Genomic DNA, 56,697 nt, shown 5'->3' with positions numbered 1-56,697 from the left:
GCTGATGTCGCTGCCGCGCGTCGTCGGCCAGGACGCCGAGGGCGTCGACATCACCGCGCAGAACGGCCGGTACGGCCCGTACCTGAAGAAGGGCACGGACTCGCGCTCCCTGGAGACCGAGGACCAGATCTTCGGGATCACGCTGGAAGAGGCCCTGGAGATCTACTCCAAGCCGAAGCAGCGCGGGCGCGCGGCCGCGAAGCCGCCGCTCAAGGAGCTCGGCACCGACCCGGTCAGCGAGAAGCCCGTCGTGGTGAAGGACGGCCGCTTCGGCCCGTACGTCACCGATGGCGAGACCAACGCGACGCTGCGCTCGGCGGACTCCGTGGAGGACATCACGGCGGAGCGCGGGTTCGAGCTGCTCGCCGAGAAGCGGGCGAAGGGCCCCGCCAAGAAGAAGACCGCGGCCAAGAAGGCGCCCGCCAAGAAGACCGCCGCGAAGAAGACGGCGGCCAAGAAGACGGCCGCCAAGAAGACGACCACGGCGAAGAAGACCGCGGCCAAGAAGACGACGACCGCGAAGACGGCGGCCAAGAAGACGGCTTCCGCGGAGTAGTCGGCCGCCAGGCGGAACGAGTGCCTCCCCGTGATCCGTGCGGGGAGGCGTTCTCACCGGGAACACACCTTCGGTGTGTCAGCGGGTCCCTATAGGCTGGACGAATGACCCGTGCCGAGCAGCCAACGGACCCCAACACGGCCCCAGACGACGCCCTGGTCGCGGACTCCCGAGAGCGTGCGGTGCGCGCCCTGTTGCGCGTACCTCAGTTGAAGCGACTGTGGTCGGCGCAACTCGTCGGCGGAGTCGGCGACGTGATCGGGCTGCTCGTCCTTGTGGTGCTGGCGGTGCAGACGGCCATCCCCGAGGAGTCCTTCGGTGGTGGATACCGGGGGGTGGCCTTCGCCGTCGCCGCCGTGTTCGGGGCGCGGATCCTGTCGACGCTGCTGTTCGGCGCCGTCCTGCTCGGACCGCTGACCCAGCTGACGACGCCGGGCGGGCCGCTCGACCGGCGCTGGACCATGGTCGGCGCCGACGGCGTGCGGGCCGCGCTGCTCATCGTCGCCCCCCTGTGGATCGACTGGCTGCCGGACAACGCGCTGGCGATGCTCCTCGTGACCGCGTTCGTCGGCGGCGTCGCCGAGCGGTTCTGGACCGTCGCCAAGGCGAGCGCGGCGCCCGCGCTGCTGCCCCCGCCGCCGCTGGAGGGCGCGGCCGTCCGGCCGCTGCCCGACCACACGGACGCGCTGCGGCGGCTCTCGCTGCGCACCGGATTCGTCGCCGTGCCGCTCGGCGCGGCCGGCCTCGTCCTCGTGACCCTGGTGCAGAACCTGATCGCGGCGGGCGTCGACTGGTTCGCCTCGCACCAGGTGGCGCTGTCCTCCTACGTGGGGGCGGGTCTCTTCGCCGCCTCCCTGTCGGTCGTGTTCTTCCTCGAACTGCCCGACACGCAGACCCCGCGCGCGCGGTCGCCGCTGGAGGGGCTGCGCAGGCCCAGCACCGGCGGGGCCGTGGACAAGGGCCGCACCGGCGCGATCCGGCTGCTCGTGCTCGCCTGCTCCTGTGTCGCCGGGGCGATCGCGGCGGCCGTCGCGGTGTCCGTGCTGCACGCCAAGGACCTGGGCGGTGGCCCGGTCACCTTCGGCCTGCTCGTGCTCGGCCTGACCGGCGGCACCGTCGTCGGCATCCGCACGGCGCCCAAGGTGCTGCCCCCGCTGTCGCGGCGCCGACTCTTCGCGCTCGCCATCGCGCTCACCGGTATCGCGCTGCTCGCGGCCGGTCTGGTGCCCGACGTGACGAGCGTGATCCTGCTCGTGACGATCGCCGGAGTCACCGCGGGCATCGCGGCCAACACCGGCCACGCGCTGCTCGACCAGGAGACCGAGGACCACCGCCGTGCGCGCACGACCGAGCACCTGCAGGCCGTCGTACGGGTGTGTGTCGCGCTCGGCGCGCTGCTCGCGCCGGTGCTCGCCGCGCTGATCGGGCCGCACCACCTGGAGAGCGGAAAGTTCGTCTTCGCGCACGGGGGTGCCGCGTTCACGCTGATGCTCGTGGGCGCGCTGCTGCTGCCCGTCGCCGCGCTGGTCCTCGCCAAGGCCGACGACCGCAGCGGGGTGCCGCTGCGGCACGACCTGCGGGACGCGGTGCTCGGCGGGAACGACCCGGTGCAGGCCCCGGCCGCGACCGGCTTCTTCATCGCCCTGGAGGGCGGCGACGGCGCGGGCAAGTCGACGCAGGCCGAGGCGCTCGCGGAGTGGATCCGCGGCAAGGGCCACGAGGTCGTCGTCACGCGCGAGCCGGGCGCGACGCCCGTCGGCAAGCGCCTGCGGTCGATCCTGCTCGACGTCTCGTCGGCCGGTCTCTCGCACCGCGCGGAGGCGCTGCTGTACGCCGCCGACCGCGCGGAGCACGTCGACACGGTCGTGCGGCCCGCCCTGGAGCGCGGCGCCGTCGTCATCTCCGACCGCTACATCGACTCGTCCGTCGCCTACCAGGGCGCCGGCCGCGACCTGTCGCCGACCGAGGTCGCCCGCATCAACCGGTGGGCCACGAGCGGACTCGTACCGCACCTGACCGTGCTGCTCGACGTCGACCCGGAGGCCGCCCGCGAGCGGTTCACCGAGGCGCCGGACCGGCTCGAGTCGGAGCCGATGGAGTTCCACACGCGCGTGCGCTCCGGTTTCCTGACGCTGGCGGCGGGCGACCCCGGCCGCTACCTGGTGGTCGACGCCGGGCAGGAGCCCGAGGCCGTCACGACGGTCGTCCGGCACCGGCTCGACATGCTGCTTCCGCTCTCCGAGGCCGAGATCAAGGCGCAGGAGGAGGCCCGCAAGGCCGCCGAGGAAGAGGCGCGCCGCAAGGCCGAGGAAGAGGCCGCCCGCAAGGCGGAGGAGGAGCGCCTGGAGCGCGAGCGCCAGGAGCAGCTCGCCAAGCTGCGCGCCGAGGAGGAGGAGCGCAAGCGCCGCGAGCTGGAGGAGGCGCAGCGCCTGGAGGCCGAGCGGCAGGCCGAGGAGGCCCGGCAGCGCGCCGAGGAGGAGCGCCGCAAGGCCGAGGAGGAGCGGGCCCGCCTCAAGGCGGAGGAGGAGGCGCGCGCCGCCGAGCAGGAGCGGCTCCGCAAGCAGGCCGAGGACGAGGCGCGGCTGCGGGCCGAGGCCGAGGAGCGGCGCCTGGAGAAGCAGCGCAAGGCCGAGGAGGCCCTGCTGCGCGCGGAGGAGGCACGGCGGCTCGCGGCGCAGGCCGCGGAGCAGGCGCAGCGCAGCGCGGGTGCGCCGACCGCGAACCTCCGCAAGGTCGAGCTGCCGAGCGAGGCCCCGGACGACGCGGCCGCGGACGACGCGGTGCCGGACAACGAGACGACGGTGCCGACGCCGATCGTCGACTTCACCAAGGCTCCGGAGCCTTCCTCGGACGCCGCGGAGACCACGGTGCTGCCGCAGTACCGGGACACGGCGGACGCCGAGGAGACGACGCAGCTGCCGCAGCCGCCCGCGCCCGGCGCGGCGGACGAGACGGCGGTCCTCCCGCAGGTGTCCGAGCCGGCGGACCGGGTGCCGAGCGGCTACTTCCGCGACGAGCGGGAGGGGTCCAACGAACGTACGGCGGAGCTGCCGCAGGTCGACGAGAACGGCAGGCCGCGGCGGCCCCGGCCCGACTGGGCGGAGGAGACGCCGCTGGACGACCTGCCGTCGCTTGCGGACGAGCTGCTCGGCGGGCACGAGGACGAGGACGACCGGGGCGGCCGGCGCCGGTAGATCAAGCCCCGCCGGCGCTTGAGGCGCGGGGTCCGGGGCGGAGCCCCGAGGCCCGGGCACGGTTCCGGTGATGTCAGTGGTGACCGGCACAATGGGTTGCGCTGGGATCGGCAGGAGCAAGGGACGGTGGCCGCATGGCCGTATGGGACGACCTGGTCGGTCAGGACCGGGTGATCGCGGAGCTGAGCGCGGCCGCGCGGGACGCGGACGCCCTGGTGACGGCGGCCGCGGCCGACACCCCGCCCCCGGCCGCGTCGAAGATGACGCACGCCTGGCTGTTCACCGGTCCGCCGGGAGCGGGACGGGAGACCGCGGCCCGCGCGTTCGCCGCGGCCCTCCAGTGCGTCAGCCCGGACCGCGCGCTCGGCGGCGCCCCCGGCTGCGGATTCTGCGACGGGTGCCACACCGCGCTGCTCGGTACGCACGCGGACGTGTCGACGGTGGCCGCGGTCGGCGCGGAGATCCTCGTCAAGGACATGCGTGACACGGTCCGCAAGTCGTACACGGCACCGGCGGGCGGCCGCTGGCAGGTGATCCTCGTGGAGGACGCCGAGCGGCTCAACGAGAAGTCGGCGAACGCGGTCCTGAAGGCCGTGGAGGAGCCGGCGCCGCGCACGGTGTGGCTGCTGTGCGCGCCCTCCGTGGAGGACGTGCTGCCGACGATCCGCTCCCGTTGCCGCCTGCTGACCCTGAGCACGCCCGCCGTCTCCGCGGTCGCCGACATGCTCGTACGGAGGGACGGCATCGAGCCGGATGTCGCCGCCGCCGTCTCCCGCGCCACGCAGGGCCACATCGACCGGGCCCGCCGCCTGGCCACGGACCCGCGCGCGCGGGAGCGCCGGGCCGCGGTCCTGAAGGTGCCGCTGCGGGTCGAGGAGGTCGGCGGCTGCCTCAAGGCGGCGCAGGAACTGGTGGACGCGGCCGCCGAGGACTCCAAGCAGCTCGCCGAAGAGGTCGACACCAAGGAGACCGAGGAGCTCAAGGCGGCGCTCGGCGCGCAGAGCGGTGGGCGGATGCCGCGCGGTACCGCCGGGGTCATGAAGGACCTCGAGGACATGCAGAAGCGGCGCCGCACGCGTTCGCAGCGCGACAGCCTCGACCTGGCGCTCACGGAGCTGACGGGGGTCTACCGGGACGTGCTCGCGATGCAGCTCGGCTCGCGGGTGGATCTGGCGAACGTCGAGATCCAGGACACGTTGGAGCGGGTCGCCCGGGGTACGTCGCCGGAGTCGACGCTGCGGCGGATCGAGGCGATCGGGGCGTGTCGCGTCGCGTTGGACGGGAATGTGGCGCCGCTGTTGGCGGTGGAGGCGATGACCATGGCGCTCCGCGCGGGGTAGCGGTCGGGTACCGGGAGCCGTTCCCACGCCACGGGGCGCTGCCCCGGACCCCGCTGCTCAATCGCCGCAGGGGCTGGAAAGATCGGGGCTCCGCCCCGGACCCCGCGCCTCAATCGCCGGCGGGGCTTGAGTTGCCTCGCCGATACGCAATGTGACCAGTCACCCGCGGAGCGTTACGCTCGGCCGATGTACTCCTGGCGCCACCCCCTCACCCCACGCCGCCGACCCGCCGCGCTCGCCGTTGCCGGTGGGTTGCTGCTCGCCGCCATCTCCGCCTGCGCGTCGGGCAGTTCGGGGAGTCCGGGTTCCTCGCTCGCCGCGCTGCCCCGCGCCACGCCGGCCGACCTGGCCCCGTATTACGACCAGACCCCGAAGTGGCACGAGTGCGGCGTGCCCGGATTCGAGTGCGCCACCCTCAAGGCTCCGCTCGACTACGACAAGCCGTCCGCCGGCGACATCGACCTCGCCGTCTCCCGGAAGAAGGCCACGGGCCCTGGCAAGCGTCTCGGCTCGCTCCTGGTCAACCCGGGCGGTCCCGGCGGCTCGGCGATCGGCTACCTCCAGTCGTACGCGGGCATCGGCTACCCGGAGAAGGTCCGCGCCCGCTACGACATGGTCGCCGTCGACCCGCGCGGCGTCGCCCGCAGCGAGCCCGTCACCTGCCTCGACGGCAAGCGGATGGACGCGTACACGCAGACCGACGTCACCCCGGACAACACGGCCGAGCGGGCCCGCCTGACCGCCGCCTACAAGGGTTTCGGCGCCGGTTGCGAGACGTCGAACCGTACGTCCGGCCGGGTCCTGCCGCACGTCTCCACGGTCGAGGCGGCCCGCGACATGGACCTCGTCCGCTCGGCGCTCGACGACGAGAAGCTCAACTATGTGGGTGCCTCGTACGGGACGTTCCTGGGGGCGACGTACGCGGGCCTGTACCCGGATCGGGTCGGCAGGCTCGTCCTGGACGGCGCGATGGACCCCTCGCTGCCCGCGCGCGAGATGAACGAACAGCAGACCGCCGGCTTCGAGACGGCGTTCAAGTCCTTCGCGAAGGACTGCGCGAAGCGCTCCGGCTGCCCCCTCGGCACCGGCACCCCCGCCGCGTCGAGCAAGCGCCTGAAGGACTTCTTCACCACACTCGACCGCAAGCCGATCGGCACCGGCGACGAGCGCGGCCGCAAGCTCGGCGAGGCCCTCGCCACGACCGGCGTGATCGCCGCGATGTACGACGAGGGGGCGTGGCCGCAGCTGCGCGAGGCGCTCACCGCGGCCATGAAGCACAAGGACGGCGCGGGCCTGCTCGCCCTCTCCGACAGCTACTACGAGCGCGACCCCGACGGCTCGTACTCGAACATGATGTTCGCCAACGCCGCCGTGAACTGCCTCGACCAGCCCCCGTCCTTCACCTCGCCGGCCGAGGTCGAGAAGGCGGTCCCCGACTTCGAGAAGGCCTCCCCGCTCTTCGGCGAGGGCCTCGCCTGGGCCTCCCTGAACTGCGGCTACTGGCCGGTGAAGGCGACGGGCGAGGCCCACCGCATCACCGCCGACGGCGCCGCCCCCATCGTCGTGGCCGGCACCACCCGCGACCCGGCGACCCCCTACCGCTGGGCGAAGTCCCTCGCCGCCCAGCTCTCCTCCGGCCACCTCCTCACGTACGACGGCGACGGCCACACGGCGTACGGCCGCGGCAGCGCCTGCGTGGACGGGGCGATCGACGACTACCTGCTCACCGGCACCCCTCCGGCCGACGGAAAGCGCTGCTCGTAGTGCGTGTCCCCTGGTCATAAAGGCTGTACGGAGCACCCCTGTGGAGCGTGTAGGATTGGCGACGTTGCTGACGCACTCCGGTGCGCGTGGCGGCGCCGCCTTAGCTCAGATGGCCAGAGCAACGCACTCGTAATGCGTAGGTCTCGGGTTCGAATCCCGAAGGCGGCTCAGACACAGAACCCCAGGTCGGAATCCATTCCGACCTGGGGTTCTGTCGTTCCCGGGTGGCGGTTCGCCGGTGTCAGGCCGACCTCGCCGGTATCGCCTCTTCGTCCTCCTGCGGGGGCTCGTCCATGTCCGGTGGGATCGTGGAGAGGGCGCTGGCGTGGAGGTCCTTGGTGCGGAGCATCAGGAAGCCGATGGCCGCCGCGACGAAGCCGAGGATCGCGCTCAGGGTCATGGCGCCGTGGAAGGCGGTCATGAAGGCGTCCTGGGCGGCGGGCAGGACCTGGTCGCGCAGGGGGCCCGCCGCGGCGGCCACCGCGTCGATCGAGCCGGCGCTGATGCCGTGCGCCGCCTCCTCCGCCGCGGCCGGGGTCATTTGCTGTCCAGCCGCCGAAGCGGTGAACTCCGTGGCCACCCGGTGTTCGAAGAAGGCGCCCACGCCCGCGATGCCGACCGCGATGCCGACCTGCTGGAACGTCTCGTTGATGCCGGACGCGACACCGGACTTGGCCGGTTCCGCGACGCCGATGGCGAGCGCCGCACGCGCCGGGTTGAAGGCGCCCATGCCGAAGCCCGCGATGACCAGGGCGGGGATCAGGACCGTCCACGACGAGTCCGCTTCCGTGAGGTTCAGGAAGAGGATGCCGGTCGCCATGACCGCGGTCGAGCCGCCGAGGAGGATCCTGAAGGGGACCTTGCCGATGAGGCCGCCGCCGATCGCGCCCGCCACGAACATCGCGAGCGTGAGGGGAAGGAAGCGCAGGCCCGTGCCCCAGGCGTCCACGTGCAGGACGTTCTCCAGGTAGCTGGTCTCGAAGAACACCGACGGCAGGGCCGCCGCGTTGCCGATCATCGCGACGAGTGAGATGCCCACGAACGTCGGGCTGCGGAAGAACGCCGGGTCGATCAACGCGCGTTCGCCCAGGCGGCGTTGGATGAGGGCGAAGGCGAGCAGGAAGAGTGCGCTGGTGGCGTAGAGGCCGAGCGTGGTGGCGCTGGTCCAGCCCTCGCGGGGCGCGCGGATCGTGGCGAAGACCAGGGCGGCGAGCGCGACGCTGAACGTGGCGAGGCCGGCCCAGTCCGTGGGGTGCGCGCGCTTGTTGAGGGATTCGCGGACGCGCAACGCGCCGAAGAGGATGGCGAGGATGCCGATCGGTACGTTGATGTAGAAGATCCAGCGCCAGGACAGCGCGTTGATGAGGGAGCCGCCGATCAGCGGCCCGGTGGCGACCGCGAGGCCGACCGCCGCGCCGAACACCGTGAAGGCGGTGGCCCGTTCCTTGCCGTGGAACTCGTGGCTCAGCATCGAGGGGCCGACCGCGAACATGACGGCCGCGCCCACGCCCTGGACCGCGCGGTAGAGGCTCAGCGCCGTGGCGTCCCCGGCCAGTCCGCAGGCCAGCGAGGCGGCGGTGAAGAGGGCGAAGCCCCAGAGGAACAGCTTCTTGCGGCCGATCCGGTCGGCGAACGAGCCCGCCGCGACCAGGAAGATCGCCAGTGTCAACGCGTAGGCGTCGAAGACCCATTGGAGGTCCGCGAAGCTGCTGCCCAGGGACTTGTGGATCTGCGGCAGGGCGATGGACACCACGCTCAGGTCGAGCATCAGCATGAAGGTGCCCAACGCGACGACGCCCAGTGTCCACCACCTCGTGGGCGATAACGGCGACAGCGCGCGTGCTGTGGACATGGTGAGACTCCCCCTAGTGGTTCGACCTGGCGGATCAACCGGATCTGCCGATAGTTGGAAAACTAGATGATTGGAAATCCGGGCGTCAAGGTGTCCCACGGCTAGGTGGTCGAGGCATGAAAAAGTCCGGGCCGGGGATCAACCCCGCCCGGACTGTGGTGTGTTGGCGCCTCAGTCGGTGCAGACCGACGCCGGCCAGCGGCCCTCCAGGACCTTGCCGAGCGCGTCGCGCAGCGCCTCGCGCTCGCCCTCCGCGAGCGCGCCGAAGAACGTCGACTCGACCTCCGTCGCCACCCGGTCCGCCTCCGCGAGCGCCGCGCGCCCCGCGTCGGTGAGGATCAGGCTGTAGCGGCGCCGGTCGGCCGGGTTGCGGCGGCGCTCGACGTGCTGGTTGCGCTCCATCTCGTCGATCACCGAGACGACCGTGGTCGGGTCGAGGTTGAGGACCTTGCTCAGGTCCTGCTGGGAGAGTTCGGGGCCGCCGGCGAGGGCCGCGAGCACGAAGAAGTACCGGCTGCGCATGCCCACTTCGCCCAGCGCGCGCTCCACGTCCTCCACGATCAGCAGGCCCGCCTTGTGGAGCAGATAGCCGGGGCGCTCGGCGATGGGGAAGTCCTTGCGGGGTGATCGCGCCATGGCGGGGCTCCCTCGTTCGTCGGCAATCTCCATCGTCGAAGGTACCAACGTTCCCTGGCGTGTCACCCCTCCCTGCCTGGGGCGGAGCGGTCCGGCGAGGGGCGCACGGAACTCTTTCCTCCGTAACTCAAAACCATCTCTTTACCTTCCGGGAAAGGGAACTGGTCATTCTTGAGGCGTAATTCGAGGTCAGGGTCCGGGCAAGGGCTTACGTGCGGGAATATCATTCCGGGTCGACGCGCGGTGATGTGGTCACCGTCACTGATTGTGTACGTTCGGTGGCTGCTACGGTCGAGTACGCAAACGGGGGACGGGCTCAGCGAGGCCCGTCAAAAAAGGAGCTCGCCGGGTTCTGGTCGATGCTCCACATTCGCCATGCGGGGGCACTTCGAAATCACTCAGTCTGCTGTTACGCGCCTTTCTGTGTGCGCCTCTGCTGTCTTGAGTCTTGATTTGGAGCGATAGATGACAGATGTGATCTGTCTTGCGGAATCTCTTGAAAGGTGGCTCGGGGATCCCGAGCGCGAATCCAATTCCACTTCGTTCGTCCGCGCTCTCGAACTCGACGAGCGCGAGGAACTGCCGGCCGCCGGAATCGATCAGCTGCGTGCCTTTGGGTTCCACCGGTACTTCGTCCCGGAGAGTCTCGGCGGCGAACTGCGTTCCACGGAAGAGCTGTTGACGCTCACCCGAGTGATCGCGCGCCGCGACATGAATGTCGCCGTGAGCGAGAGCACGCAGGTGTGGATGACGCTCGTCTGGATCGGCGGCGACGCCGAGCAGCGGGCGAAGTACGCGGCCACGATGGTGCGCGGCGGGGTCGTCCCCTGCCTCGCGTACTCGGAGCCGGGGCACGGGGCGGACCTCGCGGCCAACGAGTTCGCGGCCACCCCGGAGCGGATCCAGGAGGCCGCCGACGACCAGTACGTCCTGACCGGTGAGAAGTGGCCCATCAACCGCGGCCGGACCTCCACCCACGTCGTCCTCCTCGGCACCACGGGCGACGAGCGGACCCCGGCCAAGCGCAGGCAGTCCATGTTCCTCGTGGACCGCGCGGCCGTCTCGACCGGCGAGGTCACCGGCGTGCCCCGCGTCCCCACGTACGGGCTGCGCGGATGCGACATCAGCGGGGTCGCCTTCGACCGGGTCCGGGTGGGCGCGGCGGAGCGGATCGGTGCCGAGGGGGACGGGCTCGAACTGGCGCTGCGCGGCCTGCTGATCACGCGGACGCTGTGCACGGGCCTCTCGCTCGGCACGGGCGACACCATGCTGCGCTCGGTCGGCGACTTCCTGTCCCGGCGCTTTCTGTACGAGGGCGTGGCGGGCGATATCCCGTACGTCACGGAATCCCTCGCGAACGCGTATCTGAGCCTGCTCGTCGCGGAATGCGAGAGCCTCGTGGCGATGCGCGGACTGCACCTCTTCACCGAGGAGTTCAGCGTCTGGGGAAACGTGAGCAAGGTGCAGGTGGCCCGGCTCGTCGACGGAAACGGCAGGAATCTCTCCCGGACCCTCGGCGCCCGCTACTACCTGCGCGCTCCCGAGCACGTGGGGATCTTCCAGAAGATGCTGCGGGACAGCGCGGTGGTGTCCGTCTTCGACGGCAGCGAGCCCGTCTGCCTCGACAGCATCGCGCTCCAGCTGCCCGCCATGGCCAAGGCCCACGCGCGCGAACGGCCTGGTGAGGACTGGAGTGCGCTGTTCGACCTGCGGGCAGGCCTGCCGCCCTTCGAGCCGGACCGGGTGAGCGTGTTCGGCCGCGGCAGGGACGCGACGTTCGCCGCGCTGCCCGAACTCGTCCGCCGGCTCGACGGGCTGAGCCCGGAGCCGGGCGGCCCCGACGCGCGGCGGATCACGGCCCTGCGGGCCGGCGCCGAGCGGCTGCGGGAGCAGCTCGACGCGCTGTTCGCGCAGGTCGGGGAGGTGCGCACGGCCGGTGCCCGGCAGGGGTCCGGGAAGGGAAAGGGCACTCCGCCCCGGCTGATCCGCCTCGCCGAGGAATTGTGCGCCCTGCACGCAAAGGTCTCGGCGCTCGGTGTGTGGATGTTCAACCGGGACCACCTCGGTGAATTCTTCGCCGACGGAGCGTGGCTGCAAGCAGCCCTGGACCGGAATCAAGTCCATCAGTACGGGACGGGCGATCTCGATCCGGCGATCGCGGGAAAGCTCTTCGCCCGCATGAACTCCCAGCGCGTGAACAACGAACTCTTCTCCATCCGGAAAGTGCGCCTCGCGGAACGCGGCGCGCCCGAGGCGACATCGGAAAGGCACGGCTGAAATGAGTACGAAGAACATGACGATCGACGACGTGAAGAACATCCTCATCGGCGCCGTGGCCGCCGAAGCGGGCCTCGCTCCGCAGGAGTTGGCGACGGACCGCACCTTCACCTCGTACGGGCTCGACTCCATGGCGGCGCTCACCGTCGGCATGGAGATCGAGGACGCCTGCGGGCTCGTCGACCCGCCGGTCGACCTGATGTGGACGCACCCGACGGTGGACACCCTCGCCGAGGCGCTCTGGCGGCTGATGAACGGGGAGCCCGTCCCCGTGGTTCAGGAGGGCCGGTCATGACCACCACGACCGCCAACGCGCAGCAGGCCGGGCTGTGGTTCATCCACGAGGCCGACCCGCAATGCGCCGCGTACCACGTGCTGTTCGGCGCCGAGGTCACCGCGGATCCGGCGCTCGGGCCCAAGGTGGAGGCGATCCTCGACGATCTGACGCGTGAGCACGAGGCGTTACGGATCTGCTTCCGGGGCGCCGACGACGTGCACGTCGCGGACTCCGTGCCCCTCGACGTACGGCACACCGACGCGCGGGGCCTGGACCCCGAGGCGCTGCGGGACCGCGTGCGCGCCGACAGCCGGGAGCCGTTCGACCTCGCGCGGCCGCCGCTGTGGCGCGTGCACCTGTACCGGACCGCCGAGCGGACCTGGGTGTTCGCCGTCGTGCTGCACCACATCGCGGTGGACTTCTGGTCGCTCGCGCTGCTGCTGTCCGAGGTGCGTGCTCGCCTTGAGGGCGTGGCGGGGCAGTTCGTGCTCGACGGCGGGGCCTTCGCCGCGTACGCCGAGCAGCAGGACGCCTTCCTCGCGACCGGGAGGGCGAAGGATCTCCTTGCCCGCGAGGCGGAGCGGCTGGCCGATGTGCCGCCCGGGCTCGATCTGTACGGGGACCTGCCGCGCCCGCCCGTACCGTCCTACGACGGCGGCTCCGCGCCGTTCGCGCTCTCGGCCGAAACGACGCAGGGCGTACGGGAGTTGGCCCGCGAGCTGTCGGCGACGCCCTACATGGTGCTGCTGTCCGCCTACTTCGTGCTCCTGAGCCGGCTGAGCGGGCAGTCGGACATCGTCGTCGGCACCCCCAGCTCGGGGCGTACGCGGCGCCAATTCCGGGACGCCGTCGGCAACTTCGTCAACACCGTCGTCGTACGCGGCGAGGTCGACGAGACGGAGAGTTTCCGGGAACTGGTCACCGAGGTGCGCTCGCGGACCACGGAGGCGATGCGGGCGCAGGAGCTGCCCTTCCCCTGGCTCGTAAGGGAGTTGGCGCCGCCGCGCGACCAGAGCAGGACGCCGCTGTTCCAGGCGGGGTTCGCCTGGGACCGACTGCCGTTCCTGACCGACATGGACCAGTTCTTCCTGCTGCGGCCCGACCGGGACGCCGCACTGAGCGTCGCGGGCGCGACGTTGCGGCCGTATCCGCTGCCGCAGCAGGAGGGGCAGACGGACCTGTGGGTCGAGATGGGAGGGGAGCGGTGCGGCGCGTACGCGGGGGTGCTGCGCTACAACACCGACATCTTCCGCGCGGGCACCGCACGCGAACTCGCCGCCACCTTCGTCACGGCCGTCGAGACCCTGGTGGGCCGCGCGGACGCGCCGATGGCGGGCCTGAGCAGGGGAGACGCCCGGCAGCGCGCGCTGCTCGGGGAGCGCGGGACGGGGCCTGGGCGGGAGCTGCCGGACGCCACGCTGCCGGACCTCGTACGCGAGCAGGCCGGGCGCACGCCCGACGCCGTCGCGGTCGTCGGTGACCGCGAGGAGTGGACGTACGCGCGGCTCCTCGGCGAGTCCGGGCGGATCGCCGCGAGGCTGCGTGCCGCCGGGGTCGCCGCGGGTGATCGCGTCGCGGTGCTCGTGGAGCGCGGCGCGCCCCTGGTGGCGGCGCTGCTCGGGGTGCTGGAGGCGGGGGCGGCGTACGTGCCGCTGGATCCGCACCATCCCGTCGACCGGCTGACGTACATGGCGCGGGACGCCGGGGTGCGGTTGCTGGTGACCCAGGAGGGGCTGCGGGGGAGTTGGCTGCCGGGCCTGGAGGTGCTGAACCTGGACGACGGCGCCGTGGTGCCGCCCGCCGCGGCCACCGCACCGGACCCCGCCGATCTCGCGTACATCCTCTACACGTCGGGCTCCACCGGCCGCCCGAAGGGCGTCGCGATCCCGCACCGGGCGCTGGTGAACCTGCTCCTGTCCATGCGGGAGAACACCGGTTTCGGCCCGTCGGACAGCCTGCTCGCGGTGACCACGGTCTCGTTCGACATCGCGGGCCTCGAGCTGTTCATGCCGCTGGTCGCGGGCGGGCGCGTGCTCGTGTGCGACAGCGTGACGGCCGCCGACGGCGCCGCGCTCGCCACCCGCATCGAGGAGTCCGGGGCCACCTGGATGCAGGCGACCCCCACCTCCTGGCGGATGCTCCGCGACGCCGGATGGCAGGGGAACGAGCGGCTGCACGTGCTGTGCGGCGGCGAGGAACTCCCGCTGGATCTGGCGGAGTTCCTGTACGGAAGGGTGGCCGCCCTGCACAACGTGTACGGGCCGACCGAGACCACCATCTGGTCCACCGAGGGCCGCGTCGAGCCGGAGGACGGCATCGACATCGGCCGCCCGCTCGCCAACACCCGGCTTTACGTGCTCGATCCGCAGGGCCGCGCCGTGGAGCCGGGCTTCCCCGGTGAGCTGTGGGTCGGCGGCGACGGCCTCGCCACCGGCTACTGGAACCGCCCCGAGCTGACGGCGGAACGCTTCGTCACCGGGCTGCCGGCCGCACCGGACGAGCGCCTCTACCGCACCGGCGACCGGGCCCGCTGGACCAGCGACGGGCGGCTCCTGCACCACGGGCGCCTCGACAACCAGATCAAGCTGCGCGGCTACCGGATCGAGCTCGCCGAGGTCGAGGCCGCGCTGCAGTCGGCCGCCGGGGTGGCGACGGCGGTCGTCGTCGTCCAGGGCGACCGGCTCGTCGGGTATGTGGTGGCGGAGGCCGGGGCCGAACTGCCCCCGCCCGCCGAACTCAGGTCGCACGTCGCCGGGTTCCTGCCGCAGTACATGGTGCCCGGGATCGTCGTCGTACTCGACGAGCTGCCGCTCACCCCCAACAACAAGGTCGACCGGAACCGGCTCCCCGCGCCGACCGTGACCTCCGGCGCCGTCTTCGAGAAGCCGCGCGACGCCACGGAGATCACCCTCGCCCGGATGTGGACGGAGATCCTCGGCATCCCCGAGGTTGGCGTGCACGACGACTTCTTCGAGGTGGGCGGGCACTCGCTGCTCGCCGTCCGGCTCAGCGCGGCCGTCCGCGCCGAGTGGGACGTGGAGGTCCCGGTCGCCGAGCTGCTGCGGCACGGCACGATCGCCGAACTCGCCGCGCTCGTACGCCGCGGGGGCCGGGAAGGCCCGCGCACCCCGGTCGTCACCCTGCGCGAGGGCGAGCCGGGCCGGCGCCCGCTCTTCCTGTTCCACCCCTTCGGCGGCACGGTCTTCTGCTACGTCGAGCTGACCCGCCAACTGCCCTCAGGGCGACCGGTGTTCGCGGTCGAGGCGCCCGGCATCGAGAGCGAGGGCGAGGCCGAGGTCAGCGTCGAGGGCATGGCCGGGCGCTACCTCACGTACGTCAAGGAGCTTCAGCCCACGGGCCCCTACGCCCTCGGCGGCTGGTGCTTCGGCGGCGTCGTCGCCTACGAGGCGGCGCGCCAACTGCGGGCCGCGGGCGAGGAGGTCGAGCTGCTCGTCGGCATCGACAGCCGCGCCCCCGTCGAGGCGAACATCCCGGACACCGCGGACGACGCGACGCTCCTGTCGTGGTTCGCGCGGGACCTCGCGGTGCCGTACGGCAAGAGCCTCGACATCCCCGCCGAGGAGCTGCGGGAGCTGGGCGGGGACGCGGCGTTCGACCACATCCTGCGCGAGGCCGCCGCGATCGGCGTGCTGGCCGAGGACGCGGACCGGGCGCAGATCCTGCGCTACTTCGAGGCGTACCTCGCCAACGGCATCGCCCTGCAGACGTATCTGCCCGAACCGGAGGAGCTGTCGCTGCTGTTGCTGCGAGCGGCGGAGGAGCCGGTCGACTACGGGCCCGCGCTCGGCTGGGAGGCGCTGGTCAAGGGGGACCTGCGGGTCGTCGACGTGTCCGGCGACCACAACTCGGTGATGTACGCGCCGCATGCCGCTGCCGCGGCGCGGGCGATCGCCCCGTACCTGGGAGGCAAGCATGACGATCAGGGCTGAGCACACCTTCGACCTGCCGGTCCCGCCCGAGGAGGCCTTCGCCCGGCTCTCCGACCCGGCGCGCGACCCCGAGTGGCAGGCCGCGTGCGTGGCGACGCGGCTGCTCGACGGGCCCGCGCGGGCCGGCGGCCGGTACGAGATCACGTTCCAGCTGATCGGGAAGCGGATGACGTTCACCGTCGAGATCAGCGAGTACGAGCCGGGGCTGCGCTCCAGGTTCCACGTGCTCGACGGGCCTTTCCACTACGTCGGCACGTACGCGTACACCGAGCACCCGGACGGGACGACCGGCGTGCACTGGACCTTCGATGTGGACCCCGGTGACTACTTCGGGGTCATGCCGCAGTCGCTCGTGAAGAAGCTGCTGGTCAGTCAGGTGAAGAAGGACTCGGGGAAGCTCGCGGCGGACCTTCGTGGCGCCGCGGTCTCCCGAAGGGGGAGGTCATGAAGGACAGCAGGGGGCGCCCGCGCGTCGTCGTCACCGGGCTCGGTGAGACGACCGCGCTGGGCGGTGACGTCGCCACGACCTGGGACGCCATGCTCGACGGGGAGAACGGGATAGCGCGGCTCGACGACGAGCCGTGGGCGAAGGACCTGCCGCCCCTGGTGGGCGGAAAGGTGCGCGTCGAGCCGGGACCCGCGCTCGAACACCAACAGCGCCGCCGCCTGAGCCGGTCCGCCCAGCTCGCGGTGACGGCCGCGGCGGAGGCGTGGCGGGACGCGGGTCTCGCCGACGCGTCCGTGCATCCGGGGCGGGTCGCGGTGGTCGTCTCTGCCGCGCTCGGCGACATGAGCACGATGATCAGCGGCTGGGAGGCGCTGAAGACCCGGGGCTGGAACCGGGTGCCGCCGCTGACCGTGGCGATGTCCATGGGCAACGGCCCGGCCGCCGCCGTCAGCCTCGTCGTGAACGCGCAGGCGGGCGTCAACGCGACGGTGAACGCCTGCTCATCGGGTACGCAGGCGCTTGCCACGGCGGCAGCCCTCATCCGCCGCGGGGAGGTGGACGTCGTGGTGGCGGGCGGCGCGGAGGCGCCGCTGCATCCGCTCGTCCTCGGCTCGTTCTCGGCGATGCGGGCGCTGTCGCGGCGCGTCGACGAACCGGCGGGCGCGTCCCGGCCGTTCGACGCGGAGCGCGACGGAATGGTCCTCGGCGAGGGCGCGGGGGTCCTCGTCCTGGAGTCGGAGCGGCACGCGTACGAGCGCGGCGCCCGGATCTACGCCGAGCTCGCGGGCGTGGGCATCTCCTCCGACGCCTTCCACATGGTGCAGCCCGAGCCGAACGGCGCGGGCACGGCGTCCGCCGTGCGCTCCTCGCTCGCCGACGCCGAGGTGCGGCCGGAGGAGGTCGCGCACTTCAACGCCAACGGCACTTCGACGCTGCCCGGGGACGCGGCCGAGGCGCGAGCCGTGCAGGAGGTGTTCGGGGGCGCGGGCCGGGGCCCGGTGGTCACGGCGAACAAGTCGATGCTCGGGCACGGTCTCGGCGCCGCGGGGGCCGTCGAGGCGATCACCACCGTGCTCGCCCTGCACCACGGCGTGGTGCCGCCGACCCGCAACTTCGTCCGCCTCGACGAGGGTCTGACGGTCGACGTCGCGCACGGCACGCCGCGCAAGCTGGAGAGCGACCAGGTCGTCGCCGTGAAGAACTCCGCGGGCTTCGGCGGGCACAACGTGGCGCTGACGTTCCGCGGGACGCCCGCGCGGCAAGCCGAAGGGGGCTGACATGGCGCGCGAACGTGTGGCGCCCTCCGTCGTCGTGACCGGCGTCGGCGCCACCACCCCGCTGGGCGGCGACGCCACGTCCACCTGGGAGGGCATGCTGGCCGGGCGCTCGGGCGTGCGACGCCTGACGCATCCGTGGGCCGAGGAGGTCGAGGTGCGGATCGCGGCGGAGGCGGCGGTCGACCCGGCCGGCGCGCTGTGCGGCCCGCCGTCGCCCGCGCTCGACCGCACCGCCAGGTTCGCCATGGTGGCGGCGCGGGAGGCGTGGTCGGACGCCGGGTTCAAGGAGCCGGGGGCAGGGTGCGACGACGTCGACCCGCACCGGCTCGGCGTCGTGATCGCCACCGGCGTCGGCGGAGTGTCCTCGCTGCTCACGCAGTACGAGATGTTCAAGCAGCTCGGCGCCGCGGGCGTCTCGCCGCACGCCCTCGGGATGCTGCTGCCGAGCAGCCCGTCCGCCGCCGTCGGCCTGGACATCGGCGCGCGGGCCGGCACGCACACGCCCGTCAGCGCCTGCGCCTCGGGCGCCGAGGCCGTCGGCCACGCCCTGGAGATGATCAGGACCGGCCGCGCCGACGTCGTCGTGGCGGGCGGCACCGAGGCCGCGATCTGCTCGGTGAACATGGCGGCGTTCGGCAACATGATGGCGATGTCCAAGCGCAACGACGACCCGGCCGGGGCCTCGCGCCCGTACGACCTGGGGCGCGACGGATTCGTCATGGGCGAGGGCGCGGGGGTCGTCGTCCTGGAGTCCGCCGCGCACGCCGGGCGGCGCGGCGCGCGGGTCTACGCCGAGGTGCTCGGGCAGGGGCTGTCCTCCGACGCCCACCACATCACCCGGCCGGAGCCGACGGGCCGCGGCGTCGCCGCCGCGCTGCGCCGGCTGCTCGACGCCACGGGCATCGAGCCCTCGGAGGTCTGTCACGCGAACGCCCACGCCACCTCGACGCCGCTCGGGGACGTCGCCGAACTGCGGGCGCTGCGCCGGGTGTTCGGGGACGACGCCGACCACATCGCGGTGTCGGCGACCAAGTCCATGACGGGGCATCTGATGGGCGCGGCGGGCGGCGTCGAGACCGTCGCCACCGTCCTCGCGCTGCGGGACCGGCTCGCGCCCGCGACCATCAACCTCGACCGCGTCGACCCGGAGGCGGCGGCCGAGGCCGACATCGTCCGGGGCGAGCCCAGGGCGCTGCCGGCGGGGGGTGTCGCCCTGAACAACTCCTTCGGCTTCGGCGGGCACAACGTGGTGCTCGCGTTCCGGGCGGCGTGAGTGCGTCGGGCACGGTCGTGGAGCGCTACTTGGCGTCCGCGTAGCACTCCACGACCGCCACCGTGAACGGGAAGCGCACCGGGGTCTCGCCGAAGGCGATCCGGCCCGCGAGGTCGGCCGCTTCGCGGATCGCCCCGCTCACGCGCTCCGCCTCGTCGGCCGGGCAGTGCACGATCACCTCGTCGTGCTGGAAGAACACCAACTCGGCTGCCATGTCCGCGAGTTCGCGGCGCAGTGCGGCCAGCACGAGCAGTGTCCAGTCGGCGGCGCTGCCCTGCACGACGAAGTTCCGGGTGAAGCGGCCGCGGGCCCGCGAGTTCGACGAGGCGTAGCCGTACGTCAATCCGCCCGCCTCCGCCGCCTGTTCGGGCTCGTCCTGCGGGATGCCGGCCTCCTCGGGCTCGGCGGCGCCCACGGCGGGCGGGCACGTCCGGCCGAGCCACGTGCGCACGAGGCGGCCCTCCTCGCCCGCGCGCGCCGCCTCGTCCACGTACGCGACCGCCTGCGGGAAGCGGCGCCGCAGCAGGGCCAGGTTCTTCAGGCCGTCGCCCGAGGTCTGCCCGTATATGGCGCCGAGCACGGCCAGCTTGGCCTGCCCCCGGTCACCGGCGAACGCCCGGTCGGAGACCGCCTGGTAGAGGTCGGCGGCCTGCCCGGACACCTCCATGAACGCGGGGTCGCGGGAGATCGCGGCGAGCACCCGCGGCTCCATCTGGTCGGCGTCGGCCACGACGAGCCGCCAGCCCGGGTCGGCCACGACCGCGCGCCGGATGACCTTGGGGATCTGCAGCGCGCCCCCGCCGTTCGTCGTCCACCGCCCGGAGACCGTGCCGCCCGGCAGGTACTCGGGTCTGAACCGGCCCTCGCGCACCCAGTCCTGCAGCCAGGACCAGCCGTGCGCCGTATAGATCCGGTACAGCTTCTTGTACTCGATCAGGGGCGGTACGGCGGGGTGGTCGATGTTCTCGATCTCCCAGCGGCGGGTGGAGGTGAGCTTGATGCCGGCGTGCGCGAAGGCCTTGATCACGTCGGCGGGGAGGTCGGGTCTGACCGGTCTGCCGAACGCCGCGGACACTTCATCCGCCAGTTCGGCCAGGCGGCGCGGCTCGCCGCCGCCCCCGTATCGCTCACCGAGCAGTTCCCCCAGCACCGCGCGGTGCACGTCCGCCCGCCACGGCAGGCCCGCCGCGTGCATCTCGGCGGCCACCAGCATGCCCGCCGACTCGGACGCGGTGAGCAGCCGCATCCGGCCCGGCTGCCCGGTGGCCTCGTGCCGGCGCTGCTGCTCCGCGTACACGTCGACGAGGTCGGTCAGCGATACGTCGACGGGTGGGCGCGGCTCGAAGAGCGAGGACTGGGAGCCGGGGGCGGCGACGCGGGGCGGGGGATCGGGCGGCACCGGTGCGCCCTTGAGCCGGGCGAGGGCCGCCGCGGCGGAGCGGGGGTCGCCGTGCCGTCCCTCGTGCGCGACCAGGAGGTTCTCGGCGGCCTCGATGTCGTAGCACCGCTCCACGCGGACGCCCGCGGCGAGCAGCTGGGGGTAGACGGCGTGGGTGTCCCGCCAGACCCAGCGGGTGACCTCCGGTCGGGATCGGACGGCCTCCGCGAGATCCGGCTCCCGTACGATCGCCCCGGCGGGCAGCGCGTCCGGGCCCAGCGGCATGAGCTCCGCTCCGCCGCGGTCGGTGGGGGCCAGGGCCCATCGTCCGGTCACGCTGCCGAGTGTCACACCCGGCACTGACAATCCTTCGGCCCGCGACGGGGTTGCGGCCTCGGGGCTTCGCCCCGGACCCCGCTGCTCAATCGCCGCAGGGGCTTGATTTGGTGGGCCATTCAAGCCCCGCCGGCGATTGAGGCGCGGGGTCCGGGGCAGAGCCCCGCGAGCGCAACGCCGTCGCAGGCTGAAGAGAACTAGCTGTCGCCGCCCTCATCGATGAGGCGGCGGACCTCCCGGTCGACCAACCCCAGCCGCGCTTCCGCCACCAAGGGGACCGCCCTGCGCTGGCGGCGCGCCTCGTGTACGTCGATGTCGACCGTCACCAGCCCCGCCTCCCACTGCGGCGCCTGCGCCACCACCGTGCCGCGCGGGTCGACGACGCGGGAGCCGCCCCAGAAGGACGCCCCGTTCTCGTTGCCGACGCGGTTCACGAAGACGACCCAGCACTGGAGCATCTTGGCCGTGTAGGAGAGGAGCGTGTCCCAGTAGAGGGTCGTGTCCATGGCCTCCGGGTCCAGCGTCGCCGCGCTGTTCGCGGGCACGAACAGGACCTCCGCGCCGTCCTGCACCGCCAGCCACGGCAGCACCGGCTGCCACGCGTCGTTGCAGACCAGCGTCGCGGCCCGGCCGTGCTCGCCCGGCAGGTCGTACGCGCGGGAGTGCTGGCCGGGGCTGACGTGCTTGCGCTCCTCCCAGGCCAGGTAGTTCGGGAGGTACAGCTTGCGGTGGGCGTGCAGCAGGGCGCCGCCCGCGTAGTAGGCGGAGGTGTTGTACGCGCGCAGGCTGGTGTGCTCGTGCAGGCCCACCATGACGTCCGGGCCGTCGGGGGACGTGAGGCCGAGCAGCCGGGGGTCGTTCGTGGCGATCGACGTGTCCGACTTCAGGCCGCCGAGGTGATAGCCGTGCAGGCTCAGTTCGGGAAAGACGACGAGGTCCGCGCCCTGGGCCTTGGCCTGCGCGATCTGCTCGCGGGCCGTGTCCAGGTTGGCGTCCACATCGCCGAGTTCGCAGTCGGTCTGCGCCAGTGCCACTCTCATGCCCCCGAGCCTCGCATGTCGCGGCGGCCCCTGGCATCTCGGTGGGGTCGCAACCGTTCGGGTGGGAGAGATCGTCCTCGTACCCGTACCGGTCGAAAAAGATCATCGCCGTGCAGAAGGGATCACCCCCCACCGTGTCCACCACCCGACGTGCCGTCCTCACCACCGCGACCGCCATCGGAGCCACCGCGCTCACCGGATCCGCCGCCGCGCAAGCGGCGAGCGGCGCCGCGCACGCGAAGCCGGCCGACGGCCGCTTCACCGCCCTCGAACGCCGGCACGACGCCCGCCTCGGTGTGTACGCGCACGACCTCGGCACCGGGCGCACCGTCCGGCACCGGGCCGACGAGCGCTTCCCGATGTGCTCCACGTTCAAGACGCTCGCCGTCGCCGCCGTGCTGCGCGACCTCGACAAGGACGGGGAGTTCCTGGCCCGCCGCGTCCACTACACGCAGGCCGACATCGACCGCGCGGTCGGCGCTCCGGTCACCGGGAAGCCGGAGAACCTCGCGAACGGCATGACCGTCGCCGAGCTGTGCGGCGCCGCGATCTCGTACAGCGACAACACCGCGGCCAACCTCCTCATGGAGCGCCTCGGCGGCCCCACCGCCGTCACCCGCTTCGTCCGCTCGACCGGCGACCGCACGACCCGCCTCGACCGCTGGGAGCCCGAGCTGAACTCGGCCGAGCCCGGCCGCGTCACCGACACCAGCACGCCCCGCGCGATCGGCACGACGTACGCGCGTCTGGTCCTCGGCGACGCCCTCGCGCCCGCCGACCGCGACCGGCTGACCAAGTGGCTGCTCGCCAACACCACCAGCGGCGAACGGTTCCGTGCGGCCCTGCCCGCCGACTGGGTGCTCGGCGACAAGACCGGCACGGGCAGTTACGGCACCGCCAACGACGTCGGCATCGCCTGGACGCCGGACGGGTCGCCGGTGATCCTCTCCGTCCTGTCGACCAAGCCCGACGGGGACAAGGACGCCGAGGGCGACAGCCCGCTGGTGAAGCGGGCCGCCGAACTGATCGTGGAGTCCCTGGCCTCGTAGGGCTGGGATCATGGCCGGATGAGCGGTACGAGCAGTGACAGCACGGTCGAGCGGGCCTTCGCCGCCGCACTCCACGACGGCGGCGACCTCGACACCGGGGCCTCGCTGCTCGCCGCGGACCCCTCCTCCGACGCCGAACTCGCGCTACGGGGGCGGGAGTTCGTGCGGCGGGCGTGGGAGCGCGGCTGGCAGCCGGCCGACGTGCTGCGGATGGTCGGGCGGCAGGAGGGCCTGGACGCGGGCCACGAACGGCTCGCCGCCCGCCTGATCCGCACCGAGACCGAGCGGTACGAGCACCTGCCGCCGCGCTGGTCCGCCCAGCTCGCCGAGCTGCCTGCGGAGGAACCGGCGCGCACGGACCGGTTCTCGGCCGCCACGACCGCCCTGGAGCTGTACCGGCTGCTCGCGCGGCTGCCCGCGATCGAGCCGGTCGGTCCGGTGCCGGGCGAGTCGATCACCGTCCCGGTGGCGGGCGAGCCGCGCGCCCTGGCGAAGATCCGCGCGCTGCTCGCCAAGGCCGAGCGGACCGGGTACCCGCCGGAGGCGGAGGCGCTGTCGGCGAAAGCGCAGGAGCTGATGGCCCGGCACTCGGTCGACGAGGCACTGCTCGCCTCCCGTACGCACGCCAAGGACGCGCCCGCCGCCTGCCGGATCGGCGTCGACGCCCCCTACGAGACGGCGAAGGCGGTCCTCCTCGACGCGGTGGCCTCGGCGAACCGCTGCCGCGCGGTGTGGAACTCGGCGTTCGGGTTCTCGACCGTCGTGGGCTTCGAGCCGGATCTGGAGGTCGTCGAGGTGCTCCACACGTCGTTGCTCGTGCAGGCCACCGCCGCGATGACGCGCGCCGAGGCCGAGCAGCGGGCGGGCGGCCGCAAGCGCACGAAGACCTTCCGGCAGTCGTTCCTCGCCGCGTACGCGCATCGGATCGGGGACCGGCTCGCCGCCGTCGCCGACCAGGTGACGGAGTCGATGGGGGAGGCGCTGCCGGTGCTCGCCGCCCGGGACGTCGCGGTCACCGGGCGGGCCGAGGAGATGTTCCCCGAGACCGTGACGACCCGCATGAGGGGAGTCACCGACGGCGCGGGCTGGGAGGAGGGCACGGCGGCGGCGCAGCGGGCCCGCCTCGACGGGTGAGTCGGCGTCAGGCCGCCGCGCGCTCGATGCGGTCGAGCAGCCGGTGGTGCCGGACGGCGTGCGCGAAGTCGGGGACGACGGACGTGCCCTCGGCCAGGTCGCGGCGGAGCTGGGCGTAGGCGGCGCCCACGTTGTACGCGTCGGTGCCGCGCAGCTCCGCGAGCTCGGGCTCGAAGTAGCGCTCGGGGACGGTGATCCCGGTGAGTGCGGCGTCGGCGCCGCGTGCGCCGCTGAGGGTGTACTCGCCCATCTGCAGGTGGCCGTGGTCACCGGTGACGACCAGGTCGCCCTCGGTGCCGTTGATCTCCCAGTGGAAGTTCGTGCCCCGCGACTGTCCGCCCCGGAAGTGCACGGAGGCCACCGCGCCGGAGGCGAGCACGCCGCCGAGCACCACCTGGTCGGGGACGTCCGGCCGGTGGATGTCCCCGGTACGCGAGTCCTTGACCTCCCGGCGCCGGGTGGCGGTGACGGCGCCGACCCGCGCGGCCTCGTCGAAGTCGCCCAGCACCGAGACCAGCCCGTCGAGCGTGTGGCCGAACGGGATGGTCAGCATGTTCGCCCCGGTCGACCGGTCCAGGAGATACGCGGAGCCCTCCGGCACCTCGGCTCCCCAGCCGCGCCCGGATCCCACCATGCTGGTGGACAGCACCTCGCCCACGTAGCCGTCCGCGATCAGGTCGCGCAGATGCCGCACGAGCGGGGCGGACCGCGCCTGAAGGCCGGTGAAGGTGCGCAGGCCGCGCTCGGCGGCGAGCGCGGCGAGCTGCTCGGCCTCGGCGAGCCCGACGCCCAGCGGCCACTCGGAGAACACCGCCTTCCCCGCGGCGAGGGCGGACTCGATGATCTCCCGGTGGTCCGGCACCTTGACGGTGACCACGACGAGGTCGACCTCGTCGGAGGCGGCCAGCTCGGCGGCGCTGCCGAAGGAGTGCGGAACGCCGTACTTCTCGGCGGCGGCCCGCGCGGATTCGGCGCTGCTCGCGGAGAGCGCGCGCACCTCGAAACCCTTGAGTCGGCGCAGGGCGGGCAGGTGGGCACGGGAGGCCCAACCGCGCTTCGCGGAGAGACCGACGATGCCCACGCGGACGGGAGGCTGCTCGGACAGGGGCATGACGGGACTCCTCCGCGAGGCGACGGGGCACTAGAGTGTTCGATGATCAACGAACGTTCGGAGTGTACGCACGGCATCGAACACTCGGCAAGGGGTGTCCGGAGCCGGCTCACCCGAAGAGCAGGGAGGACGGCATGGCGACGGCGCGGGGAGCGGTGGAGGGTACGGCGAGCGGGCACCGGGCGGCGCCGGTGCACGTCGATCCGGTGGACGTTCCGCTGGAGGCGGCGCTCGTCGCGCTCGCCGACCCGGTGCGCCGCATGCTCGTCCGTGAGCTGGCCGGGGCCGCCGACTGGGAGTGCACCTGCGGCACCTTCCACGTGCCGGTCACCAAGGCGACGCTGAGCCGGCACTTCTCCGTGCTGCGGGAGGCGGGGCTGCTCGAGCAGCGGGACGCCGGGCCCAAGCGGCTCAACCGGCTGCGCCGCGCCGAGTTCGACGCCCGTTTCCCCGGCCTCCTGGACCTGGTGCTCCGCGAAGGGGAGTAAGGCCTGCCGTCAGGAAGGGCGGATGCCCGTATTCTGGCGAAATGAGCTGGTTCCGGGCGTTGAAGGTGACCACGCGCTCGGGCCTGACCGTGGAGCGCAAGCGCCTCGAACCGTTGATCGCGCTGCGCGGCGCCGCGGGGCTCGCGATCGTGCTCGCGGTGAGCCTGTCGCTGTTCGGCCCCGCGGTGGCGGCCGGTTCCGCGTTCGGCGCGTTCCAGGCGGCGATCGCCACGTTCCAGCGGAGCTGGCGGCCACGTCCCGAACTCGCGCTCGCCTCCGGCGCGAGCCTCGGCATCTCGACGTTCCTCGGCTATCTCACCGGCTCCCACCTCGTCTTCTTCCTGCCGCTGCTCGCCCTGTGGACGTATCTCGCGGGGCTCGCCTGGGCGGCGGGGCCGACCATCGGCATCATGGCCTCGTCGAACGTCGCCATGATGCTCGTGACCATCACCCTGCCGACGACGATCGCCGAGGCCGCGGGCCACGCGGCGATGATGGCCTTCGGCGGCCTGGTCCAGGCGGCGCTTGTGATCCTCTTCCCCGTACGCAGATGGGGGGCGCACCGCGACGCCCTCGCCGACGCGCTCGCCGCGGAGGGGGACTACGCGCGGCGGCTGCGGCACGATCCCGTCGCCGCGTTCGATCCCGAGCCGTTGATGCTGGCGCGCAACGCCGCCGCGCTCACGCCGCGGCAGGCCAGGACCCGGCCCGCGCAGCTGCACGGTGCGCGGGGGGTCGCGGAGCGGATCCGGCCGGTGCTGGCCTCGCTCGCCGATCCGGCGGTCGGGGTGCCGGAGGAGGGGCCCGAGCGGGACCGGGTGCGGGAGTTGCTGGCCGCGGCGGGGGCGATTCTGGATGCCGCGGCGAGGGCCATCCGGCACGGGTCCCGGGTGGAGGTTCCGCCGGATGCGATCGCGGCGTTCCGGTCCCCGGATACCGGGGGGATTCTGTCCGGGCCGCCGCAGCGGGCGGCCAACCGGCTGGGGTCCCTGTTGCGTGACGTCCTGGAGACGGCGGGCGGCACGTCGCCCACGCCACGGGGCTCCGCCCCGGACCCCGCTCCTCAATCGCCGGAGGGGCTTGAGGGGCCCGCTCAACCGCTTCGGCGGCCCAGTATCTTCACTCTGCTGCCCGTCGCCGTGCGGGCGATTCGGCGGGAGGCCCGGCCGGGGTCCCCCGTGCTGCGGCACGCGAACCGCGTCGCCGCGGTCGCCGTCGCCGGGTACCTCATCGGCGACGCCCTCCCGTACGGCCACGGCTACTGGGCCCCGATGTCCGCCGTGATGGTGATGCGGCCCGACTTCTCGCAGACGTACTCCCGGGCGGTCGCCCGATTCGGCGGCACGCTCGTCGGCGTCACCGTGGCCACCGCGATCCTCCAGCTCGCGCACCCCGGCACGTACCTCTCCGCGCTGTTCGCCGTGGTGTGCGCGGGCCTGATGTACCTGCTGATGCGCACGGGACAGCTCGCCGCCCAGGGCTGCGTCGCCATGTACGTCGTGTTCCTGCTGGGCATGGGCGGCCAGGAGTGGAGCCAGACCGTCCCCGAGCGCGTCGTGCTCACGCTCGTCGGCGGCGTGCTCGCGATGCTGTCGTACGCGCTGTATCCCGCATGGGAGACGCCCCGCCTGCGCACCCGGCTCGCCGACTGGCTGGCAGCGCTCGGCGAGTACGCCGCCGCGGTCGTCGCCCACTACGCGAGCCCGGCGGGCAAGAGCTGCCCGGACGTGCGCGAGGCCCTGCTCAAGGCCCGGGACGCGCACATCGCCTGGGAGCAGGCCGCGGCCCGCGCCAAGACCGAACCCGTACGCCACCGCGGCCTGTCCAACGCCGCCGCCGACGACGCCGCGCACGCCCTGCACCACATCGGCCGCGTGGTGATGCTGATGGAGGCGCACCTCCCGGAGCGCGGCGCGACCCCGGTGCCCGCAGCGGACGCGCTCGCCGACGCGCTGCGTGCCGCGACCCGCGACGGCGCCCAGGCCATCCGCGAGCGCCGGATCCCGCGCTGGAAACCGGTCCGCGAGGCCCTCGACGCGTGGGACGGCGAGGGCGTACCGGACCGGGTGGTGCGCCGCGGGGCGGGTCTTTTCCTCGAAACGCTGGAGGAACTCTCCGACGCCCTGGACACCGACGTGCCGCCGATGACCCGGGAGTCGTCCGACCAGAGGTGACGAGCTCAGTTCGTCGGGAGTCCGCTGGGCAGGCCGGTCGGCAGCTCGCCGTCCTTCGCCTTCTTGAACGTGTCCTTCTGACCGGCGTCCCACGAGACGCGCATCGTGCTGCCGTCGTTCGACTCGACCGCGCCCTTCGTGCGGTCGGTGTTCCCGTCCGCGCACCGGAGCGCGAGCGTCGGCTTCCCGGCACCCGTCAGGGTCCCGGTGCACAGGTGTCCGTCGGCGGTGGTCAGCGCGGCCTGCTTCGCGCCGACGACGAGGACGACGGGCTTGCCGCCACCGGACGCCTTCCACACACCCTCGGCGTCCTTCGCGGAACCGGGACCGGCCTCGGACCCGGATCCGGAAGACGAATCGTCCTCGGGTGCCGGCGGGCTTCCCTTCGAGGCGGGGTCGGAGGCAGCGGACGAACCCTTGTCCTGATCCTTGCCACCGTCGTCACCCCCACCACTGCACCCGCCGAGGGCAAGCCCCACCACCACAGCGGCAGCGCCCACCCCGAACCGCACGGTCCTGCTGCGCACAACGTCTCCCAACCTCGAGTCGTCCTCAGAACGGGAACTGCGAGCGCCCCCGCTGCACGGATATCCACTTCTGCGTGGTGAACGCCTCCAGCGTCGCCTCGCCGTTGAGCCGCCCGATCCCGGACTGCTTCTGGCCGCCGAAGGCGACGAGCGGCTCGTCGTGCACGGTCCCGTCGTTCACATGGAACATGCCGGTGTCGATCCGCTGGGCGAAGGCCACCCCGCGCTCCACGTCGCCCGTGTGCACGGCGCCGCTCAGCCCGTACGGGGTGTCGTTCGCGATCCGCACCGCCTCCTCGTCCCCGTCGAACGGGATGAGCAGGGCGACCGGGCCGAAGATCTCCTGCCGCAGGACGGGGGAGTCGGCGGGCAGCCCGGCGAGCACGACCGGTTCCACCACGTTCCCGTCCACGCCTCCGCGTACGAGAGCGGTGGCGCCCTCCGCGACCGCGGTGGCGACGACGCTCGAAATCGCCTCCGCCTGCGTGGAGTTGATGACCGGGCCGATGACGGTCGCGGGGTCGCGCGGGTCGCCCGACTTGAGGGAGGAGACCTTCGCCACGAACTTCTCCGTGAACTCCATCTCCACCTTGCGGTCCACGAGGATCCGGTTCGCCGCCATGCAGACCTGGCCCTGATGGACGTACCGGCTGAAGACCGCGGCGTCCACGGCGTAGTCGATGTCCGCGTCGTCGAGCACGGTCAGCGCGCTGTTGCCGCCGAGTTCGAGGATCGACTGCTTGAACTGCGCGGCGCAGACCGTCGCGACGTGCCTGCCGACCTGGTCGGAGCCGGTGAAGGAGATGACCTTGGGCACCGGGTGGGTCAGGAAGGCGTCGCCGATCTCGGCGATGTCGGTGATCACGACGTTCAGCAGACCGGCCGGCAGACCCGCGTCCTCGAAGAGCTTCGCGATCAGCGAACCGCCGGTGACCGGGGTGTTCTGATGCGGCTTGAGGACCACGCCGTTGCCGAGCGCGAGCGCGGGCGCGACGGACTTCAGGGACAGCAGGAACGGGAAGTTGAACGGCGAGATGACCCCGACGACCCCGACCGGCACCCGGTAGAGCCGGTTCTCCTTGCCGTCCACGGGCGAGGGGATCACGCTGCACTGCGGGCGCAGCGCCAGCTGGACCGACTCGCGCAGGAACTCCTTGGCGAGGTGCAGCTCGAAGCCGGCCTTCACCCGCGTACCACCGAGCTCGTCGATGATCGCCTCGGTGATCTCCTCCTCGCGCTCCTCCAGGAGGCGCAGGGTGCGCTCGAAGACGGCGCGGCGCGCGTACGCGTTGGTGTCCGCCCAGTCCTTCTGCGCCCGCTCGGCCGCGCGGTACGCCTCGTCGATCTCCTCCACGGAGGCGACGGTGATGGAGGCGAGCTTGTCCCCGTTGTAGGGATTGAAGTCGATGATGTCCCACGCGCCGCGTCCGGGACGCCACGAGCCGTCGATGTACTGCCGGTCCAGTTCCGTGAAGTAGGACATGTAATCCCTTGCTGCAGCGCCGGGCACCTCTGATGCACGTCATCGTACGGGCGAGTAATGACAGTTGCAGCAGGAGTTCCGTCAACTCACAGCAGGCTCAAGCCAATTCGGACAACGCGTCACGGAGCAGTCGCACACTGTCCTCGGGAGAGGGGCACTGCGCCGCCAGTTCCGTCATCGCCTTCTCGTACTGCGTCACGTCCTCGCGCTTGTCCAAGTACAGGGCGCTGGTGAGCTGTTCGAGGAAGACGACGTCCGAGAGGTCGGACTCCGGGAACGTGAGAATGGTGAACGTGCCGGACTCGCCAGCGTGCCAGCCGTGGCTGAACGGCATGATCTGCAGGGTCAGATGGGGGAGCGAGGCCAGCTCGATCAGGTGCTCGAGCTGTCCGCGCATCACCTCGCGCCCGCCCTGCACGCGCCGCACCGTCGCCTCGTCGAGCACGATGTGCACCTGCGGCGCCCGCTCGTCGACCAGCAGCTTCTGCCGTTCTATGCGCAGCGCGACCCGCCGCTCGACGTCCTCGCGCGGGGCCCCCTTCATGCCCTGCTCGACGACCGCGTGGGCATACCCCTCGGTCTGCAGCAGGCCGTGCACGAACTGAGCCTCGTAGCCGCGGATCTGGGTGGCCGCGCCCTCGAGCCCGAGGTACGTGGGGAACCAGCCGGGCAGCACGTCGCTGTAACTGTGCCACCAGCCCGCGACGTTGGCCTCCTTCGCGAGCGAGAGCAGGGCGGAGCGCTCCGTCTCGTCATCCACCCCGTACAGCGTCAGCAGGTCGGCGACATCGCGCGTCTTGAAGCTCACCCGTCCCAACTCCATGCGGCTGATCTTCGATTCGGAGGCGCGAATCGAGTAGCCGGCGGCCTCGCGGGTGATCCCGTGCGATTCCCGCAGGCGCCTCAGCTGTGAGCCCAGCAGGATGCGTCGCACCACCGAGCCTCCACCAGAGTTCAGCGCCTGGGGCGACCCCCATGCCTCCCCAGCGGTCACGTCTCTTCATCCTCCCCATTGGTCCACGGCCGAAGTCTGCCATCAAAACGCTCCAGCCTGTACTCGTTCGGTTACAGAAACGGAAAGATCACGAACTACATGCGCAAGAAGTCGTAGGAAGAAATGAGCGAGAAGCGGTACGTCGCTGCTCAAGTCGGGCGCGTGCACGTGCATCTGCCCTTGCATCCGCTGTACGCATTCGGAACGATGGCGCCACCACCGCTCGCTGCGTACTGCGAAAATGGGAGTGCCTCGCATGGGGACGGACGGATCGACCATGCTTGAGTCTTTAGACGCATGGAGGCAGAGCCTGCCTCCGGTCGACCCGTCGGCCGTCTCCAGTACCGCGTCCTGCGCTCTGCCCGCCCGCTATGAAGCGGTGCGCTGCGCCCGGGAGTTCAGCCGCAGAACGCTCGCGGACTGGGAGGCATTGGAGCGCTTCGACGACATCTGTCTCGTCGTCTCCGAACTCGTCACCAACGCACTGCGGCACGGCCTGCCGGCGGACACACCGCACCGCCAGGATCCGCCCGTACGGCTTCATTTGATGCATTGGTCTTCGCGCGTAGTGTGCGCGGTCCGCGATCCCAGCGACGACAGTCCGGTCGCCCAAGAGGTGGACATCGACGCCGATTTCTCGGCGGAGTCGGGGCGCGGTCTGTTCCTCGTCGACTCCTTCGCCGACAGCTGGGGCTGGCATCCTCTGGCGGGAGTGCCGAGCGGCAAGGTGGTCTGGGCGCTCTTCCGGTTGTGAGGGCCGCCCGGGGCCGCCCATTGAGGCGGCGTCAGGCCCCGGCCGTCAGATGGTCGAATTCCCCGTCCTTCACGCCGAGGAGCATCGCCTCTATCTCCGCCGGCGTATAGACGAGCGCGGGCCCTTCCGGAAAGTTCGAGTTGCGCACGGCGATCCTTCCGCCGGGCAACTTCGCGAACTCCACGCAGGATCCCTGCGAGTTGCTGTGCCTGCTCTTCTGCCAGACCACTCCGTGCAACTCCGTGGCCGCCATGCCGTTGTACACGTGGTGCACGGTTCGCTCCCCGGTGGTGCTGTCAGTGCTGTAACAGTGAATGATTCTGTGGTCAATGCGAAAGCCGGGACGGCAATGATCAACTGCCCCAACTGTCCAGGATCATAGCTTCGTTCATATGCCCATGCATGGGCAGATGCACGTGCACGCGGGGTGTTCTCGCAGTTACAGCTCGGAAAGCGCCTTCCCCAGTGCCTGCATTACATGCGATCGCCATCCACCGTCCATGATCTTTCTGGCCATCGCCTGCGCCGGATCGTCCGGATCGAATCCTTCGTGAACCAGGAAAAGGCGCGTCCCACGGCCTTCCGTGTGCAGTGTCCAAGTGATCGTCCAGTCCGCGGAATTGGCCGGATCTCGATCCGTCCAGCGCATCCTCAGCATCCGCTCGTCCTCGTAGGCGAGGACCTCCGCCTCGACCGTGCCGGAGAAATTGGTGTTGGGGCGCGGCACCGCCGTCATCGTGCAGCGGTGCCCGACCGCGAGCCGGAACTGTTCGGCGCCCGGCATCATCCAGCGCGCGATCAGCTCGGGTTCGGTCAGTGCGCGCCACACCTTGGCGGGCGGGTGCGGAAAGAACTGGTCGACGGTGATCGTGGTGGGATCGGGTGTCGAGCCGGGCTCACTGATGCTCATGAGGCGTCATCGTCGGGCATGGCATCCAGTACGTCGCTGAGGTCACTCAGCTTCTTCCGCCAGAATCGCTCGTAGGGATGCAGCCAGTCCTGCACGTCTGCCAGCGGCGCCGCCTCCAGGCGGTGGATCCGCTGCCGCCCCGAGCGCTCCTCGGAGACGAGGCCCGCTTCGCGCAGCACCTTCAGGTGCTCGGAGAGGCTGGGGCGCGCCATGTCGAAGCGGTTCGCCAGGGCCCCGGCCGGCTGCGGTCCTTGCTCCCGCAGCAGGCGCAGGATCTCGCGCCGCGTGCCGTTGGCGAGCGCGCCGAAGATCCGGTCCGGGTCCCGGCCGGTGGCGGTGCGCTCGCTCGCGGGGGTCATGGCGGTCAGAAGCTCCCTGTCTCGTTCTCGGTGATCAGCATCAGGCCGTTGCCGTCCGGGTCGGTCAGGCCCGCCATCCGGCCCCACGGCAGCTGCTCGGGCCCGCTGACCTCGACGCCCGCGGCCCTCAGTCGCTCGCAGTCCGCGTCGACATCGGTCGTGACGAACATGATCCCCCGCGCCGAACCGGGCGTGAAATCGCCCATGCCGGGCCCGGCCAGCGTGAAGACGGTCTGGGCGCCCGCGGGCGCGACCTGCAGCCAGCGGCCCGGCGGCATCTCCCGGTCGACGACGACGTCAAAGCCGAGCACGTCGACGTAGAAGCGCAGGGCGCGGTCCTGGTCGGTGACGGGGAGGGTGAGGAAGGAGGCGTGGGTGATGTTCATGGGCCCGAAGATACGTAGGGTTTTCCCTACGCGTCAAACGTAGGGAAAGTCCTACGCGTGCACCTGGCGCTTGACCGGCGGCAGGTCGCCGTGCCCCCGACGTCTACGCTGGACCGCATGTCAGCGATCCGCCTGCTGGTTCTCGGGGCCGTACGCCAGCACGGCCGTGCGCACGGCTATCAAGTACGCAACGACCTGGAGTACTGGGGCGCCCACGAGTGGTCGAACGCCAAGCCGGGCTCGATCTACCACGCGCTCAAGCAGATGGCGAAGCAAGGGCTGCTGCACGCCCACGAGGTCGCGCCCTCCACCGCCGGCGGCCCGCCGCGCACCGAGTACGAGCTCACGGAGCAGGGGCGGGAGGAGTACCTCACCCTGGTCCGCGAGTCGCTGACCTCCTACGACCAGCGGCCCGACATCCTCACGGCGGCGCTCGGCTGCATGGTGGACCTGCCGCGCGAGGAGGTCGTCGGCCTGCTCAAGGAGCGGGTGCGGAGCATGGAGGAGTGGCGGCGCTCCGTCACGGAGTACTACACGCCGGAGGAGGGCCCCGAACAGCTGGGTCACATCGGCGAGATCATGAACTACTGGGTCTTCTCGGCCGACACCGGCGCGAAGTGGACCAGGGGTCTGATCGCCCGCATCGAGGGCGGCGCCTACACCTTCGCGGGCGAGGGCGAACCTTTCGTCGGCGTCCTCGCGGAGGGGCAGAAGAACCCGCACGCGGCAGGTGAGCAGGCCGCGGGGAAAGACCGCTAATCAAGTTTGACGAATGGGCCCGCCTCGGTTACCTTCGCCCACCTAGTCAAGTTTGACTAGGGCGGGTTCGATCACGGAGGGAGCCGGATGACGGACGCGATCGTCGCCGAGGGAGTGCGGAAGCAGTACGGGGAGAAGGCGGCACTCGACGGCCTCGACCTGACGGTGGGCCGGGGCACCGTGCACGGCGTGCTCGGGCCGAACGGGGCGGGCAAGACCACCGCCGTACGCGTCATGACGACGCTGCTGAGGGCCGACGAGGGCCGCGTCGAGGTGGCGGGCCGCGATGTGCGGCGCGCCCCGGACGAGGTCCGCCACCGCATCGGCCTGCTCGGCCAGCACGCGGCGCTCGACGAGGAGTTGAGCGGCCGGCAGAACCTGGAGATGTTCGGCCGGCTCCACCACCTGGGCGCCCGGCGTGCGGGCGTGCGGGCCGACGAGCTCCTGGCCCGCTTCGGCCTGGCGGACACCGGCCGCAAGGCGGTCAAGGCGTACAGCGGCGGCATGCGGCGCCGCCTCGACCTCGCCGCGTCGCTCATCACCGAACCGGAGGTGCTCTTCCTCGACGAGCCGACGACCGGCCTCGACCCGCGGGGCCGCGCCGAGGTCTGGGACGCCGTGCGCTCGCTGGTCGGCGGCGGCACGACGGTGCTGCTGACCACGCAGTACCTGGAGGAGGCGGACCAGCTGGCCGACCGGGTCTCGGTGGTCGACCGTGGGCGGGTCGTGGCGGACGGCACGCCGGACGAGCTGAAGGCGAAGCTGGGCGGCGACCGGATCGACGTGGTGGTCCGGGACGTGGCCGAGCTGCCCCGGGTGGCCGCCATGCTGCCCGCTGGCGCCACGGTCGACGCCGACCGCCGCCTGGTGAGCGCGCCGGTGACCGACCGGATGGCCGCGCTCACCGACGTCGTACGAGCCCTTCAGGAGACCGGAGTCGAGGCGGAGGACGTGGCGCTGCGCCGCCCCACGCTCGACGAGGTGTTCCTGCACCTGACGGAGGTCCCCGCATGAGTACGTCGATGAGCTGGGCGGTCACGGACTCCTGGACCATGACCCGGCGCGAACTCGCCCACTGGGCGCGGCAACCGGTGCAGGTCGTGGTCGGCCTGGTCTTCCCCGTGATGCTGCTCGTGATGTTCGGCTACCTGATCGGCGGCGGCAAGGGCGTCGAGGGCGACTACGTCGACTTCCTCGTGCCCGGCATGCTCGCGCTGACCATGGCGTTCGGCCTGGAGTCGACCATGGTGGCGATCACCCAGGACCTCAACAAGGGTGTGGTCGACCGCTTCCGGTCCATGCCGATGACCAACGGGGCGGTCCTGGTGGGCCGTTCGGTGGCGGACATGCTGCAGTCGGCGGCGTCGGTCGTGGTCATGGCCGGGGTCGGCCTCGCCATCGGCTGGCGGGTGCACGGCTCGTTCGGCGCGGTGCTCGGGGCCTTCGGGCTGCTGCTCCTGCTGCGCTTCGCGATGCTGTGGACGGGCATCTACTTGGCCATGGTGGCGGGCAGGCCGGAGCTGGTGCAGGCCGTGCAGATCCTGGTGTGGCCGGTCGGGTTCCTCTCCAACGCCTTCACGGTGCCGTCGACCATGCCGGACTGGCTGGGCGCGGTCGTCGAGTGGAACCCGATGTCGGCGACGGCCTCGTCGGTCCGGCACCTGTTCGGCAACCCGGGCGGCGCGGACGAGGTGTGGCTGGCGGTGGCGTGGCCGGTGGCGCTTCTGGCGGTCTTCTTCCCGCTGGCGGTACGGAGGTTCGCGGGGCTGAGCAAGTAGCCGCCGCTTCCTAGTGGTGGAACCCGGTGGCCGCGCCCCTGTCCCGCGTGAAGGGGTGCGGCTGCCGGCGCAGCTCCGGCAGCAGCCGGCCCAGGTCCTCCACGAGCAGCTCCGCCAGGTCGGACGAGAACCCGTTGCGGCACACCACCCGCAGCACCGCCAGATCCTCCCGGTGCGCGGGGAACGTGTACGCGGGCACCAGCCACCCCCGCTCGCGCAGCCGCCGCGACACGTCGAACACGTCGTACGCCGTGACCTCGGGCGCCGTGGTGAACGCGAACACCGGCAGCTCGTCGCCCCGCGTGAGGAGCTGGAAGTCGCCCAGCGCCTCGATCCGCTCCGCGAGCCCCCGCGCCACCTGTCGCGTCGCGTGCTGGACGGCCCGGTAGCCGTCCCTGCCGAGGCGCAGGAACGTGTAGTACTGGGCGACCACCTGCGCCCCAGGCCGCGAGAAGTTGAGCGCGAACGTCGGCATGTCCCCGCCCAAGTAGTTGACCCGGAAGACCAGTTCCTCCGGCAGCGCCTCCGCGTCGCGCCACAGCGCCCACCCGACGCCCGGGTAGACGAGCCCGTACTTGTGCCCCGACGTATTGATCGACGCCACCCGCGGCAGCCGGAAGTCCCACACCAGATCCGGGTCGAGGAACGGCGCGACCATCGCGCCCGAGGCCCCGTCCACGTGCACGGGGATGTCGAGACCCGTCCGCTCCTGCAACTCGTCGAGCGCCGCGCACAGCTCGGCGATCGGCTCGTACGAACCGTCGAAGGTCGAGCCGAGGATGCCGACGACGCCGATCGTGTTCTCGTCGCACAGCTCGGCCGCGGCGGCCGGGTCGAGGTGGAACCGCTCGCCCTCCATCGGCACCTGGCGCGCCTCCACCTCCCAGAAGTTGCAGAACTTCTCCCAGCAGACCTGCACGTTCACGCCCATGACGAGGTTGGGGCGGGCCTCGCGCGAGGGGTAGCGGTCGGCGTTCTTCAGCGCCCAGCGACGCTTGAGCGCCATCCCGGCGAGCATGCACGCCTCGCTCGACCCGGTGGTCGAGCACCCGACGGCGGTGGACGGGTCGGGCGCGTTCCACAGATCGGCGAGCATGGCGACGCAGCGCCGCTCCAGCTCCGCCGTCCGCGGGTACTCGTCCTTGTCGATCATGTTCTTGTCCCGGCACTCGCCCATGAGGACGCCGGCCTGCGGCTCCATCCACGTGGTGACGAAGGTGGCCAGGTTGAGCCGCGCGTTCCCGTCCAGCATCAGCTCGTCACGGACCAGCTGGTACGCGGTCGTGGGCGCGAGCGGGCCGTCCGGGAGGCGGTGCTTGGGCGGGGCGTCGGTCATCCCGGCCGTCGGATTCGCCTCGCCGTAGAAGGGGTTGACGGCGACCGGGCGCTCGTCGGGCTTGCCGTAGCGGTCGGCCGGGCTCTGATGCAGCGGTGACATGAGGGTCGACTCCTTCGGACGAAAGGGAGGTTGCGTCGTTCTCGTCGCGCTCAGCGGATCGCCGATCCGTCCTCCGACAGTTGCATCTGCGGGCGTCCCGTCACCAGGAGCCAGGCGGGCAGCGACGCGATGCACATCAGGGCGATGATCGCGGGGGAGGCGACCAGGACGGCCGCCGTGAAGAGGCTGACCCAGCCCTGCCGGGTGACCGCGAGCAGCACCCCGAGCACGCCGGCCGCGATGCCGACCGAGGGGTTCACGCCGGGCACGAGCGCGTGCGCGAAGAGGCCGAAGGCCGCGCCCACGAAGACCGCGGGGAAGATCCGCCCGCCGCGGAACCCGCACGTCGCGGCGATGAGCAGCGCCGCCAGCTTCACCACGGTCATCAGGGCGAACTCCCCGGCCGACCAGCCGTCCGGCGACCCGGCGATCTCCTTGACCTCCGCGAGCCCCTTGAACAGCGTCAGTTCACCGCCGAGCGCCCCGAGCAGGCCGAGCACGAGCCCGCCGAGCGGCAGCGTCAGCATCGGGTGGCCGAGGCGGCCGAAGGCGCGGTGCACGTAGGGGAAGGCGTACACGGCGGTCATCGCGAACACGGCGGCAGCGCACGCGACCACGATCGACGAGACGAGGTCCACCCAGTCGGGGTCGCTCAGCGGCGGCAGGCCCAGGTCGAAGGAGGGCGAGGCGACCAGGGAGGTGGTCATGGAGCCCGCGGCCGCCGCGAGCAGCGGGCCGAACATGTTGTCCCACAGCGAGCCCTTCATCGGCATCGCCTTCCCGGCCAGCGTCTCCGAGACGAGCAGCGCGGCCGCGATGGGCGTACCGAACAGGGCGCCCACGGTCGCCGCCGTCGCCAGGCTCACCCACATCGCGGCGGCCGACTGCGGCACCAGCTTCTTGCCGAGCCAGAACGCGAGCCCCACGTTCACCGCGATGATCGGGTTCTCCGGGCCCAGGCTCGGCCCGCCGGCCAGCATCAGCGCGGCGGCGAGGGCGAGCCCCGGCAGCACGTACGGCGGCAGCGGCGCCTCGCCGCCGAGCCCCATCGTGGCCGGGTCGGGACCCGCGTGCCCCGGCACCTTCCAGACCACGAGCCCGACCAGGACACCCGTGACGGTGAGCATCACGATGATCCACAGGGCGGAGTAGCCGCCGATGCCGAGGGCGTCCGGGAGGTCCTCCCACACGAGGTCGGCCAGCTTCTCCGCGATCCAATCGAGCGCGAGGAACAGCAGGCTGCAGCCGACGCCCACCACCAGCGCGGGCAGGACGAACGGCAGCAGGGTGCGAGCGGAGACGGCGGACGGGGGCGGCGATTCGATCTCGGTATGCGTGCTCACGGCGCCACTTTAAGCGGACATAAAACGCATAACACCCCGAGAATCCGCCGAAGAAAGCGACTTGCACCTCACGTCACGTGAGGCCCCAAGCTGAATCACGTACGAGGAAGGAGGTACGGCGGATGAGCTACTCCGTGGGCCAGGTCGCCCGCTTCGCCGGAACCACGGTGCGCACCCTGCACCACTACGACGAGATCGGCCTGCTCGCCCCGAGCGAGCGCAGCACGGCGGGACACCGCCGGTACGGCGAGGCCGACCTCGACCGGCTCCAGCAGGTCCTCTTCTACCGGGAGCTCGGGTTCCCGCTCGACGAGATCCAGGCCCTGCTCGACGACCCGGAAGCAGACCCGCGCGAACACCTGCGGCGCCAGCACGAACTGCTGACCGTCCGCATCGAGAAGCTGCAGAAGATGGCCGAGGCCGTCGAACACGCCATGGAGGCACAGAAGATGGGCATCCAGCTCACCCCGGAAGAGCGCTTCGAGGTCTTCGGGGACAAGGACCCCGAGGAGTACTCCGAGGAGACCGAGCAGCGCTGGGGCGGCACGGCGGCGTACGCCGAGTCGCAGCGGCGGGCCGCGACGTACTCCAAGGAGGACTGGCTGCGCATGAAGGCCGAGAACGACGACTGGCTCGCGCGCTACGTGGCCCTCGTCGCGGCCGGCGAACCGGCGGACGGCGAGCGCGCCATGGACCTGGCCGAGGAGCACCGCGACCAGATCTCGCGGTGGTTCTACGACTGCCCGCACGAGATGCACTCCTGCCTCGGCGCCATGTACGTGGCCGACGAGCGCTTCAAGGCGTACTACGACGCCCTGGGCGAGGGCGTCGCCGACCACCTGAGCGAGGCGATCCATGCGAACGCGGTCCGCAACGCCTGAGCCAGGAAACGGCCGACCCACAGGTTTGCCACAGTTTCCGCACAGTGCATCCTGAGGGGGCCACTGGAACCTGGCGGGCACGACCGGCGTTGATAACTTTGCATCGCCATTGCCTTGCCCTGCCTTTGTCACCAAGCCCCCTCAGGAGTCCGGACCCGTGATGACGCTTGCTCTAGGACCAAGCTGGCTGGACCCGGACTATCTGCTGAACACGTTCGGCATCTGGGGCCTGCTGCTGATCGTGTTCGCCGAGTCGGGCCTGCTGATCGGCTTCTTCCTGCCGGGCGACTCGCTGCTCTTCACCACGGGTCTGCTGATCACCTCGAAGCAGCTGGACTTCCCGCTGTGGGGGGCGATCGGGCTGATCTGCCTCGCCGCGATCCTGGGCGACCAGGCGGGCTACATGTTCGGCAAGAAGGTCGGCCCGTCCCTCTTCAAGCGCCCGGACTCCCGGCTCTTCAAGCAGGAGAACGTCACCAAGGCGCACGAGTTCTTCGAGAAGCACGGCCCCAAGTCCCTGGTCCTGGCCCGCTTCGTGCCCATCGTCCGGACGTTCACGCCGATCATCGCGGGCGTCTCCGGCATGAAGTACCGCTCGTTCCTCACGTTCAACGTGATCGGCGGCGTGCTGTGGGGCGCGGGCGTGACGCTGCTCGGCTCCTGGCTCGGCAACATCGAGTTCGTGCACAAGAACATCGAGGCGATCCTGATCCTGATCGTCCTGATCTCGGTGGTGCCGATCGCGATCGAGTTCCTGCGGGCCCGCGGCAAGTCCAAGAAGGAAGCCGCCCGCTCCGCGCAGGCGGGGGAGCCCGGCGGCCCCGGCGACACCCCGCCCGCCCCGCCGCGCCGCCGCCACGCGAAGCGCTAGAGACCCACCAGGGGAGCGCTAGAAGCCCCTCGTGCGCTTGGCCGCGCGCCGCCCCGCGGCGCCCGGCCCCTGCAGGAACAGGCGGGAGACCTCGCCACCGAGGTTCACCCCGATCGCGATGGCGAGCGCGAGCGCCGCCGCCTTGGACAGGAACGTGAGCCCGCCGTTCACATCGCTGTGGGCGATCGCCAGCAGACCGAAGTACGTCGACGAACCGGGCAGCAGCGGACCGATCGCGGCCGTCACGTACGGCAGCGCGGAAGCGAACTGGTACCGCGAGAAGAGCTGCCCGAACAGGCCCACGAGCCCCGCCGCCGCGGCCGTGGCGGCCACCGGCGAGATCCCGCCCTGGTAGTGCAGGGCGCCGAAGATCGCGCCCGCGACGCCGCCGTTGAGCGTCACGGCGATCACGGTCGCCCGCTCCTGCTGCAGCAGCACCGCGAAGGCGAGCGACAGCGACATCGACGCGACGATCTGCCAGACCGGCCGGTCGACGCTCTGCAGCGCCTCCTCCGGGTCCAGCTGGGCGTCCAGCTGCACGCCCACGTAGAGCATGATCAGCACGCCGATGACGATCCCGACGAAGAAGTACATGACTTCCAGCAGGCGGGCGGCCGCGGTGATGTAGAAGCCGGTCAGCCCGTCCTGCACACCGGCGACGAGGGCCCGCCCCGGAAGCAGCGCGAACAGTCCACCGGTGATCACCGCGGACGCCTTCACGTCCACGTAGTTGTGCGCGAGCGTCAGCGCGATACCGATCGCGGCGGGCGGCATCGCGGCCACCGTGAACTGGTAGAACTCCGGGAACCCGCGCCCCGCGCAGAGCCACGCGAGGCGGTCGCCGAGCATCGCGCCCAGGGCGGCGACGACGAACACCAGCAGGTCACCGCCGACCAGGATCGAGGCGGACCCGGCGAGCAGCCCGCTCGCCGCGGTGAGCGCCCAGCCCGGGTAGGGGTGCCGGTTCCTGCGGATCTCGGCGAGGCGCCGGTAGGCCTCCTCCAGGGAGACGTCGACCTCCTCGTCGCTGATGTCGTCGACGAGCCGGTACACGGCCGCGAGGCGCGTGTAGTCGGTGCCGCGCCGCCGCACGGTGCGCGAGGCCGTCACCGGGTCGTCCACCAGGGACGGCTGGAAGCTGATCGACAGCAGGGTGAACGTCACCGTCGGCTCGCAGCGGTCGAGCCCGTAGGACCGGCACACGGCGAACATCGCCGCCTCCACGTCCTCGGCGCCCTCGCCGCCGGCCAGCAGCAGCTCCCCGATACGCAGCGTCAGGTCGAGCACGCGCGGAACGGCGGGGCCCGACTCCTCGTCGTGCTTCTGCACGAGCTCGGGGGCGGGCCGCTCGGCGACCGGCATCCGCAGCATGGTGCGCATCCGGTCCTGCCAGGGCGCCTCCTTGATCAGCTTGACCATGGGGATGCCCTGCGGCGGGGTGAACGCGGGCGGCGACTCGCGGGCGCTGTACGTCCGCGGCGGCGTGAACGCCGAACCCTCCGTGTCCACCGGCTCCGGTGCCTGCACGCTCAGCCCATTGGGCACCGCGAACTCCGACGTGGTCGACGACTCCTCGTCGACCACCGGGGGCGGCGTGATGATCCCGATCGGCTGCGTGAACGCGCTGCGCGCCTCGTCGGACTGCGGCTTGCGGTCCTCGGGGGCCTCGGACTCCCGCTCCGTCACCTCTGTCGTTCCTCGCCCTTCACATCGCTGCGTATCCCAGTACCGCACGTACGACTCAGTATGCGCACAGATACGCGAACGGGCCGCCCCAGGGGGGCGGCCCGGATGTGAACGCTGGTGACTCAGTGGCCGCCGTTGTCCTGCGCGCGCTTGTAGGAGCGCTCGATCTCGGCCTCGGCCTCGGTGCGGCCGACCCAGTCGGCGCCCTCGACGGACTTGCCGGGCTCCAGGTCCTTGTAGACCTCGAAGAAGTGCTGGATCTCCAGGCGGTCGAACTCCGACACGTGCTGGATGTCGCGCAGGTGCTCCATGCGCGGGTCCGTCGCCGGGACGCACAGCAGCTTGTCGTCGCCGCCGGCCTCGTCCGTCATCCGGAACATGCCGATCGCGCGGCACTTGATGAGGCAGCCCGGGAACGTCGGCTCGTCCAGGATGACCAGGGCGTCCAGCGGGTCGCCGTCCTCGCCGAGGGTGTCCTCGACGTAGCCGTAGTCCGTCGGGTAGGCGGTCGACGTGAACAGGCGACGGTCGAGGCGGATGCGACCGGTCTCGTGGTCGACCTCGTACTTGTTCCGCGATCCCTTCGGAATCTCGATCAGAACGTCGAACTCCACCGGTGGCTCCTCAATGATCAACACAAACGTCTGGTGGTTAAGTGTCCCCTACGCAGATGTGTGATCGCGAAAGGGGCTGGTCCGCGGTGCCGGAGCCGAAGGCTTCGCAGCTCGTGAAGAGTGCGGCGAAGACTGTTGCCGGATCCAAGACCAAGCACGTCACGGTGGGTGCGACGGCGGTGGGGCTCGCCCTCGCGGCCGTCGTGTCGGTCGCGGCCGGTCCCTGGGACGCTTCCGGTCAGCGTAAGGCCGAGTCCGTCCGGGCCGCCTCCTCGGAGGCCGGAGGTGGCACAGATCACGGCCGGGAGGCCGAGGCGGCGCCCAGCGCGCCGGTCGTCCTCGCGGCCCCCGGAGTGTCCGTGCCGGGCCCCACGAAGAGCGCCCTGGCGGACGTTCTCGACCCGCTCTTCAAGGACTCCGCGCTCGGCGGCAGGCGCACGGCCGCGGTCGTCGACGCCGTCACCGGAAAGAGGCTCTACGGAAGGTCCCCGGGTGACACCCTCACCCCGGCCTCCACGACGAAGCTGGCCACGGCGGTGGCGGCCCTCTCGGCCGCGGGCCCCGACCACCGCATCGCCACCCGTACGGTCCTGGAGAGGGACGCCAAGAAGCTGATCCTGGTGGGCGGCGGCGATCCGACCCTGACCGCCAGGAAGAAGAATCCTTACGGTGCCGCCGACCTGGGCACTCTCGCCGACGAGACCGCCAAGGACCTCAAGAGCCGCGACCTCGGCGAGGTCACCCTCACGTACGACACCTCGCTGTACTCCGGCCCCGACATCCACCCCATCGGCCCCAACGAGAACCTCGCCCGGGTCACCGCGCTGATGGCCGACGAGGCCCGCACCGACGACTCCGACAGCGGACCGGCCACGCGCGAGGGCGACCCGGCGGCGGCCGCGGCGAAGAAGTTCGCGGACCTGCTGAACGACCGCGGCATCAAGATCAAGGGCGACCCGGCCTCCGGCAAGGCGCCCAAGAAGGCGGAGAAGCTCGCGAAGGTGTCCTCGCCGCCGCTGTCCGCGCTGGTCGAGCGGATGCTGACGCACAGCGACAACGACATCGCCGAGGCGCTCGCCCGGCAGACCGCGATCGCCGCGGGCACGAGCCACGACTTCGACGGCGGCGGAGAGGCCGTCAAGAAGCAGCTCGACAAGCTCCGCCTGCCCCTCAAGGACACCCATTTCGCCGACGGCAGCGGCCTCGACCGCGCCGACAAGGTCTCCGCCGACCTGCTCACCGGACTGCTCGCCAAGGCCGCCGACCCGTCCCGCCCCGAACTGCGCTCCGTCCTCACCGGCCTGCCAGTCGCCGGCTTCACCGGAACCCTCGCGAGCCGCTACGAGGACGCCGCCGACGCCTCCGGAACCGGCCTCGTCCGCGCCAAGACCGGCACCCTCACCGGCGTCAACACGCTCGCGGGCACGGTCGTCGACGCCGACGGACGCCTCCTCGTCTTCGCCTTCATGACGGAGGGCGCCACGGACCCCAAGGCCGCCCAGTCGGGCCTCGACCGCCTCGCCTCGTCCGTCGCGAACTGCGGCTGCCGGTGAACCCTTAAGGGTTTGTCGGGGCGGAAGTGGGGCAGCACTCCGGGGCCGACCCCTCTTCCCGTACGCGAGGGGTCACGTACCGTTGACGCATGACGAGCCTCGGCGGTGCTGCATCTTCGGGAATGGTCGACTGGAACCTCGCGGTGGCGACCGCGACCCGACTCGTACGACCAGGTCCCGAGGTCAGCCGGGACGAGGCACGGGCCGTCGTCGCCGAGCTGCGCCGGCACGCCAAGGCCTCCGAGGAGCACGTGCGGGCGTACACGCGCATGGCCACCGAATCCGACCACGACACCCCGGTGCTCGTGGTCGACCGTCCCGGCTGGGTGAAGGCCAACGTCGCGGGCTTCCGCGAGGTGCTCAGGCCGCTGCTCGACAAGATGAACGAGCGGCGCGGCTCGGGCCCAGGACCCGCGATGCTCGGCGCGGTCGGCGGCAAGGTCACCGGCGTCGAGCTCGGCATGCTGCTCTCCTTCCTGTCCTCCCGCGTCCTCGGCCAGTACGAGACCTTCGCCCCCGCCACCCGCGACCTGCCCGCCGCGCCGAACGGCGGGGGACGACTCCTGCTCGTCGCGCCGAACATCGTGCACGTGGAGCGCGAACTCGACGTGGAGCCGCACGACTTCAGGCTCTGGGTCTGCCTCCACGAGGAGACGCACCGCACCCAGTTCACGGCCGTGCCCTGGCTGCGCGACCACCTCGAGGGCGAGATCCAGTCATTCCTGGAGGAGACCGAGGTCGACCCGACGACGTTCCTGGAGCGCGTCAGGGAAGCCGCCCAGTCGCTCGCCGGAGGACGCCCCGAGGGCGAGGAGGACGACGGCGGCCGCTCGCTCGTCGAGCTGGTGCAGACCCCGGCACAGCGCGAGATCCTCGCCCGCCTCACCGCCGTCATGTCACTGCTCGAAGGACACGCGGACTACGTGATGGACGGGGTGGGCCCGGCCGTCGTGCCGTCCGTCGAGGAGATCCGCGAGAAGTTCCAACAGCGCAGGCAGAAGGGCGCGTCCCGGCTCGACCTGGCGCTGCGCAAGCTGCTCGGCCTCGACGCCAAGCTGCGCCAGTACCGCGACGGCGAGAAGTTCGTCCGGGCCGTCGTCGACGAGGTCGGCATGGACGGCTTCAACCGGGTGTGGACGTCCCCCAACACGCTCCCGACCAAGGCGGAGATCGCCAAACCGGCGGACTGGGTCGCGCGGGTGCACAACAGGACGGACGGCGCTCACGAAGCCCCGTAAGGCACGCCCATAATTGCCCAGGATCACCCATCCGAGGGACCGTAGGCCGTGGGCTGGCGTGCAATGCTCGGGGAACCGCTCGGCTCTGTCACCATCGACACACTCTGCGTGACCGATCTCACCCGGTCACCGTTGAGCGATTGAGCCGGGTCAGCCGGCGCTGGTCCGGTTCGAGTTGTCCAGCAGCGCCCACCCCCCAGACAACGGAATGAAGGGAACCGGACATGGGTCCCCATCCTGCGGTCGCGGCGATACGCCTGGCGGTCCGCCGCGTCCTCCACGACATCCTCAACGACTCCGCCGCGGACGCCGAGCCCGTGGTGCTCGTCGCCTGCTCCGGCGGAGCCGACTCCATGGCCCTCGCCTCCGCCCTCGCCTTCGAGGCCCCCAAACTCGGCATCCGCGCCGGTGGCATCACCGTCGACCACGGCCTACAGCCCGGCTCCGACGCCCGCGCCGAGGACGTCGTCCTGCGCCTGACCGCCCTCGGCCTGAAGCCCGTCGAGTCCGTCGCCGTCGACGTCGGCCGCGACGGCGGCCCCGAGGCCGCCGCCCGCGACGCCCGCTACGCCGCCCTCGACGCCGCCGCCGAGAAACACGGCGCCGCCGCCGTCCTGCTCGGCCACACCCGCGACGACCAGGCCGAGACGGTCCTGCTCGGCCTCGCCCGCGGCTCCGGCATCCGCTCCCTGTCCGGGATGGCCGCGATGTCGGGGGCCGGCGGCCGCTACCGGCGCCCCTTCCTCAACCTCGACCGGCAGACCGCCCGCAAGGCCTGCCTCGTCCAGCACCTGCCCGTCTGGGACGACCCGCACAACACCGATCCGGCCTACACCAGGTCCAGACTCCGCCACGAGGGTCTGCCCGCCCTGGAGAAGGCACTCGGCAAAGGCGTCGTCGAGGCTCTCGCCCGTACGGCCCAGTTGTCGCGCGACGACGCCGACGCGCTCGACACCTGGGCCCGTGACGCCGCCGAGTCCGTACGGGACGCGGCCGGGCTCCTCGAATGCGCCAAGCTCTACGCCCTGCCGCCCGCCGTACGCCGCAGAATCCTGCGCCGGACGGCCATCGAGGCGGGCGCCCCGGCCGGTGCGTTGTTCGCCCGGCACATCGAGGAGGTCGACCGCCTGATCACGGGATGGCGGGGCCAGGGAGAGATCAATCTGCCGGGCAAAGTTCTCGCTCAGCGGCAGGGTGGCAGACTGGTCATCCGGCAAGGCTGACTCGACGGTCACGTCGCGGCGGCCGGTGGGACGACCGAAAGTGATGCGGGTGGACGCGAAAGACATGGGCACCGACCTTCAGTCGGTGCTCATCACCAAGGAAGAGATCGACGCGAAGCTGGCCGAGCTGGCCGCGAAGGTCGACGCGGAGTACGCGGGCAAGGACCTGCTGATCGTCGGGGTCCTCAAGGGCGCCGTGATGGTCATGGCGGACCTGGCTCGCGCCCTGTCCACCCCGCTCACCATGGACTGGATGGCGGTGTCCTCGTACGGCTCGGGCACCCAGTCCTCCGGCGTCGTGCGGATCCTCAAGGACCTCGACACCGACATCAAGGACAAGCACGTCCTGATCGTCGAGGACATCATCGACTCCGGTCTGACGCTGTCCTGGCTGCTCACCAACCTCGGTTCGCGCGAGCCCGCCTCCCTCGAGGTGTGCACGCTGCTGCGCAAGCCGGAGGCGGCCAAGGTCGACATCGACGTGAAGTGGGTCGGCTTCGACATCCCGAACGAGTTCGTGGTCGGTTACGGCCTGGACTACGCGGAGAAGTACCGGAACCTGCCGTTCGTCGGCACCCTGGCGCCGCACGTCTACGGCGGCTGAGGCGCCGTCAGTCCTGCGCGCCGGGACGGGAACCCTCGCGGGTTTCCCGCCGTTGGAGCATGCGAAGGGCAGATTCCCGGTCGTCCCCTGCGGCTTCGGGTGACAATGCTGGGGTACCGTCCGAAGAACAGTTCTTCAAACAGCTACAACAGCACCAACAGCTCCAAACAGCCTTATCAAACTCACTATGGCAGGAGGGACGGGGCGGCACCGCTCCGTATGGATGGACGTGAAGCGATACTTCCGTGGGCCGGTCATGTGGATCGTGCTGGCCGTCCTTGCCGTGGTCGTGTTGATGCAGGTCGTCGGTTCGTCCGGCGGCTACAAGACGGTGGACACCGGCCAGGTAATTCAGGCCATCAACGACAACAAGGTGGACTCGGCCAAGCTGACCACCGGCGATGAGAGCACGATCAAGGTCGAGCTGAAGGACGGCCAGAAGGTCGACGGCTCGAACAAGATCCAGGCCAGCTACATCGGCGACCAGGGCGTCGACGTGGCCAAGAGTCTCCAGGCCAAGTTCGAGGACAAGCAGATTCCGGACGGGTACACCGTCTCGCCGTCGAAGCAGAACCCCTTCGTGGGCATCCTGCTCTCGCTGCTGCCCTTCGTTCTCATCGTCGTCGTGTTCCTGTTCCTGATGAACCAGATGCAGGGCGGCGGCTCCCGAGTCATGAACTTCGGGAAGTCCAAGGCCAAGCTCATCACCAAGGACACCCCCAAGACGACGTTCTCCGACGTCGCCGGCAGCGACGAGGCCGTCGAGGAGCTCCACGAGATCAAGGAGTTCCTGCAGGAGCCGGCCAAGTTCCAGGCCGTCGGAGCCAAGATTCCCAAGGGCGTACTCCTGTACGGCCCGCCCGGTACGGGCAAGACGCTGCTCGCGCGTGCCGTCGCGGGCGAGGCGGGCGTCCCGTTCTACTCGATCTCCGGTTCCGACTTCGTCGAGATGTTCGTCGGTGTCGGTGCCTCCCGTGTCCGTGACCTCTTCGAGCAGGCCAAGGCGAACGCCCCGGCGATCGTCTTCGTCGACGAGATCGACGCGGTCGGCCGGCACCGTGGTGCCGGGCTCGGCGGTGGACACGACGAGCGCGAGCAGACGCTCAACCAGCTGCTCGTCGAGATGGACGGCTTCGACGTGAAGGGTGGCGTCATCCTGATCGCCGCCACGAACCGGCCGGACATCCTCGACCCGGCGCTGCTGCGCCCGGGCCGTTTCGACCGCCAGATCGCGGTCGACCGCCCGGACATGCAGGGCCGTCTGGAGATCCTCAAGGTTCACCAGAAGGGCAAGCCGGTCGCTCCGGACGTCGACCTGTCGGCCGTCGCCCGCCGTACGCCGGGCTTCACGGGTGCCGATCTCTCCAACGTGCTGAACGAGGCCGCGCTTCTCACGGCCCGCTCGGACCGGAAGCTGATCGACAACCAGATGCTCGACGAGGCGATCGACCGTGTGGTCGCGGGCCCGCAGAAGCGGACCCGGATCATGTCGGACAAGGAAAAGAAGATCACCGCGTACCACGAGGGCGGTCACGCCCTGGTCGCGGCGGCCTCGCCGAACTCCGACCCGGTCCACAAGATCACGATCCTGTCCCGCGGCCGTGCGCTCGGGTACACGATGGTGCTCCCGGACGAGGACAAGTACTCGACCACGCGCAACGAGATGCTCGACCAGCTCGCCTACATGCTGGGCGGGCGCGCGGCCGAGGAGCTCGTCTTCCACGACCCGACGACGGGTGCCGCGAACGACATCGAGAAGGCCACCGGTACGGCCCGCGCGATGGTCACGCAGTACGGCATGACCGAGCGGCTCGGCGCGATCAAGTTCGGCGGCGACAACTCGGAGCCCTTCCTGGGCCGCGAGATGGGTCACCAGCGCGACTACTCGGAAGAGGTCGCCGCGCTCGTCGACGAAGAGGTCAAGAAGCTCATCGAGACGGCGCACAACGAGGCCTGGGAGATCCTCGTCGAGAACCGCGACGTCCTCGACAACCTGGTCCTCGCGCTGCTCGAGAAGGAGACGCTGAACAAGGAGCAGATCGCCGAGATCTTCGCTCCGATCGTGAAGCGCCCGGCCCGCCCCGCGTGGACCGGCTCCAACCGCCGCACCCCGTCGACCCGCCCGCCGGTGCTCTCCCCCAAGGAGCTGTCGCTGACGAACGGGGCGAACGGAGCGTCGCCCGCCATCGAGTCCACCACCCCGGTGGACACGGTGAAGGAAGAGCGCCCCGAGAGCTGACCCGGCCCTCACAGGGCAGGCCAGACCCGGAATGCAGGCCGCGTCCCCCACGCTTTACGGTGTGGGGGACGCGGCCTTTGCGCGGTCGCGCGCGGATGTAAGTAGAGAAAGAGGCACCAGATGACCGACCCGGTGACGCTGGACGGCGAGGGCTCGATCGGCGAGTTCGACGAGAAGCGGGCCGAGAACGCCGTGCGTGAGCTGCTCATCGCGGTCGGCGAGGACCCGGACCGCGAGGGCCTGCGGGAGACGCCGGGGCGGGTCGCACGCGCGTACAAGGAGATATTCGCGGGCCTGTGGCAGAAGCCCGAGGACGTCCTGACGACGACGTTCGACCTGGGGCACGACGAGATGGTCCTGGTGAAGGACATCGAGGTGCAGAGCAGCTGTGAGCACCATCTGGTCCCGTTCGTCGGGGTCGCCCACGTCGGTTACATCCCGTCCACCGACGGCAAGATCACGGGCCTGTCGAAGCTGGCCCGCCTCGTCGACGTGTACGCCCGCCGTCCGCAGGTGCAGGAGCGTCTGACGACGCAGATCGCGGACTCGCTGATGGAGATCCTGGAGCCGCGCGGGGTCATCGTCGTCATGGAGTGCGAGCACATGTGCATGTCGATGCGCGGGGTGCGCAAGCCCGGCGCGAAGACGCTCACGTCGGCCGTGCGCGGTCAGTTGCGGGACCCGGCGACCCGCAGCGAGGCGATGAGCCTGATCATCGGGCGCTGACGCGCTCTTTCGGGGCGAGGCGGCGGTGGGCCTAGGCGGCCGGTGCCGCCTCCTCCGGGTCCTCGTCCTCCGGGAGCTTGCAGATGCGCTCCAGGAAGATGGCCGCCGCGACGACGCCGATGCCGGCGAGCACCGAGAGCCCGGCGTAGATCGCCTGGTCGCGGCGGGCCGGGACGTCCAGGGACTCCAGGAGGAAGATGCCGGTCCCGCCGTACATGCCGGCCACAAGGGCTGCCACCAGGGCGCTGGCCTGGCCGAAGACCAGGGCGCGCGCCGCCATCATCGGGTCGACGCCCTTGGCCTCGGGGCGGCGCTCCCGCTGGGCGCGCAGCCGGGAACGGATGGACAGGGCCGTCGCGAGCAGCACGACGGCGATCACGGCGAGCACGATGGGCGCGGCCAGCGGGACCTTCGGCAGTGTGCCGAGCGAGTCCCACAGGCGGGCGCCCGCCCAGGACAGCACTCCGGCGACGACGAAGAGGCCGACCAGCGTCCTGATGCGCAGTTGCTTCATCCCGGTTGGTCGCCCCTCGTCGTCATGGCCCTGGTGCTCTTGTCGCCTGGTGTCCGGGGCCGTTTACCGTGCCCGGTAGACCCTAACGATTACTCGGGGAGGCGGAGTTCCAGGTCGGCGCGTGCCGCGACGCCTTCGCGGGTCACGGCGTCGAGCAGCTGCGCGACCGTGCCGTGCCCCGGAAGCTGGGCCTCCGGCTCCACGTCGTGCCAGGGGACGAGCACGAAGGCCCGCTGGTGGGCGCGGGGGTGGGGGAGCGTGAGCTGCGGGTCGTCCGAGACCACGTCGGCGTACGCGACGATGTCCACGTCGAGGGTGCGGGCGCCCCAGCGCTCGTCCCGGACCCGGTGGAAGGCCTCCTCGACGGCCTGCGCGCGCTCCAGGAGCGAGGAGGGCGGCAGCGTCGTCTTGAGGACGACGACGGCGTTGAAGTACGAGGGCTGGCTGTCCGGGGCGACGCCCCAGGGCTCCGTCTCGTAGACGGGCGAGACGGCCTTGACGCGGACGCCGGGGGTGTCCTCCAGGGCGTCGACGGCGCCCTGGAGGGTCTCCAGGCGGTTGCCCAGGTTCGCGCCGAGGGAGATCACGGCGCGCTTGGGGTTGGAGAGCGTGGTGTCGGCCGCGTCGACCTGTTCCACCACGGAGGTCGGCACCGGCTGGACGGTCGGGTCGAACGGAGTTTTGTTCATACTCGGCTCCGGGTGATGGTGACGGTCACGTCGTCGAAGGGCACGGTGATCGGTGCGTCCGGCTTGTGGACGCAGACCTCGACCTCCTGTACGCCTTCGTGCTTCAGGCATGTCTGGGCGATGCGCTCGGCGAGCGTCTCGATGAGATCGACGGGGTCGCCCGAGACAACGGCCACGACCTCCTCCGCCACGACGCCGTAGTGCACGGTCTTCGCCAGGTCGTCGTCGGCCGCGGCCGCCCGCGTGTCCAGGCCGAGCACCAGGTCCACGATGAAGGTCTGGCCTTCCTCGCGTTCCTTGGGAAAAACGCCATGGTGCCCACGGGCCTTGAGGCCGCGCAGCGCGACACGATCCACGCGAATCACTCCTGCAGTCGTTGGTGAAGGCCGGTGCCACCGATGTGCGGTCGATGTCCCGGCCTCGATCGAATCTACCTGCGGGCACTGACAGCACCGGCCCGCGGGGGCTATGACTGATCCCACCCGGCACGCCCGCCCCAGGCTGTGCCCTCGGCTGGTAGCCGCCCATACCCAGGCGGTCGGGAACCCAACCGCGCATCCGGATTTCGGGTTCTTTGGGGGTGCTTACCCACTCAGGCGGGTGAGTCGCCGTCGCCCGCGTTGCCCAGTTCGTCGGGTTCGTCTTCCGATTCGGCGAGCACGGGGGAGGCGTGGTGCGACCAGATCTTCCAGCTGTCGCGCGTGCGCCGGAACACATTGGTGGCGACGACGCGCTGGCCGACGAGCGGCCCGAGTTCCTCACCGCCCTCGGGGGCGGGGCCGCCGCTGAGGATGTTCTCCGTGCAGGTCACGAGGGCGGTGTCGGCGACGACGCTGATGTGCACGTCGGTCAGGAAGAACTGGATGTACTCCGTGTTCGCCATGATCAGCGCGTAGCTGCGGAGCACCTCGCCGCGGCCGGTGAGCACCGGCCAGCCGGGGTGCACGCAGCTGATGGAGGTGTCCTCGGCCTCGTCCGGGTCGGCGTCCTCGGCGTACGCGACGTCCTCGGGGGCGAGCCACAGCGACGTGAGCTCCTCGAAGTCGCCGCGTTCCATGGCCTCGTAGTACGAGCGGTTGGCCGTCTCCACGGCCTCGGCGTCGGCGTCGGCGCCGGTCACTGGGCTCCTTCGACCGCGCGGGCGACGCGGACGGCGTCGGCGGTGGCGCGCACCTCGTGCACGCGCACCGCCCAGGCGCCCGCCTGCGCGGCGAGCGCGGAGACGGCGGCGGTGGCGGCGTCGCGCTCGCGGGCGGGCGGCGGGGCGCCCTGCTCGCCGGCCAGGACATGGCCGAGGAACCGCTTGCGGGAGGCCGCGACGAGGACCGGGTGGCCGAGCGCGTGCAGCCGGTCGAGGTGGGCGAGCAGGGAGAGGTCGTGCTCGGCGTTCTTGGAGAAGCCGAGGCCCGGGTCGATGACGATGTGGTCGGGGGCGATGCCGCCCTCGATGGCGGCCGCCACGCGCGCGTGCAGCTCGTCCACGACCTCGGAGACGACGTCCTCGTAGGTGCCGGGCACATTGGTGCCCTCCAGGAGGCCGCGCCAGTGCATGACGACGAAGGGCGCTCCGGCGGCGGCGACGACCGGGACCATCTGGGGGTCGGAGAGGCCGCCGCTCACGTCGTTGACCAGGGAGGCGCCCGCGGCGAGGGACTGCTCGGCGACGCACGCGCGCATGGTGTCGACCGAGACCGTCACGCCTTCGGAGGCGAGTCCGCGTACGACGGGGATGACGCGCCGCAGCTCCTCGTCCTCGTCGACGCGGGTGGCGCCCGGGCGGGTGGACTCGCCGCCGACGTCCACGAGGTCGGCGCCCTGGGCGACCAGGTCGAGGCCGTGCTTGATCGCGGCGGTCGTGTCGAACCAGCGGCCGCCGTCCGAGAACGAGTCCGGCGTCACATTGACGACGCCCATGACCGCGCAGCGGTCCCAAACGGGGAGGTTGGCTACGTGGCCCCGGCGGACCTGCGACGTGCTCATGGCCTCAAGCCTAGGCCCTTCGCGGCGGCCGGGATCTCGCGGCTTCGGCGGCCCGGGAAGGGGCCGCCGCTTTCTCGGCGGGGCCGGGCCGTGAGGCCGGTCTCCCGGGTCCACACGGCGCACCCGGTCTCGGAGCAGTCCATGACGGCCGGCGTCCAGGAGTGGGTCCGCGCCTCGTCCATGAAGCGCTCCATGGCTCCCGGCCACGCCTCCACGTCGCCCACGGGGTCGCCCTTGGCCAGCATCACGCCCGACACGACCCGGTAGCGGACCGCCGCCTTGCCGCTGGGCGAGAACACGATCCCCTTGTCGCGGGTGGCCGGGCCCTCGGGGCGGAACGCCAGGTAGAGCGTGGTGGACCCGGTGACGAGGCCGAGGGCGCCGAGCGAGAGGGCGACGGTGTGCGCCGTGCCGCCCGCGTAGACGAGGGGCCCTTCGATGCCGAGCAGGCCGCACAGGACGTGCTCCAGGCGGTCCACGAGGCTCGGGGCGCCGACGAGCCGCTGCGGGTGCGCGCTGACGACGGCGAGGCCGATCAGCAGCGAACCGGCGCCCAGGAGCACGAAGTTGGCCAGGGCGCGCCAGCGGCCGCGCGGGTCGGGCGGCGCGTCGAACCGCTTCCGGTCGCGCAGCAGCAGCCACAGCGGCACCAGGGAGAGCGCCGCGCCGACGACTCCCACGGGCGCTTCGCGGTACGCGAGCTGCCCGGCGGCGCCGAGCGGCAGCAGCACGACCACGGCCCACCAGGCCCGCCGCTTGCGGCGCCGCAGCATGCGCGCGAGCAGCACGAGCAGGACGCCGCTGCCGAGCGTGAGGGCCGCGGCGTACGGGCCGAGCGGGCCCGGCAGCGCCTCCGTGACGCCGCCCGTCCTGCCGTGTGCGAGCCGCGGCAGGACACCGGCCACGATGTCCGCGCCGCCGGCCAGGAGACAGGCGCCCGCGATCCGCCGCATCCCTCGCCCCTCCCGCCGCTCGCCCCACGAGGCATGTGAACACGGTGCGAATGCCGCATCCGTGACGTACGACCTGTAGGACGGAAGCGGAGCGACGCCGGTTCACTCGTGAAGGGCGAACCCCACGAAGGCGTGAACGGAGGCCCGGCTAGGGGAGCAGTTGTTCCACTGTCTCCAGGTCGACCTCCGCGCGCGTGATGTCGCGTGCGTCGGCGGCGGTGGAGCGGCGCAGGGCCTCGTGCAGCCGGGCCGGGGTGAGCACGCCGAGGAAGCGGCCCGCGCTGTGCTCGTCGATGACGGCGATCCAGCCCGCGTCGTGCTGGAGCATCGTCGCGAAGGCCTGCTTGAGCGGGGCGCCGACGGGCAGCCAGGCCTCCATGCGGCGCGCGTGCTCGCGCACGGAGCCGGTGCCCACGCGCGCGTGCTCGGCGGAGATCCAGCCGTGCAGGTTGTTGTCGTGGTCCAGGACGACGGCCCAGCGGGCGTCGAGCCTCTTGGGCAGCGGGTCGTCGAGGTGGACGACGGGCGGCTGCTCCAGGTCGCCCTCCTCGATGGGCGTCACGGAGAGGCGCTTGAGGCCGCGGTCGGCGCCCACGAAGTCGGCCACGTAGTCGGTCGCGGGCGTGCCCAGGACGGCCGACGGGGTGTCGTACTGCTCGATGCGGCCCTCTCCGTAGACGGCGATCCGGTCGCCGAGGCGGACGGCCTCCTCGATGTCGTGGGTGACGAACAGGACGGTCTTGCCGAGGGTCTGCTGCAGGCGCAGGAACTCGGTCTGGAGGTGCTCGCGCACCACGGGGTCGACCGCGCCGAACGGCTCGTCCATCAGCAGGACGGGCGGGTCGGCCGCCAAGGCGCGTGCCACGCCCACGCGTTGGCGCTGGCCGCCGGAGAGCTGCTCGGGGTAGCGCTCGCCGAACACCTTCGGGTCGAGGCCCACCAGGTCGAGCAACTCCGCCGCCCGCTCACGGGCCTTGGCGCGCTTGACACCCAGGAGGTGCGGAACGGTCGCGGTGTTGTCGAGGACGGACTTGTGCGGGAAGAGGCCGACCTGCTGGATCACATAGCCGATGCGGCGGCGCAGTTCGACCGGGTCGACCCCGGATATGTCGTCGCCGTCGAGGAATATCCGGCCCGCGGTGGGTTCGATGAGCCGGTTCACCATCTTCATCGTCGTGGTCTTGCCGCAGCCCGACGGGCCGACGAGCGTGACCAGTTCGCCCTCGTTCACCTCGAAGGACAGGTCGTCGACGGCGGTGGTGCCGTCCGCGTACCGCTTGCTGACGTGCTCGAACCGGATCATGGGACCCCATTCTGCCGGGACGCGGCCCGGTTGGGGACGGCCGTGCGAGGCAGTCATGTGAACGCCGTGTTGCGTCGGGAGTCCGGGCCTCGGCCATTGTCAGTGGTGCGGGCTAGGGTCGTCGGCAGTCGGGAAAGGCGCGTGCGGTTGTACGGGCCGCTGACATACGTTCGGGGAATCGGGGGAGGTGGCCGGCGTGAGCGAGCAGAACTGCCTGGTGGCCAATGACTGGGTGTGCGGGGAGTATGTGCGCACCCGCGGCCAGGAGTTGGTCGACGCGACCGTCCAGCACCTCGGCATCACCGCGGCGTCGGTGCTCATCGGCGTGCTGATATCGCTCCCGCTCGCGCTGCTCGCCCGGCGCTCCCGCGTCTTCGCGGGACCGGTGCTCGGTGTGACCACGGTGCTGTACTCGATCCCGTCGCTCGCGATGTTCTCGCTGCTGCTGCCCCTGTTCGGGCTCTCGGTCTCGCTGGTGGTCACGGGCCTCGTGCTGTACTCCCTGACGATCCTCGTGCGGAACATATTGGCGGGGCTGCGGGCGGTGCCGGAAGAGGCGAGAGAGGCCGCGCGCGGGATGGGATACGGGCCGCTGAGGCTGTTGTGGGAGGTCGAACTCCCGTTGGCGCTCCCGGCGATGCTCGCCGGAGTGCGGATCGCGACGGTCTCGACGGTGGCGCTGACGACGGTCGGCTCGATCGTGGACTACGGCGGGCTCGGCACGCTGATCGTCGGCGGCCTGCAGAGCGACTTCAAGGCGCAGGTGCTCACCGCGTCCGTGCTGTGCGTGCTCCTCGCGGTCCTGGCCGACCTGCTGCTGCTCGGCGTGCAGCGGTGGCTGACGCCGTGGACGAGGGTGGGGGCGTCCGCGCGGGGCGGCTTCCGAATACGGGGGCTCCGCGGCCGCGGCGACGTGGCGCGCGTCGAGCCGGAGAAGCCGGAGAAGGCGGCGGTATGAACGCGATATCGGGGGCCTACGACTGGCTGGCCACGGGTGCCAACTGGCAAGGGGAGAAGGGGGTGTGGCACCGCCTCGCCGAGCACCTGTACTTCTGCGGTGTCGCGCTTGCCGTCTCCTGTCTGATCGCGCTGCCGCTGGCCCTGTGGCTCGGGCACAAGGGCAAGGGCGGCGCGCTCGCGATCAACATCTCGAACGTGGGGCGCGCGGTGCCGACGCTGGCCGTCCTCGTGCTGCTCACGCTCACCCCGCTCGGCCGGCACGGCGACGTGCCGACGCTGATCGCGCTGGTGCTGTTCGCGGTGCCGCCGCTGCTCACCAACGCGTACGTGGGGATGCGGGAGGTCGACCGGTCGGTGGTGGAGGCCGCGCGCGGCATG

General features: G+C 71.5%; 50 protein-coding genes, 1 tRNA gene and 1 pseudogene (2 of these 52 cut by a window edge). 29 read left to right on the top strand and 23 right to left on the bottom strand.

What is annotated here, in order from left to right:
• The 5 genes from topA to ACZ7L4_RS29995 form a co-directional block, all read left to right on the top strand.
• Positions 1-556 carry the final stretch of a type I DNA topoisomerase gene (gene topA / locus ACZ7L4_RS30015; protein ID WP_472107526.1) on the top strand. The gene continues 2,276 nt to the left of window position 1, outside the view, so 556 of the gene's 2,832 nt are visible here — the last part of the coding sequence; its start codon lies off the left edge, out of view; its stop codon occupies positions 554-556.
• Positions 557-660: 104 nt separating this feature from the next.
• Positions 661-3,750, top strand: a complete 3,090-nt coding sequence (gene tmk / locus ACZ7L4_RS30010; protein ID WP_472107524.1) for a dTMP kinase — start codon at positions 661-663, stop codon at positions 3,748-3,750.
• Positions 3,751-3,884: 134 nt separating this feature from the next.
• On the top strand, positions 3,885-5,090 hold the full coding sequence (locus ACZ7L4_RS30005; protein ID WP_450810283.1) for a DNA polymerase III subunit delta': 1,206 nt from the start codon (positions 3,885-3,887) through the stop codon (positions 5,088-5,090).
• Between the two features lie 186 nt (positions 5,091-5,276).
• A complete protein-coding gene (locus ACZ7L4_RS30000; RefSeq protein ID WP_472107522.1) occupies positions 5,277-6,854 on the top strand; it encodes an alpha/beta hydrolase in 1,578 nt (525 codons plus the stop codon).
• A gap of 94 nt (positions 6,855-6,948) precedes the next feature.
• Positions 6,949-7,022, top strand: a tRNA-Thr gene (locus ACZ7L4_RS29995).
• 73 nt (positions 7,023-7,095) lie between these two features.
• Here the strand turns inward: ACZ7L4_RS29995 and ACZ7L4_RS29990 are convergent.
• Together ACZ7L4_RS29990 and ACZ7L4_RS29985 are read right to left on the bottom strand one after the other, a co-directional pair.
• The gene (locus ACZ7L4_RS29990; protein ID WP_472107520.1) at positions 7,096-8,706 is read right to left on the bottom strand and encodes an MFS transporter; all 1,611 of its coding nucleotides are present in this window, start codon (positions 8,704-8,706) and stop codon (positions 7,096-7,098) included.
• A gap of 171 nt (positions 8,707-8,877) precedes the next feature.
• The gene (locus ACZ7L4_RS29985) at positions 8,878-9,342 is read right to left on the bottom strand and encodes a MarR family winged helix-turn-helix transcriptional regulator (RefSeq protein WP_472107518.1); all 465 of its coding nucleotides are present in this window, start codon (positions 9,340-9,342) and stop codon (positions 8,878-8,880) included.
• A gap of 465 nt (positions 9,343-9,807) precedes the next feature.
• Between ACZ7L4_RS29985 and ACZ7L4_RS29980 the strand changes: the two genes are divergently transcribed.
• Genes ACZ7L4_RS29980 through ACZ7L4_RS29955 form a run of 6 tightly spaced genes read left to right on the top strand, consistent with a single transcriptional unit; the run spans position 9,808 to position 18,844 of the window.
• Positions 9,808-11,619, top strand: coding sequence for an acyl-CoA dehydrogenase family protein (locus ACZ7L4_RS29980; protein WP_472107516.1), 1,812 nt, complete (start codon positions 9,808-9,810; stop codon positions 11,617-11,619).
• A gap of 1 nt (position 11,620) precedes the next feature.
• Positions 11,621-11,914: an acyl carrier protein gene (locus ACZ7L4_RS29975; RefSeq protein ID WP_422408081.1), complete on the top strand. Its 294-nt coding sequence runs from the start codon at positions 11,621-11,623 to the stop codon at positions 11,912-11,914.
• Positions 11,911-15,846, top strand: a complete 3,936-nt coding sequence (locus ACZ7L4_RS29970; RefSeq protein ID WP_472107514.1) for a non-ribosomal peptide synthetase — start codon at positions 11,911-11,913, stop codon at positions 15,844-15,846. Before ACZ7L4_RS29975 ends, ACZ7L4_RS29970 begins: the two co-directional genes overlap by 4 nt.
• Positions 15,830-16,294 (top strand): SRPBCC family protein, encoded by a 465-nt coding sequence (locus tag ACZ7L4_RS29965; protein WP_472107513.1) that lies wholly within the window; start codon positions 15,830-15,832, stop codon positions 16,292-16,294. The genes ACZ7L4_RS29970 and ACZ7L4_RS29965 overlap by 17 nt, the downstream gene beginning before the upstream one ends.
• The gene (locus tag ACZ7L4_RS29960) at positions 16,291-17,571 is read left to right on the top strand and encodes a beta-ketoacyl-[acyl-carrier-protein] synthase family protein (RefSeq protein WP_472107511.1); all 1,281 of its coding nucleotides are present in this window, start codon (positions 16,291-16,293) and stop codon (positions 17,569-17,571) included. The genes ACZ7L4_RS29965 and ACZ7L4_RS29960 overlap by 4 nt, the downstream gene beginning before the upstream one ends.
• A gap of 1 nt (position 17,572) precedes the next feature.
• A complete protein-coding gene (locus ACZ7L4_RS29955; RefSeq protein WP_472107510.1) occupies positions 17,573-18,844 on the top strand; it encodes a beta-ketoacyl-[acyl-carrier-protein] synthase family protein in 1,272 nt (423 codons plus the stop codon).
• A 25-nt stretch (positions 18,845-18,869) separates the two neighbouring features.
• Here the strand turns inward: ACZ7L4_RS29955 and ACZ7L4_RS29950 are convergent, their stop codons facing one another.
• On the bottom strand, positions 18,870-20,558 hold the full coding sequence (locus ACZ7L4_RS29950) for a bifunctional 3'-5' exonuclease/DNA polymerase (RefSeq protein WP_472107508.1): 1,689 nt from the start codon (positions 20,556-20,558) through the stop codon (positions 18,870-18,872).
• Between the two features lie 197 nt (positions 20,559-20,755).
• On the bottom strand, positions 20,756-21,598 hold the full coding sequence (locus tag ACZ7L4_RS29945; RefSeq protein WP_472107506.1) for a nitrilase-related carbon-nitrogen hydrolase: 843 nt from the start codon (positions 21,596-21,598) through the stop codon (positions 20,756-20,758).
• Positions 21,599-21,732: 134 nt separating this feature from the next.
• Between ACZ7L4_RS29945 and bla the strand changes: the two genes are divergently transcribed.
• Complete coding sequence (gene bla, locus ACZ7L4_RS29940) at positions 21,733-22,647, top strand: class A beta-lactamase (protein WP_472107504.1); 915 nt, start codon at positions 21,733-21,735, stop codon at positions 22,645-22,647.
• 18 nt (positions 22,648-22,665) lie between these two features.
• Entirely contained in the window at positions 22,666-23,781 is a 1,116-nt protein-coding gene (locus ACZ7L4_RS29935; protein WP_472107502.1) for a DUF2786 domain-containing protein, read from the top strand.
• A 7-nt stretch (positions 23,782-23,788) separates the two neighbouring features.
• Here ACZ7L4_RS29935 and ACZ7L4_RS29930 read toward each other — a convergent pair whose 3' ends face one another.
• A complete protein-coding gene (locus tag ACZ7L4_RS29930) occupies positions 23,789-24,892 on the bottom strand; it encodes a Gfo/Idh/MocA family protein (protein ID WP_472107501.1) in 1,104 nt (367 codons plus the stop codon).
• Positions 24,893-25,026: 134 nt separating this feature from the next.
• On the opposite strand from ACZ7L4_RS29930, the gene ACZ7L4_RS29925 reads away from it, so the two are divergent.
• Positions 25,027-25,380 (top strand): ArsR/SmtB family transcription factor, encoded by a 354-nt coding sequence (locus ACZ7L4_RS29925; protein ID WP_472107499.1) that lies wholly within the window; start codon positions 25,027-25,029, stop codon positions 25,378-25,380.
• 41 nt (positions 25,381-25,421) lie between these two features.
• Positions 25,422-27,554 (top strand): FUSC family protein, encoded by a 2,133-nt coding sequence (locus ACZ7L4_RS29920; RefSeq protein WP_472107497.1) that lies wholly within the window; start codon positions 25,422-25,424, stop codon positions 27,552-27,554.
• Between the two features lie 5 nt (positions 27,555-27,559).
• Here the strand turns inward: ACZ7L4_RS29920 and ACZ7L4_RS29915 are convergent, their stop codons facing one another.
• The 3 genes from ACZ7L4_RS29915 to ACZ7L4_RS29905 all read right to left on the bottom strand — a co-directional run bounded on the left by ACZ7L4_RS29915 (position 27,560) and on the right by ACZ7L4_RS29905 (position 30,558).
• Complete coding sequence (locus ACZ7L4_RS29915) at positions 27,560-28,081, bottom strand: hypothetical protein (protein ID WP_472107495.1); 522 nt, start codon at positions 28,079-28,081, stop codon at positions 27,560-27,562.
• Positions 28,082-28,106: 25 nt separating this feature from the next.
• Entirely contained in the window at positions 28,107-29,564 is a 1,458-nt protein-coding gene (locus ACZ7L4_RS29910; RefSeq protein WP_472107494.1) for an aldehyde dehydrogenase family protein, read from the bottom strand.
• A 97-nt stretch (positions 29,565-29,661) separates the two neighbouring features.
• Entirely contained in the window at positions 29,662-30,558 is an 897-nt protein-coding gene (locus ACZ7L4_RS29905) for a helix-turn-helix domain-containing protein (RefSeq protein ID WP_472107492.1), read from the bottom strand.
• A 256-nt stretch (positions 30,559-30,814) separates the two neighbouring features.
• Here ACZ7L4_RS29905 and ACZ7L4_RS29900 point away from each other — a divergent pair, with 256 nt between their 5' ends.
• Positions 30,815-31,312, top strand: coding sequence for an ATP-binding protein (locus ACZ7L4_RS29900; protein WP_472107491.1), 498 nt, complete (start codon positions 30,815-30,817; stop codon positions 31,310-31,312).
• Positions 31,313-31,343: 31 nt separating this feature from the next.
• Here ACZ7L4_RS29900 and ACZ7L4_RS29895 read toward each other — a convergent pair whose 3' ends face one another.
• From ACZ7L4_RS29895 to ACZ7L4_RS29880, 4 genes are all read right to left on the bottom strand, one after another.
• Positions 31,344-31,586 (bottom strand): DUF397 domain-containing protein, encoded by a 243-nt coding sequence (locus tag ACZ7L4_RS29895; RefSeq protein WP_266711349.1) that lies wholly within the window; start codon positions 31,584-31,586, stop codon positions 31,344-31,346.
• Between the two features lie 165 nt (positions 31,587-31,751).
• Entirely contained in the window at positions 31,752-32,222 is a 471-nt protein-coding gene (locus tag ACZ7L4_RS29890) for an SRPBCC family protein (RefSeq protein WP_472107489.1), read from the bottom strand.
• On the bottom strand, positions 32,219-32,581 hold the full coding sequence (locus tag ACZ7L4_RS29885; RefSeq protein ID WP_472107487.1) for an ArsR/SmtB family transcription factor: 363 nt from the start codon (positions 32,579-32,581) through the stop codon (positions 32,219-32,221). Before ACZ7L4_RS29885 ends, ACZ7L4_RS29890 begins: the two co-directional genes overlap by 4 nt.
• A 5-nt stretch (positions 32,582-32,586) precedes the next feature.
• Positions 32,587-32,967, bottom strand: a complete 381-nt coding sequence (locus tag ACZ7L4_RS29880; protein WP_472107485.1) for a VOC family protein — start codon at positions 32,965-32,967, stop codon at positions 32,587-32,589.
• A gap of 117 nt (positions 32,968-33,084) precedes the next feature.
• On the opposite strand from ACZ7L4_RS29880, the gene ACZ7L4_RS29875 reads away from it, so the two are divergent.
• The 3 genes from ACZ7L4_RS29875 (at position 33,085) to ACZ7L4_RS29865 (ending at position 35,504) form a co-directional block, all read left to right on the top strand.
• A complete protein-coding gene (locus ACZ7L4_RS29875) occupies positions 33,085-33,726 on the top strand; it encodes a PadR family transcriptional regulator (RefSeq protein WP_472107483.1) in 642 nt (213 codons plus the stop codon).
• Between the two features lie 87 nt (positions 33,727-33,813).
• Positions 33,814-34,740: an ATP-binding cassette domain-containing protein gene (locus ACZ7L4_RS29870; protein ID WP_472107481.1), complete on the top strand. Its 927-nt coding sequence runs from the start codon at positions 33,814-33,816 to the stop codon at positions 34,738-34,740.
• The gene (locus tag ACZ7L4_RS29865; protein ID WP_472107479.1) at positions 34,737-35,504 is read left to right on the top strand and encodes an ABC transporter permease; all 768 of its coding nucleotides are present in this window, start codon (positions 34,737-34,739) and stop codon (positions 35,502-35,504) included. Before ACZ7L4_RS29870 ends, ACZ7L4_RS29865 begins: the two co-directional genes overlap by 4 nt.
• Before the next feature lie 10 nt (positions 35,505-35,514).
• On the opposite strand, the gene ACZ7L4_RS29860 is transcribed toward ACZ7L4_RS29865, so the two are convergent.
• Positions 35,515-36,942 carry a glutamate decarboxylase gene (locus tag ACZ7L4_RS29860; RefSeq protein WP_472107477.1) on the bottom strand — a complete coding sequence of 476 codons (1,428 nt, stop codon included), beginning with the start codon at positions 36,940-36,942 and terminating at the stop codon, positions 35,515-35,517.
• A gap of 50 nt (positions 36,943-36,992) precedes the next feature.
• Complete coding sequence (locus ACZ7L4_RS29855) at positions 36,993-38,285, bottom strand: ion channel protein (RefSeq protein ID WP_472107475.1); 1,293 nt, start codon at positions 38,283-38,285, stop codon at positions 36,993-36,995.
• 122 nt (positions 38,286-38,407) lie between these two features.
• Between ACZ7L4_RS29855 and ACZ7L4_RS29850 the strand changes: the two genes are divergently transcribed.
• Positions 38,408-39,166, top strand: coding sequence for a MerR family transcriptional regulator (locus ACZ7L4_RS29850; RefSeq protein WP_472107473.1), 759 nt, complete (start codon positions 38,408-38,410; stop codon positions 39,164-39,166).
• A 160-nt stretch (positions 39,167-39,326) separates the two neighbouring features.
• Positions 39,327-40,037 carry a DedA family protein gene (locus tag ACZ7L4_RS29845; RefSeq protein WP_472107471.1) on the top strand — a complete coding sequence of 237 codons (711 nt, stop codon included), beginning with the start codon at positions 39,327-39,329 and terminating at the stop codon, positions 40,035-40,037.
• 18 nt (positions 40,038-40,055) lie between these two features.
• On the opposite strand, the gene ACZ7L4_RS29840 is transcribed toward ACZ7L4_RS29845, so the two are convergent.
• Positions 40,056-41,723 (bottom strand): threonine/serine exporter family protein, encoded by a 1,668-nt coding sequence (locus tag ACZ7L4_RS29840; protein WP_472107469.1) that lies wholly within the window; start codon positions 41,721-41,723, stop codon positions 40,056-40,058.
• A 122-nt stretch (positions 41,724-41,845) separates the two neighbouring features.
• Positions 41,846-42,337 (bottom strand): inorganic diphosphatase, encoded by a 492-nt coding sequence (locus ACZ7L4_RS29835; RefSeq protein ID WP_385762809.1) that lies wholly within the window; start codon positions 42,335-42,337, stop codon positions 41,846-41,848.
• 56 nt (positions 42,338-42,393) lie between these two features.
• On the opposite strand from ACZ7L4_RS29835, the gene dacB reads away from it, so the two are divergent.
• The 6 genes from dacB to folE all read left to right on the top strand — a co-directional run bounded on the left by dacB (position 42,394) and on the right by folE (position 49,920).
• The gene (gene dacB, locus ACZ7L4_RS29830; protein WP_472107468.1) at positions 42,394-43,890 is read left to right on the top strand and encodes a D-alanyl-D-alanine carboxypeptidase/D-alanyl-D-alanine endopeptidase; all 1,497 of its coding nucleotides are present in this window, start codon (positions 42,394-42,396) and stop codon (positions 43,888-43,890) included.
• 89 nt (positions 43,891-43,979) lie between these two features.
• On the top strand, positions 43,980-45,128 hold the full coding sequence (locus tag ACZ7L4_RS29825; RefSeq protein ID WP_472107467.1) for a zinc-dependent metalloprotease: 1,149 nt from the start codon (positions 43,980-43,982) through the stop codon (positions 45,126-45,128).
• A gap of 224 nt (positions 45,129-45,352) precedes the next feature.
• Positions 45,353-46,351 carry a tRNA lysidine(34) synthetase TilS gene (gene tilS / locus ACZ7L4_RS29820; RefSeq protein WP_472107466.1) on the top strand — a complete coding sequence of 333 codons (999 nt, stop codon included), beginning with the start codon at positions 45,353-45,355 and terminating at the stop codon, positions 46,349-46,351.
• 43 nt (positions 46,352-46,394) lie between these two features.
• A complete protein-coding gene (gene hpt, locus ACZ7L4_RS29815; RefSeq protein WP_266718689.1) occupies positions 46,395-46,955 on the top strand; it encodes a hypoxanthine phosphoribosyltransferase in 561 nt (186 codons plus the stop codon).
• A gap of 223 nt (positions 46,956-47,178) precedes the next feature.
• Positions 47,179-49,194, top strand: coding sequence for an ATP-dependent zinc metalloprotease FtsH (gene ftsH, locus ACZ7L4_RS29810; protein WP_450810368.1), 2,016 nt, complete (start codon positions 47,179-47,181; stop codon positions 49,192-49,194).
• A 120-nt stretch (positions 49,195-49,314) separates the two neighbouring features.
• On the top strand, positions 49,315-49,920 hold the full coding sequence (folE, locus tag ACZ7L4_RS29805) for a GTP cyclohydrolase I FolE (RefSeq protein ID WP_472107464.1): 606 nt from the start codon (positions 49,315-49,317) through the stop codon (positions 49,918-49,920).
• A 31-nt stretch (positions 49,921-49,951) separates the two neighbouring features.
• Here the strand turns inward: folE and ACZ7L4_RS29800 are convergent, their stop codons facing one another.
• From ACZ7L4_RS29800 to ACZ7L4_RS29770, 7 genes and pseudogenes are all read right to left on the bottom strand, one after another.
• Positions 49,952-50,434, bottom strand: a complete 483-nt coding sequence (locus tag ACZ7L4_RS29800) for a DUF3180 domain-containing protein (RefSeq protein ID WP_472107463.1) — start codon at positions 50,432-50,434, stop codon at positions 49,952-49,954.
• An 89-nt stretch (positions 50,435-50,523) separates the two neighbouring features.
• Positions 50,524-51,123: a 2-amino-4-hydroxy-6-hydroxymethyldihydropteridine diphosphokinase gene (gene folK / locus ACZ7L4_RS29795; RefSeq protein WP_472107461.1), complete on the bottom strand. Its 600-nt coding sequence runs from the start codon at positions 51,121-51,123 to the stop codon at positions 50,524-50,526.
• Positions 51,120-51,479 carry a dihydroneopterin aldolase gene (folB, locus tag ACZ7L4_RS29790; protein ID WP_385762823.1) on the bottom strand — a complete coding sequence of 120 codons (360 nt, stop codon included), beginning with the start codon at positions 51,477-51,479 and terminating at the stop codon, positions 51,120-51,122. The genes folK and folB overlap by 4 nt, the downstream gene beginning before the upstream one ends.
• Positions 51,480-51,715: 236 nt before the next feature.
• A complete protein-coding gene (locus ACZ7L4_RS29785; RefSeq protein WP_472107460.1) occupies positions 51,716-52,243 on the bottom strand; it encodes a nuclear transport factor 2 family protein in 528 nt (175 codons plus the stop codon).
• Positions 52,240-53,103, bottom strand: coding sequence for a dihydropteroate synthase (gene folP, locus ACZ7L4_RS29780; protein WP_472107459.1), 864 nt, complete (start codon positions 53,101-53,103; stop codon positions 52,240-52,242). The genes ACZ7L4_RS29785 and folP overlap by 4 nt, the downstream gene beginning before the upstream one ends.
• Before the next feature lie 86 nt (positions 53,104-53,189).
• Positions 53,190-54,056: pseudogene (locus tag ACZ7L4_RS29775) on the bottom strand (phosphatidylglycerol lysyltransferase domain-containing protein); the annotation flags it as partial.
• Positions 54,057-54,204: 148 nt separating this feature from the next.
• Positions 54,205-55,359: an ABC transporter ATP-binding protein gene (locus ACZ7L4_RS29770; protein ID WP_472107458.1), complete on the bottom strand. Its 1,155-nt coding sequence runs from the start codon at positions 55,357-55,359 to the stop codon at positions 54,205-54,207.
• A gap of 196 nt (positions 55,360-55,555) precedes the next feature.
• Between ACZ7L4_RS29770 and ACZ7L4_RS29765 the strand changes: the two genes are divergently transcribed.
• Entirely contained in the window at positions 55,556-56,317 is a 762-nt protein-coding gene (locus ACZ7L4_RS29765; RefSeq protein ID WP_472107456.1) for an ABC transporter permease, read from the top strand.
• Positions 56,314-56,697: the 5' portion of an ABC transporter permease gene (locus tag ACZ7L4_RS29760; protein WP_472107454.1), read on the top strand. The gene runs 285 nt beyond the window's last position; only the first 384 of its 669 coding nucleotides appear in the window; it begins with the start codon at positions 56,314-56,316; its stop codon lies off the right edge, out of view. Before ACZ7L4_RS29765 ends, ACZ7L4_RS29760 begins: the two co-directional genes overlap by 4 nt.

The sequence above is a fragment of the Streptomyces sp. NPDC107575 genome, assembly GCF_055657265.1.
The sequence above is the reverse complement of the archived record's forward strand: the minus strand, read 5'-3'. Positions and strand labels throughout refer to the sequence as shown.

Coding starts and splice junctions, on each gene's coding strand:
- tmk (WP_472107524.1), top strand. CDS start 661: ATGACCCGTGCCGAGCAGCCAACGGACCCCAACACGGCCCCAGACGAC.
- ACZ7L4_RS30005 (WP_450810283.1), top strand. CDS start 3,885: ATGGCCGTATGGGACGACCTGGTCGGTCAGGACCGGGTGATCGCGGAG.
- ACZ7L4_RS30000 (WP_472107522.1), top strand. CDS start 5,277: ATGTACTCCTGGCGCCACCCCCTCACCCCACGCCGCCGACCCGCCGCG.
- ACZ7L4_RS29990 (WP_472107520.1), bottom strand. CDS start 8,706: ATGTCCACAGCACGCGCGCTGTCGCCGTTATCGCCCACGAGGTGGTGG.
- ACZ7L4_RS29985 (WP_472107518.1), bottom strand. CDS start 9,342: ATGGCGCGATCACCCCGCAAGGACTTCCCCATCGCCGAGCGCCCCGGC.
- ACZ7L4_RS29980 (WP_472107516.1), top strand. CDS start 9,808: ATGACAGATGTGATCTGTCTTGCGGAATCTCTTGAAAGGTGGCTCGGG.
- ACZ7L4_RS29975 (WP_422408081.1), top strand. CDS start 11,621: ATGAGTACGAAGAACATGACGATCGACGACGTGAAGAACATCCTCATC.
- ACZ7L4_RS29970 (WP_472107514.1), top strand. CDS start 11,911: ATGACCACCACGACCGCCAACGCGCAGCAGGCCGGGCTGTGGTTCATC.
- ACZ7L4_RS29965 (WP_472107513.1), top strand. CDS start 15,830: ATGACGATCAGGGCTGAGCACACCTTCGACCTGCCGGTCCCGCCCGAG.
- ACZ7L4_RS29960 (WP_472107511.1), top strand. CDS start 16,291: ATGAAGGACAGCAGGGGGCGCCCGCGCGTCGTCGTCACCGGGCTCGGT.
- ACZ7L4_RS29955 (WP_472107510.1), top strand. CDS start 17,573: ATGGCGCGCGAACGTGTGGCGCCCTCCGTCGTCGTGACCGGCGTCGGC.
- ACZ7L4_RS29945 (WP_472107506.1), bottom strand. CDS start 21,598: ATGAGAGTGGCACTGGCGCAGACCGACTGCGAACTCGGCGATGTGGAC.
- ACZ7L4_RS29935 (WP_472107502.1), top strand. CDS start 22,666: ATGAGCGGTACGAGCAGTGACAGCACGGTCGAGCGGGCCTTCGCCGCC.
- ACZ7L4_RS29930 (WP_472107501.1), bottom strand. CDS start 24,892: ATGCCCCTGTCCGAGCAGCCTCCCGTCCGCGTGGGCATCGTCGGTCTC.
- ACZ7L4_RS29925 (WP_472107499.1), top strand. CDS start 25,027: ATGGCGACGGCGCGGGGAGCGGTGGAGGGTACGGCGAGCGGGCACCGG.
- ACZ7L4_RS29920 (WP_472107497.1), top strand. CDS start 25,422: ATGAGCTGGTTCCGGGCGTTGAAGGTGACCACGCGCTCGGGCCTGACC.
- ACZ7L4_RS29910 (WP_472107494.1), bottom strand. CDS start 29,564: ATGTCCTACTTCACGGAACTGGACCGGCAGTACATCGACGGCTCGTGG.
- ACZ7L4_RS29900 (WP_472107491.1), top strand. CDS start 30,815: ATGGGGACGGACGGATCGACCATGCTTGAGTCTTTAGACGCATGGAGG.
- ACZ7L4_RS29890 (WP_472107489.1), bottom strand. CDS start 32,222: ATGAGCATCAGTGAGCCCGGCTCGACACCCGATCCCACCACGATCACC.
- ACZ7L4_RS29885 (WP_472107487.1), bottom strand. CDS start 32,581: ATGACCCCCGCGAGCGAGCGCACCGCCACCGGCCGGGACCCGGACCGG.
- ACZ7L4_RS29880 (WP_472107485.1), bottom strand. CDS start 32,967: ATGAACATCACCCACGCCTCCTTCCTCACCCTCCCCGTCACCGACCAG.
- ACZ7L4_RS29875 (WP_472107483.1), top strand. CDS start 33,085: ATGTCAGCGATCCGCCTGCTGGTTCTCGGGGCCGTACGCCAGCACGGC.
- ACZ7L4_RS29870 (WP_472107481.1), top strand. CDS start 33,814: ATGACGGACGCGATCGTCGCCGAGGGAGTGCGGAAGCAGTACGGGGAG.
- ACZ7L4_RS29865 (WP_472107479.1), top strand. CDS start 34,737: ATGAGTACGTCGATGAGCTGGGCGGTCACGGACTCCTGGACCATGACC.
- ACZ7L4_RS29860 (WP_472107477.1), bottom strand. CDS start 36,942: ATGTCACCGCTGCATCAGAGCCCGGCCGACCGCTACGGCAAGCCCGAC.
- ACZ7L4_RS29850 (WP_472107473.1), top strand. CDS start 38,408: ATGAGCTACTCCGTGGGCCAGGTCGCCCGCTTCGCCGGAACCACGGTG.
- ACZ7L4_RS29845 (WP_472107471.1), top strand. CDS start 39,327: ATGACGCTTGCTCTAGGACCAAGCTGGCTGGACCCGGACTATCTGCTG.
- dacB (WP_472107468.1), top strand. CDS start 42,394: ATGTGTGATCGCGAAAGGGGCTGGTCCGCGGTGCCGGAGCCGAAGGCT.
- ACZ7L4_RS29825 (WP_472107467.1), top strand. CDS start 43,980: ATGACGAGCCTCGGCGGTGCTGCATCTTCGGGAATGGTCGACTGGAAC.
- tilS (WP_472107466.1), top strand. CDS start 45,353: ATGGGTCCCCATCCTGCGGTCGCGGCGATACGCCTGGCGGTCCGCCGC.
- hpt (WP_266718689.1), top strand. CDS start 46,395: ATGCGGGTGGACGCGAAAGACATGGGCACCGACCTTCAGTCGGTGCTC.
- ftsH (WP_450810368.1), top strand. CDS start 47,179: ATGGACGTGAAGCGATACTTCCGTGGGCCGGTCATGTGGATCGTGCTG.
- folE (WP_472107464.1), top strand. CDS start 49,315: ATGACCGACCCGGTGACGCTGGACGGCGAGGGCTCGATCGGCGAGTTC.
- ACZ7L4_RS29800 (WP_472107463.1), bottom strand. CDS start 50,434: ATGAAGCAACTGCGCATCAGGACGCTGGTCGGCCTCTTCGTCGTCGCC.
- folK (WP_472107461.1), bottom strand. CDS start 51,123: ATGAACAAAACTCCGTTCGACCCGACCGTCCAGCCGGTGCCGACCTCC.
- folP (WP_472107459.1), bottom strand. CDS start 53,103: ATGAGCACGTCGCAGGTCCGCCGGGGCCACGTAGCCAACCTCCCCGTT.
- ACZ7L4_RS29770 (WP_472107458.1), bottom strand. CDS start 55,359: ATGATCCGGTTCGAGCACGTCAGCAAGCGGTACGCGGACGGCACCACC.